Origin of the sequence: Nocardia sp. CA-151230 (assembly GCF_050942175.1) — a bacterium.
In the GTDB taxonomy this organism is placed as follows: Bacteria; Actinomycetota; Actinomycetes; order Mycobacteriales; family Mycobacteriaceae; genus Nocardia.
In genome coordinates, this window is record NZ_CP192061.1 from 3,300,044 (window position 1) to 3,356,769 (window position 56,726).

General features: G+C 67.9%; 53 protein-coding genes and 2 pseudogenes (1 of these 55 cut by a window edge). 34 read left to right on the forward strand and 21 right to left on the reverse strand.

The features are described from left to right. Positions 1 to 27 precede the first annotated feature (27 nt). On the reverse strand, positions 28 to 777 hold the full coding sequence (locus ACQP1O_RS15180) for a hypothetical protein (RefSeq protein ID WP_433566425.1): 750 nt from the start codon (positions 775 to 777) through the stop codon (positions 28 to 30). 584 nt (positions 778 to 1,361) lie between these two features. Here ACQP1O_RS15180 and ACQP1O_RS15185 point away from each other — a divergent pair. Further along, a pseudogene (locus tag ACQP1O_RS15185) lies at positions 1,362 to 1,571 on the forward strand (transposase); the annotation flags it as partial. Here ACQP1O_RS15185 and ACQP1O_RS15190 read toward each other — a convergent pair. After that, complete coding sequence (locus ACQP1O_RS15190) at positions 1,514 to 1,720, reverse strand: hypothetical protein (protein WP_433568029.1); 207 nt, start codon at positions 1,718 to 1,720, stop codon at positions 1,514 to 1,516. The pseudogene ACQP1O_RS15185 and the gene ACQP1O_RS15190 sit on opposite strands and share 58 nt — an antisense overlap. 30 nt (positions 1,721 to 1,750) lie before the next feature. After that, positions 1,751 to 2,098: a YbaB/EbfC family nucleoid-associated protein gene (locus tag ACQP1O_RS15195; RefSeq protein WP_433566426.1), complete on the reverse strand. Its 348-nt coding sequence runs from the start codon at positions 2,096 to 2,098 to the stop codon at positions 1,751 to 1,753. A 178-nt stretch (positions 2,099 to 2,276) separates the two neighbouring features. Here ACQP1O_RS15195 and ACQP1O_RS15200 point away from each other — a divergent pair, with 178 nt between their 5' ends. From ACQP1O_RS15200 to ACQP1O_RS15210, 3 genes are read left to right on the forward strand one after another with little or no spacing between them, the layout of a single operon-like run. Then, positions 2,277 to 2,570, forward strand: coding sequence for a hypothetical protein (locus tag ACQP1O_RS15200; RefSeq protein WP_433566427.1), 294 nt, complete (start codon positions 2,277 to 2,279; stop codon positions 2,568 to 2,570). Next, positions 2,567 to 3,799, forward strand: a complete 1,233-nt coding sequence (locus tag ACQP1O_RS15205) for a DUF6973 domain-containing protein (protein WP_433566428.1) — start codon at positions 2,567 to 2,569, stop codon at positions 3,797 to 3,799. Before ACQP1O_RS15200 ends, ACQP1O_RS15205 begins: the two co-directional genes overlap by 4 nt. A gap of 11 nt (positions 3,800 to 3,810) precedes the next feature. Continuing rightward, positions 3,811 to 4,317 (forward strand): hypothetical protein, encoded by a 507-nt coding sequence (locus ACQP1O_RS15210; protein WP_433566429.1) that lies wholly within the window; start codon positions 3,811 to 3,813, stop codon positions 4,315 to 4,317. A 333-nt stretch (positions 4,318 to 4,650) separates the two neighbouring features. On the opposite strand, the gene ACQP1O_RS15215 is transcribed toward ACQP1O_RS15210, so the two are convergent. The 7 genes from ACQP1O_RS15215 to ACQP1O_RS15245 form a co-directional block, all read right to left on the reverse strand. After that, the gene (locus ACQP1O_RS15215) at positions 4,651 to 5,043 is read right to left on the reverse strand and encodes a hypothetical protein (protein WP_433566430.1); all 393 of its coding nucleotides are present in this window, start codon (positions 5,041 to 5,043) and stop codon (positions 4,651 to 4,653) included. A 385-nt stretch (positions 5,044 to 5,428) separates the two neighbouring features. After that, complete coding sequence (locus tag ACQP1O_RS15220) at positions 5,429 to 6,616, reverse strand: DUF4041 domain-containing protein (protein WP_433566431.1); 1,188 nt, start codon at positions 6,614 to 6,616, stop codon at positions 5,429 to 5,431. Then, positions 6,613 to 7,908 (reverse strand): hypothetical protein, encoded by a 1,296-nt coding sequence (locus ACQP1O_RS15225; RefSeq protein WP_433566432.1) that lies wholly within the window; start codon positions 7,906 to 7,908, stop codon positions 6,613 to 6,615. Before ACQP1O_RS15225 ends, ACQP1O_RS15220 begins: the two co-directional genes overlap by 4 nt. Positions 7,909 to 8,825: 917 nt before the next feature. Beyond that, on the reverse strand, positions 8,826 to 9,167 hold the full coding sequence (locus ACQP1O_RS15230) for a hypothetical protein (RefSeq protein WP_433566433.1): 342 nt from the start codon (positions 9,165 to 9,167) through the stop codon (positions 8,826 to 8,828). Positions 9,168 to 10,534: 1,367 nt separating this feature from the next. Next, positions 10,535 to 12,622 (reverse strand): NAD(+) synthase, encoded by a 2,088-nt coding sequence (locus tag ACQP1O_RS15235; RefSeq protein ID WP_433566434.1) that lies wholly within the window; start codon positions 12,620 to 12,622, stop codon positions 10,535 to 10,537. A gap of 57 nt (positions 12,623 to 12,679) precedes the next feature. Next, on the reverse strand, positions 12,680 to 13,573 hold the full coding sequence (locus ACQP1O_RS15240) for an RNA polymerase sigma factor SigF (RefSeq protein WP_433566435.1): 894 nt from the start codon (positions 13,571 to 13,573) through the stop codon (positions 12,680 to 12,682). Further along, positions 13,570 to 13,995: an anti-sigma factor gene (locus ACQP1O_RS15245; protein ID WP_433566436.1), complete on the reverse strand. Its 426-nt coding sequence runs from the start codon at positions 13,993 to 13,995 to the stop codon at positions 13,570 to 13,572. Before ACQP1O_RS15245 ends, ACQP1O_RS15240 begins: the two co-directional genes overlap by 4 nt. 127 nt (positions 13,996 to 14,122) lie before the next feature. Between ACQP1O_RS15245 and rpe the strand changes: the two genes are divergently transcribed. Beyond that, positions 14,123 to 14,788 (forward strand): ribulose-phosphate 3-epimerase, encoded by a 666-nt coding sequence (gene rpe / locus ACQP1O_RS15250; protein ID WP_433567693.1) that lies wholly within the window; start codon positions 14,123 to 14,125, stop codon positions 14,786 to 14,788. 7 nt (positions 14,789 to 14,795) lie between these two features. On the opposite strand, the gene ACQP1O_RS15255 is transcribed toward rpe, so the two are convergent. Next, the gene (locus ACQP1O_RS15255) at positions 14,796 to 15,140 is read right to left on the reverse strand and encodes a hypothetical protein (protein WP_433566437.1); all 345 of its coding nucleotides are present in this window, start codon (positions 15,138 to 15,140) and stop codon (positions 14,796 to 14,798) included. A 627-nt stretch (positions 15,141 to 15,767) separates the two neighbouring features. Between ACQP1O_RS15255 and ACQP1O_RS15260 the strand changes: the two genes are divergently transcribed. From ACQP1O_RS15260 to ACQP1O_RS15275, 4 genes are all read left to right on the forward strand, one after another. Beyond that, on the forward strand, positions 15,768 to 16,394 hold the full coding sequence (locus ACQP1O_RS15260) for a riboflavin synthase (RefSeq protein WP_433566438.1): 627 nt from the start codon (positions 15,768 to 15,770) through the stop codon (positions 16,392 to 16,394). A gap of 202 nt (positions 16,395 to 16,596) precedes the next feature. Then, the gene (locus ACQP1O_RS15265; RefSeq protein ID WP_433566439.1) at positions 16,597 to 17,841 is read left to right on the forward strand and encodes a bifunctional 3,4-dihydroxy-2-butanone-4-phosphate synthase/GTP cyclohydrolase II; all 1,245 of its coding nucleotides are present in this window, start codon (positions 16,597 to 16,599) and stop codon (positions 17,839 to 17,841) included. Between the two features lie 36 nt (positions 17,842 to 17,877). Beyond that, positions 17,878 to 18,357, forward strand: a complete 480-nt coding sequence (gene ribH, locus ACQP1O_RS15270; protein WP_433566440.1) for a 6,7-dimethyl-8-ribityllumazine synthase — start codon at positions 17,878 to 17,880, stop codon at positions 18,355 to 18,357. Positions 18,358 to 18,359: 2 nt separating this feature from the next. Beyond that, positions 18,360 to 18,995, forward strand: a complete 636-nt coding sequence (locus ACQP1O_RS15275) for a PH domain-containing protein (protein WP_433566441.1) — start codon at positions 18,360 to 18,362, stop codon at positions 18,993 to 18,995. On the opposite strand, the gene ACQP1O_RS15280 is transcribed toward ACQP1O_RS15275, so the two are convergent. Beyond that, entirely contained in the window at positions 18,992 to 20,947 is a 1,956-nt protein-coding gene (locus tag ACQP1O_RS15280) for a gamma-glutamyltransferase family protein (protein WP_433566442.1), read from the reverse strand. The genes ACQP1O_RS15275 and ACQP1O_RS15280 overlap by 4 nt on opposite strands. A 262-nt stretch (positions 20,948 to 21,209) precedes the next feature. Between ACQP1O_RS15280 and ACQP1O_RS15285 the strand changes: the two genes are divergently transcribed. Together ACQP1O_RS15285 and ACQP1O_RS15290 are read left to right on the forward strand one after the other, a co-directional pair. Beyond that, positions 21,210 to 22,679 (forward strand): amino acid permease, encoded by a 1,470-nt coding sequence (locus tag ACQP1O_RS15285; RefSeq protein ID WP_433566443.1) that lies wholly within the window; start codon positions 21,210 to 21,212, stop codon positions 22,677 to 22,679. Between the two features lie 241 nt (positions 22,680 to 22,920). Continuing rightward, positions 22,921 to 23,415, forward strand: a complete 495-nt coding sequence (locus ACQP1O_RS15290; RefSeq protein WP_433566444.1) for a hypothetical protein — start codon at positions 22,921 to 22,923, stop codon at positions 23,413 to 23,415. A 64-nt stretch (positions 23,416 to 23,479) separates the two neighbouring features. On the opposite strand, the gene ACQP1O_RS15295 is transcribed toward ACQP1O_RS15290, so the two are convergent. Next, positions 23,480 to 25,141, reverse strand: a complete 1,662-nt coding sequence (locus ACQP1O_RS15295) for an FAD-binding dehydrogenase (RefSeq protein WP_433566445.1) — start codon at positions 25,139 to 25,141, stop codon at positions 23,480 to 23,482. A gap of 125 nt (positions 25,142 to 25,266) precedes the next feature. Between ACQP1O_RS15295 and ACQP1O_RS15300 the strand changes: the two genes are divergently transcribed. Then, positions 25,267 to 26,502 carry a winged helix-turn-helix domain-containing protein gene (locus tag ACQP1O_RS15300; protein ID WP_433566446.1) on the forward strand — a complete coding sequence of 412 codons (1,236 nt, stop codon included), beginning with the start codon at positions 25,267 to 25,269 and terminating at the stop codon, positions 26,500 to 26,502. A 37-nt stretch (positions 26,503 to 26,539) separates the two neighbouring features. Here the strand turns inward: ACQP1O_RS15300 and ACQP1O_RS15305 are convergent, their stop codons facing one another. Together ACQP1O_RS15305 and ACQP1O_RS15310 are read right to left on the reverse strand one after the other, a co-directional pair. Further along, positions 26,540 to 26,887 carry a hypothetical protein gene (locus tag ACQP1O_RS15305; RefSeq protein WP_433566447.1) on the reverse strand — a complete coding sequence of 116 codons (348 nt, stop codon included), beginning with the start codon at positions 26,885 to 26,887 and terminating at the stop codon, positions 26,540 to 26,542. 3 nt (positions 26,888 to 26,890) lie between these two features. Next, positions 26,891 to 27,247, reverse strand: coding sequence for a hypothetical protein (locus ACQP1O_RS15310; RefSeq protein WP_433566448.1), 357 nt, complete (start codon positions 27,245 to 27,247; stop codon positions 26,891 to 26,893). Positions 27,248 to 27,380: 133 nt separating this feature from the next. Between ACQP1O_RS15310 and uvrC the strand changes: the two genes are divergently transcribed. From uvrC to kstD, 10 genes are all read left to right on the forward strand, one after another. Further along, positions 27,381 to 29,453 carry an excinuclease ABC subunit UvrC gene (uvrC, locus tag ACQP1O_RS15315; protein ID WP_433566449.1) on the forward strand — a complete coding sequence of 691 codons (2,073 nt, stop codon included), beginning with the start codon at positions 27,381 to 27,383 and terminating at the stop codon, positions 29,451 to 29,453. Between the two features lie 216 nt (positions 29,454 to 29,669). Next, on the forward strand, positions 29,670 to 30,671 hold the full coding sequence (gene rapZ / locus ACQP1O_RS15320; protein ID WP_433566450.1) for an RNase adapter RapZ: 1,002 nt from the start codon (positions 29,670 to 29,672) through the stop codon (positions 30,669 to 30,671). Then, positions 30,668 to 31,726: a gluconeogenesis factor YvcK family protein gene (locus ACQP1O_RS15325; protein ID WP_433566451.1), complete on the forward strand. Its 1,059-nt coding sequence runs from the start codon at positions 30,668 to 30,670 to the stop codon at positions 31,724 to 31,726. Before rapZ ends, ACQP1O_RS15325 begins: the two co-directional genes overlap by 4 nt. After that, the gene (whiA, locus tag ACQP1O_RS15330) at positions 31,717 to 32,700 is read left to right on the forward strand and encodes a DNA-binding protein WhiA (protein WP_040858457.1); all 984 of its coding nucleotides are present in this window, start codon (positions 31,717 to 31,719) and stop codon (positions 32,698 to 32,700) included. Before ACQP1O_RS15325 ends, whiA begins: the two co-directional genes overlap by 10 nt. A 212-nt stretch (positions 32,701 to 32,912) precedes the next feature. Next, positions 32,913 to 33,932, forward strand: a complete 1,020-nt coding sequence (gene gap / locus ACQP1O_RS15335; RefSeq protein ID WP_354837476.1) for a type I glyceraldehyde-3-phosphate dehydrogenase — start codon at positions 32,913 to 32,915, stop codon at positions 33,930 to 33,932. Between the two features lie 6 nt (positions 33,933 to 33,938). Continuing rightward, positions 33,939 to 35,150 (forward strand): phosphoglycerate kinase, encoded by a 1,212-nt coding sequence (locus ACQP1O_RS15340; protein ID WP_433566452.1) that lies wholly within the window; start codon positions 33,939 to 33,941, stop codon positions 35,148 to 35,150. Between the two features lie 3 nt (positions 35,151 to 35,153). Further along, complete coding sequence (gene tpiA / locus ACQP1O_RS15345) at positions 35,154 to 35,939, forward strand: triose-phosphate isomerase (RefSeq protein WP_354837480.1); 786 nt, start codon at positions 35,154 to 35,156, stop codon at positions 35,937 to 35,939. 137 nt (positions 35,940 to 36,076) lie between these two features. Then, entirely contained in the window at positions 36,077 to 36,505 is a 429-nt protein-coding gene (locus tag ACQP1O_RS15350; RefSeq protein ID WP_433566453.1) for a nitroreductase/quinone reductase family protein, read from the forward strand. 431 nt (positions 36,506 to 36,936) lie between these two features. Beyond that, positions 36,937 to 37,530, forward strand: a complete 594-nt coding sequence (locus tag ACQP1O_RS15355; protein ID WP_433566454.1) for a TetR/AcrR family transcriptional regulator — start codon at positions 36,937 to 36,939, stop codon at positions 37,528 to 37,530. 54 nt (positions 37,531 to 37,584) lie between these two features. Beyond that, entirely contained in the window at positions 37,585 to 39,264 is a 1,680-nt protein-coding gene (kstD, locus tag ACQP1O_RS15360; protein ID WP_433566455.1) for a 3-oxosteroid 1-dehydrogenase, read from the forward strand. A 71-nt stretch (positions 39,265 to 39,335) separates the two neighbouring features. Here kstD and ACQP1O_RS15365 read toward each other — a convergent pair whose 3' ends face one another. After that, complete coding sequence (locus ACQP1O_RS15365) at positions 39,336 to 40,052, reverse strand: SDR family oxidoreductase (RefSeq protein WP_433566456.1); 717 nt, start codon at positions 40,050 to 40,052, stop codon at positions 39,336 to 39,338. A gap of 109 nt (positions 40,053 to 40,161) precedes the next feature. On the opposite strand from ACQP1O_RS15365, the gene ACQP1O_RS15370 reads away from it, so the two are divergent. Then, positions 40,162 to 41,016, forward strand: coding sequence for a LysR family transcriptional regulator (locus ACQP1O_RS15370; protein ID WP_433566457.1), 855 nt, complete (start codon positions 40,162 to 40,164; stop codon positions 41,014 to 41,016). 79 nt (positions 41,017 to 41,095) lie between these two features. Beyond that, complete coding sequence (locus ACQP1O_RS15375) at positions 41,096 to 42,217, forward strand: DUF5685 family protein (protein ID WP_433566458.1); 1,122 nt, start codon at positions 41,096 to 41,098, stop codon at positions 42,215 to 42,217. Between the two features lie 94 nt (positions 42,218 to 42,311). Here ACQP1O_RS15375 and ACQP1O_RS15380 read toward each other — a convergent pair whose 3' ends face one another. After that, positions 42,312 to 42,731, reverse strand: coding sequence for a hypothetical protein (locus ACQP1O_RS15380; protein WP_433566459.1), 420 nt, complete (start codon positions 42,729 to 42,731; stop codon positions 42,312 to 42,314). 380 nt (positions 42,732 to 43,111) lie between these two features. Here ACQP1O_RS15380 and ACQP1O_RS15385 point away from each other — a divergent pair, with 380 nt between their 5' ends. The 4 genes from ACQP1O_RS15385 (at position 43,112) to ACQP1O_RS15400 (ending at position 46,692) form a co-directional block, all read left to right on the forward strand. Then, entirely contained in the window at positions 43,112 to 44,305 is a 1,194-nt protein-coding gene (locus ACQP1O_RS15385; RefSeq protein ID WP_433566460.1) for an enoyl-CoA hydratase-related protein, read from the forward strand. Between the two features lie 148 nt (positions 44,306 to 44,453). Further along, positions 44,454 to 44,942, forward strand: a complete 489-nt coding sequence (locus ACQP1O_RS15390; RefSeq protein WP_433566461.1) for a hypothetical protein — start codon at positions 44,454 to 44,456, stop codon at positions 44,940 to 44,942. Positions 44,943 to 44,947: 5 nt separating this feature from the next. Next, entirely contained in the window at positions 44,948 to 46,069 is a 1,122-nt protein-coding gene (locus ACQP1O_RS15395; RefSeq protein ID WP_433566462.1) for a sensor histidine kinase, read from the forward strand. Then, positions 46,036 to 46,692, forward strand: a complete 657-nt coding sequence (locus ACQP1O_RS15400) for a response regulator (protein ID WP_433566463.1) — start codon at positions 46,036 to 46,038, stop codon at positions 46,690 to 46,692. Before ACQP1O_RS15395 ends, ACQP1O_RS15400 begins: the two co-directional genes overlap by 34 nt. A 171-nt stretch (positions 46,693 to 46,863) precedes the next feature. Here ACQP1O_RS15400 and ACQP1O_RS15405 read toward each other — a convergent pair whose 3' ends face one another. After that, complete coding sequence (locus ACQP1O_RS15405; RefSeq protein WP_433566464.1) at positions 46,864 to 47,688, reverse strand: TIGR02452 family protein; 825 nt, start codon at positions 47,686 to 47,688, stop codon at positions 46,864 to 46,866. Between the two features lie 119 nt (positions 47,689 to 47,807). Between ACQP1O_RS15405 and ACQP1O_RS15410 the strand changes: the two genes are divergently transcribed. The 5 genes and pseudogenes from ACQP1O_RS15410 to ACQP1O_RS15430 all read left to right on the forward strand — a co-directional run bounded on the left by ACQP1O_RS15410 (position 47,808) and on the right by ACQP1O_RS15430 (position 52,227). Beyond that, entirely contained in the window at positions 47,808 to 48,170 is a 363-nt protein-coding gene (locus ACQP1O_RS15410; RefSeq protein WP_354837508.1) for an ACT domain-containing protein, read from the forward strand. A 284-nt stretch (positions 48,171 to 48,454) separates the two neighbouring features. Then, positions 48,455 to 48,829, forward strand: a complete 375-nt coding sequence (locus ACQP1O_RS15415; protein WP_433566465.1) for a BlaI/MecI/CopY family transcriptional regulator — start codon at positions 48,455 to 48,457, stop codon at positions 48,827 to 48,829. Between the two features lie 294 nt (positions 48,830 to 49,123). After that, positions 49,124 to 49,513 carry a hypothetical protein gene (locus ACQP1O_RS15420; protein WP_433566466.1) on the forward strand — a complete coding sequence of 130 codons (390 nt, stop codon included), beginning with the start codon at positions 49,124 to 49,126 and terminating at the stop codon, positions 49,511 to 49,513. A 99-nt stretch (positions 49,514 to 49,612) separates the two neighbouring features. After that, positions 49,613 to 50,710, forward strand: a pseudogene (locus tag ACQP1O_RS15425) (PLP-dependent cysteine synthase family protein); the annotation flags it as partial. A gap of 245 nt (positions 50,711 to 50,955) precedes the next feature. Beyond that, a complete protein-coding gene (locus ACQP1O_RS15430) occupies positions 50,956 to 52,227 on the forward strand; it encodes an MFS transporter (protein ID WP_433567694.1) in 1,272 nt (423 codons plus the stop codon). 38 nt (positions 52,228 to 52,265) lie between these two features. On the opposite strand, the gene ACQP1O_RS15435 is transcribed toward ACQP1O_RS15430, so the two are convergent. Then, positions 52,266 to 53,207 carry a M56 family metallopeptidase gene (locus ACQP1O_RS15435; protein ID WP_433566467.1) on the reverse strand — a complete coding sequence of 314 codons (942 nt, stop codon included), beginning with the start codon at positions 53,205 to 53,207 and terminating at the stop codon, positions 52,266 to 52,268. 209 nt (positions 53,208 to 53,416) lie between these two features. Here ACQP1O_RS15435 and ACQP1O_RS15440 point away from each other — a divergent pair, with 209 nt between their 5' ends. Then, on the forward strand, positions 53,417 to 53,572 hold the full coding sequence (locus ACQP1O_RS15440) for a hypothetical protein (RefSeq protein WP_433566468.1): 156 nt from the start codon (positions 53,417 to 53,419) through the stop codon (positions 53,570 to 53,572). Between the two features lie 174 nt (positions 53,573 to 53,746). Here ACQP1O_RS15440 and ACQP1O_RS15445 read toward each other — a convergent pair whose 3' ends face one another. Next, positions 53,747 to 56,059, reverse strand: a complete 2,313-nt coding sequence (locus ACQP1O_RS15445) for a thiamine pyrophosphate-dependent enzyme (RefSeq protein ID WP_433566469.1) — start codon at positions 56,057 to 56,059, stop codon at positions 53,747 to 53,749. Positions 56,060 to 56,460: 401 nt separating this feature from the next. Beyond that, a protein-coding gene (locus ACQP1O_RS15450) for an Ig-like domain-containing protein (protein WP_433566470.1) crosses the window boundary here: on the reverse strand, positions 56,461 to 56,726 show its end. It continues 1,222 nt past the right edge of the window; the window shows 266 of its 1,488 coding nt (coding positions 1,223–1,488); its start codon lies beyond the right edge, outside the window; its stop codon occupies positions 56,461 to 56,463.

A 56,726-nucleotide genomic window follows, 5' to 3' on the forward strand; every position in this document is an offset into this window, starting at 1 on the left:
AACCGGCCAGCGCGGGCATCCGGAGGATCAATGCCCCGGTGCTGGCCTCGGGGCATCGGGGTGTCGAGTCCAACTCGCCACGAAATACCCCTCGTTCCGGGTCGTCGAATCCGTGTGTAGTCGACCTTGAAAGCTGTGTCCGATCGCTGCCCCTGCCAATACCTGCCAGGCTGCTCGCCCGGTAGCCGTCATCCGGAGCCGTCTCGGATCGAGACGAGCGAGTGCATCCGAATCGGCGTGCGCCAGCGCCCGTGTCACCTCGGCATCGCATCGTTGAGCGCGGTCGGCATGACGCGTTCGCTCCGTGACGGTCATGCACGTCGATCCTTCACCCATGACGAGCATTGCCACCCTGTCCGCCCGCCCGGCCAACTCCTGTCCGAGCAGGAAGCACTCTCGCGGCGACGCATTGAAGGCGATCGCTTCGAATGCGACGTTGGCGATGATCATTCCCTTGACCTTGCTGGTCAGCATCAACCAATAGCCGAGTGTTAGGGACAGCGGTAGCGGCTGCGGTTCGCCGGCACCCTCCCATCCGTACTCCCAGCAGATACCGTTGGCCAACAGGCTCCCGTACTCACCGGATGGCTCGAAACTTCGGGTCTCGCTGTCGCCGCCGACGATCACAACCAGGTCGGCCGCGCCCACAGCAGGCGTGGTTGACTTGTCGAAGATGTTGAACACAGGAATCCCGAGTTCCCGGATTGATTCCGTACATGCGGAACGTAACTCGGCCCACTCGCCAGAGGCTTCACCTGCCACGTCCGGAATCAACATCGTCGGATGTGGGCATATCGCGGCAGAGATCAGTGGCACAACTACTCCTAACGATCACAATCCCAACCACCTTCGCACGACCGGTGTGGATGCAGCGCGCCGAACAACAGCGAGCTGCACAGACCCATAGCGTCGATACCCGACAGCGACCGACACCCCTGGCAGAACGCGTCCGCTCTATGCCGCGACCCGCTCGTTCAGGTTGGCCACCCCGCGGTCGGTGTGCCCGCGGAAGCTCACGGGATGATCACCTGATGCAGTCCTACGAGTGCGCGTTCTGCGGCGGTACGGTCCACACCACGAGCGCTGAGTTTCGTGTTCTAACGGTGTCCGCTCGCGAGATACAAGGCTTTCAAGAGCTTTTCGCACACCGGCCCTGTATGGTCGCCGCGCGGCGTCCCTCATTCCCGCTCAGCCAAGTCCTCGAACCTACAGCGGTAGAACAGACATCCTGACATGCCGCATACCACGCTGACCGAACCGGCCACGCAGGGGCCGGGGCAGGGTGTTCGCGTACGTCAGATGATCGTTTTCCGAACACCGATGTAGCGGCGGACGCACAGGGGGTTCGTCGGCAGTGTCGGTTGTGGGAGCGCATCGAGCTCCTGCTGCCGGTGGTTCCCCGCAGAACGCACCATCCCGGCCGCAGGCGGCTCGACGACCGAAAGGTGTTGTGCGGCACACTGTTTGTGCTCTACACCGGCATTCCGTGGGAGTTCCTGCCCCAGGAGCGGGGTTACGGGTCGGGCATGACGTGTTGGCGACGGCTGCGGGACTGGCATGCCGCCGGCGTCTGACAGCGGGTGCACGAAACGCTGTTGGCCGAGAGGTCGCGGGTCGTGGTCGTCCAATCCTCCAGCAGCGTGGGTGCGTCGCCTCCGAGTTCGTCGAGGAGATCGCACCGTGCGGCACGCTCCTGAGCGTCGAACGGGATGCTCCGCATATCTTCATGATGGCATTCGGGTGCGGTTCACTACCGCGTGTTGGTCCAGAGCTTGAACGGCTGCACGTCATCCTGATCGGCCCACTCGGGTTGCGGTGTTGCCAGTGCGGCGTCCTTCTTCTCAGCCCGTACGAACTGTTCGTATACCTTGTGTGCCTGGGCTTCTGCGGCGGCTCGCGCCGCCTTGTAATGCTCGATGATGGCCCGCTCGAGCCGTTCGGTTCCCTCGGCAACGGCGTTCGGCGACAGCTTGATCTGGGTGATCTGCCCGTAGGCATCCACCTCGATCGCCATTGTGCGGTCCGTGGCGCGAGCCTGGGCTCGCACCTCCCCGACGACCTTGTCGATCTTTTCTGCCCGCGCGCGACGCTGGTCCACGTGCCTCGCTCCCCTTCATCCGGATCGTCCATGCCGGGACGCCTCCCCCGACTGCTCGAAACTGTACCGACAACGTGCGCCGGCTTGTTCGTCGTTCTGGACACCCGCTACTATTCAGCAGCGTTGTAGCTGCTGATGGGGGATTCATGAAGCGAAAGCTGTTGGTGGGACGGTAGATATGGTCGCCTTCGATCCCGAAAAGTTGCGCGCGCTCGCGACCGATACGCGCACCCATTCCGACGTGATCGGCAAACTGGCCCCGATCGGCCAGACCGACCGTAACGCCACTCCTGCCGCGATGCCGTTCTCGGCCTTCGCGACCAACATCAAGGGCGTCTTCGAGGCCATGGATCGGGTGGTGGCCCTTCATCAAGGCAGGCTCACCCAGTTCGCGGGCCTGACCGATAACGCGGCAGGCACCGTCGATGGGATGGAAGAGGCGAATGTGGCCGGATTCAAGGGGATCAAGTGAGTAGTGAGAAGATCACCATCTCCACGGTGCTCGGGTGGAAGCTCGATTCGGCGCGGTTCGCCGCCGCGGACGCGATGAACGCCGGAATTACCCTCGAGGCCGAATCCCTCAATGCCGACAAGGCGATTCAGGGATCCGAATCCTACTTCGGTGAGGCCGCCGGTAGTGCGGCCCGCACCATGTCGACCAAGTTGAAGAACGAGGCGGTGACGTCGGGTGACGTCCTCGATGCCATTCATAAGCAGATCGACACCACGACCGCTGAATTGTTCTCGGATCTCGTAAATTTGCAGTCGGTTGTCGACGAGGTCGAGGAATCGGAATGGAACCTCTTCTACGACGACGAGACCGGTGACGTGAAGTCATACGATTCGAATTGGGAGACAATCAAAAAGAACTGGGGCAATCCGGCGTCCGTCGCGTGGAAGACCGCTGACTGCCTCCGATTGGGTGCGAGTCTCAAGCAGGCATACTGGGATGTACAGGCCACCGACAAGATCGGCGCGCGTAATCTGGCCACGCAGCTCGAGCACGTATCCCAGGATGTCAAGCTGGCGCTGGCCGGTATACCGGATGACGCCGCGCTGCGGGATATTCTCCTGAACTACCAGGTAGATACGACGAAGTCCGAGATCGTCGTCTGGCCCGACTCGACCCTGCTGAACCTGATCAGGTTGCAAGATCTCGACATTCAGCCGGTGGAGATGACGGCCGAGGAAAAGGCCGCGATGGATGAACTCTGCAACCCGCTCCACGGTGGCAATCCGCTGAACTACAAGAAGTTCAACGACATCAAGGAGGAAGCGGTGTCGTTCGGGAAGGATAACAAGTACACCGCTGTTAATGAGAACTCGAAAGATGACGGTCATGCGGATGCGGCCCGACATGCCTACTGGAATGCGCGTATGACCCAGGAGTTCGGTGCCGACTGGGCTAAGCAGTACGCCAGCGCCCATGAAATGGTCGGCGGAAACGGTCCGCAACGAGAGGCGATGGACCTCAAGAACAATGATGTCGGCCGTCAGATCGGTCTGGCGAATATGAACGCATCAAAGGACGACCTGAAAACAGCGGTCATCGCCGCGGTCGACAAGGGCGACACCGTCGTCATCCACAGTCCCAACGGGGACAAAGCTCCCGCCCAGATCGCCTTCAGTAATACTGTTCCCTGGAAAGATACGACAAGTCCTCCGTCCGTGGATATCCCACTTCCGGGCAAGGGAAAGTGAGTGCGAGGCAAGTGAAATCAGCCACGATCGTCGTCGGCATCCTGATGGTTCCGCTGCTGGCCGGATGTGCTGCCAAACACCAAAAGCCAGCCGCGAAAGTGTGTCAATCCGAAATGCGCCTCGACAGCAAGCCGCAGCCGCTCGGCTCGAGTGAGGCGCTGTCGGCGGAGTTCAATACCGCTGGGAGCGGGCAGCAAGCCATCAGTCTTGGCGAGGTCACCCGCGCCGCCGGTTGGTCCGATGACTGGGACACGCTGATCGAGGCCTCCTCGGCAATGGACGACGACTGGCTGAACAAGATCGCGCAAACCCCGCCGGGCACCTGCTGGAAGGGCCTACCGCCCCGGATCGGTTCAGATCCGGCGTCTTTCGGGTACTACGTCTTCCTCAAAGACCGGCAGGTGGTGCAGTCCGTGATGTGGGATACCGGGTACAAGCCGCTGGGGTTCCACTCCGACGAGCGACTGACTCACGAAACCATGTTGAACCCCAAAGGCGGAGGACTCAGAACCTACTGAGGTAGTCCTCGACGGACCGTGGATGAAACACAGCATCTACAACACGCCCAATGTGCGGAGAACTACGGATTTCCGCCGATACAGGGGTAATTCGGGTGATCCATCGCCGAATGTCGCAGTGAGGCCCGACGAACGGATAGCCACCCCCAACTGGTTTGCCCTAAAGGTTGGTGCAGTGAAGTATCTGTCAGGGACGTCCCGATTTCTAGCCCGGCACTGTGTCATGTGCTCAGATCCTCTCTGCAGCACCCCTACCAGGGGTTTTGACACGCCCCCCACGCTCGCGGACTCCGGTTCTCGACGGACCGACGGCGTGCATCCAGCACGAGAAGGTCAGTCGATGATGCCCTGCATGGGGAGGTAGATCTCTGCGGCTTCGACAAAGCCGGTACCGGTCAGCTCAGCGAGCGCGAGTGCCTCGTCCATCTTGCGTAGCGCGGTGCGCACGTACGGGCGGTCGTTCCATCGGTCACCGACGGCGGTGAGCTGTTCGGCGTTTGTCGGACAACCAGTTCCGTAGTGCAGTGACCAGTACCGGCGGGGCGTAGCCACCGATGGAATCGTCCAGTCCGTTGCCCAGTGCAGCGACGGGAACTCGTCGGGGAGCGATCCGAGCAATGCGGTGTTGTGGGTCATGGGCACGAAACCGTCGACGGCGGCTTGCTCGGCAAGCTCGGTCGGCCACACGTTGCCGCGTTCGATCCATCCCGGCAGCAGCGCCGCCACGCGACTCCTGGCGGCCAATTCGATCCCGAGAGAGAAGGGTCCATGCGTTCGCGCATACGTGGAGGGCCGTTATGTTGAAAGTTGGTGCATCGCATTATCATTCGCGTGCCGATGATCTATCTTATGTCAGGTTGAGTTTCGGGTCCGGGGCGTGGGTCCCCCGTTTCGCCTCCGCGACATGGCGTATGTTGCGCCATCGTCCGCCGCCTATCAGCATCTGCAAGCGCGTGTCGTCGATCTCGTCGCGCGCAACGAGCAGCTACGTGGGGAAGGAGTGGGTACGGTCTCAGACCCTGGCCCGGACGGTGGTCAGCGTGCTCCTCCAACACGACAGGCGAAGCACACTTCGGGAGTTTGCCCAGCGCGTGGGCGTGTCGGTTAATCGCTATGCCCTAAAGTCGGGCCAGTAACCCTTCGATTGGAAGTACTGCGTGGCTTCGGGAGAGTCATTGTAATCGAGGAGGTTTCCCACCTTCTTCGTCAGCACTTGACGTACTTCTTCAGGTGTGGCGAAGAAGAATTCGCGCCGTTGGTTCGCGTGGTTGAGCAGTCGAGAGCTGAATTCTTTGTGCAGTTCGTTTTCGAGTGTGACCGCGTCATCGGAGAAGTAGACCGCGTGAACGTCGAACGGGAACGGGACGGATGCACCGCCGAGTTCGCGGACTCGGTCGAGGGGTTCGAGGCGGCGGGTCAGTCCGATCTTGACGACGCCGGCTCCGAAGGCTCCGATGTTGGAGATGACGTAGACGTAGCCTGCGCGGATATTCGCTGCGCGGTAGTCGTTTTGCGCGATCGCGTCGGCGATGCGAGCCAACTGGTCTTCGATGTCGCGGGTGTCTTGTCCGGTGTCTCTGAGTCGCTGGAGCACTGCGCGGTAGTGCGCTTGTTCTTTGTCGAGTCGTTCGCGCTCTGCGGCGAGTTCTTGCTCGACTTTGCGTTCCTCGCGCAGTCGCTCGCGTTCCTCGCGGGCGACCTCGCGTTCCTCTTGCACCTTCATCATGTAGTCGGCGGTGAGTTCGAGTTCCTTGATGCGAAGCTCGTGGTAGTCGGGTGACACGTATATCTGCATTGCCGCGCCCAGCTTTTCGATGTCGTTGGCGGCTTTATCGAGTCGTCGTTTCGCGGTGTCCAGGTTGCCGGCCCGTATGGTTCGGACGCAGTTCTCGGCTTCGGCGTTGTATGCCCGCAGCATGAGCTTGGACAGGTCCGAGGTCAACCGACGGCCTTCGGCGAGTGAGTTGTTGAAGCTGAACTTCTTGGCTATAACGATGGCCTCACTGCCCTTCACAGCATCGCGTACGTGCGTGCGGAGGTCTGCGAGAGCCTGCTTGTAACTGTCGGCGTTCTCCAGGGGGTGGTGGTACTCGTAGATCCCCACTTCCTGAAGCACCAGTACATCTTCGACGGTGATGAGCCGGGGGTCATTCAGAGCTGGCGGTTCGGCAGCAGGAACAGGGCGGGCTTGGAGTTGCGCGGTTAGTTCGTGGATGCGGTCCTGCAGGTCGGCGGCTTCGCGTTCCTTGACGATCAACATCTTTCGCAGTCCGACGATCGCGTCTTGTGGGTCGTTCATCCGCGTACTCCGTGGTTTGCCATGGGAACCAGCCCGTAGGGGTTCTTCGATACCGCTGCCGAGAGGTGGGCCAGCGTGGCAGCCGGTTCCACGCGAGAAAGTTCGATGGGAAGGAAATCTGGGCGATCGGTTGCCAGGCGGACGAGGTCGATCCGGGTGTCGTGGCCGGTTGCGCTGTCGACGGTGTCGACGGCGACGGTCAGCGCGATGCTGTCGATGATCCCTTCGCGATCGGCCTCGAACACTTCATGTGCTGTCCGCAGCGCCGTCTGTGCGATCGCCGACGCATAGCGGCGCTTCGTTTCCGCAGCCGACATTACGGTCGCGGTGATCTCGTCGTTGGTCATGTTGTAGCGGAAGGCTTTCGAGGTGGGGAACGTGTCGGGATGTGGAGCCAACACGGTGATGCGCAGTTCGTGGTCGTCCGCGCCGAAGCTGTGCTCGTACGACACCTCGAATGCCTCTGGGTAGATCGAGTTCGCCAGCACAATAGCCACATACTCGTCCATCGCGGCAGGCTGCCGTTCACTCAGGCGAGTGATCAGTCCGTCCAGGCGGGCGTTCGCCACTGCGGCTTGTTTGCGACGCTCGGTGTTGAGTTGCTCGAGCCTGCGTTGTGCATCGGCCAACGCTGAATAGCGGGACGCCTCCCGTTGGCGCCACTGATCGCGCAGCTCGGCGTTCCGCGCACAGGTCTGGGTGAGAGCAATCTCCCACTGCTGGACACGGCTCAGGTGCTCGCGTTGCGCCACCTCCACCTGCATTCCATGTCTGTGGTTACCTCCCAGAGCACCGCGGAGACCCGACGGCGGCGCAGGTGGCGTGAAGATCGGGCGAGCTGGCGTCGGCCGGTAACGGGGAGCCAGCGAGGGAACCAGCAATTCGGGACGATCGAACGGGAGATCCTCGACATGTTCACGGAGCGACTCCAGATTGACCCAGTTGTCGGTCTCCAGTGTGGCATTGAGGAGGTTGTCGATCTCGTCATAGGTGACAGCGAGCTGTGCGTTCTTCTCCGCGGCTTCTGCCTCGCGGGCTGCTGTGTGGGCCAGCTTGGCAGCGCGTTCCGCGGCAGCGCGTTCGGCGGCCGAAGCTCGCATAACGGCGGCAGCTGCGCGTTGCTGCTCGCGAGCAGAGCGTTGCGCCTCCCGTACAGCCTCGTTGTGCGCCCGTATGGCTTCCCGCTGCTGCCTCGCTTGCCGCTGCTGCGCCAGCCTTTGCTGGTGCTGCAGTTCAGCAAGGAACCCCCGCCGCCGCGCCACCCAAATCCCTTTCTTCGCAACGCTTTGCATCGACCGAGCCGTTGATCACAGTCTGCATTTCCTGTCGCGACCGGAGTCAATCCGTTACACGCGCTGCTCCGCCCCGGATGCGCCGACAATCAGCACGTAAGCATATCGAAACTGAGTTGCCCAAAATTCGCGGTGATGGAGTCGTGGTACCGAAGAGCCGTATGGTTTGCGTGGATGACATGCAGGCCCATCGGTCACCTGGTGGCGTCTCAACTTCCCGGCCTTCGCGTGTGGCTGGGTGGTGAAGCTGCCGCGGGTGTCCGCCATAGTGGCGTCGATGCGTGCGGCGACGGTGCCGACACTGGGGTCATAGATCTAGGCGAACGGCATCCCGCCGTTGGGTAGGACGGCGTCGGGCCCCAGCGGGATCGGTGCGATGCGATCACACAATCAGGTGAGAAGGTATTTGGAGACAGTGCCGGGGTAGAAAACCCAGTCACCGTTGTCGATCTCGGTGAATACCAGCGCCCCGCCGGCACTTCGTGCGCGGTTTCGCCGAATTCGTTGTCGGCAAGGGAAACTCGCGAGGCAAACGTGACCTGGGCCAGGCCGCGTCTACCGCCGGCCGCGGCGATCGCCGTCCTGTCGTCGCTGATTGCCGAACGTCCAACGCGCCGGCGCGAATTCGGTGCAACTGCCGTCGTGACGAGCCGGTTGCAGTGGGCCGATCGGCCATTTTGTCGATGCCGGGCGGGCGAGGCGTGGGGACGAAAACTCGCCCGTTGTCCAGCACGAGACGATGGCTGGTGACACCGGTACGGCGTGTGCCGATAGCACACAGCGCTCCACCGCGCGCTACCTCGAATTCTGGCAGCGATCGCGGCCTCGAGAGCATGGCAACCGCCGCGAGGGGCAACTCGCGTACGGTCAGCGGTCGAACCGCTGGTCTCGGCACTGCCACAGCCGAGACCAGCGTTCTACGCGGTGCGTTTGGGCAGAGGGTGCACGCTGGCCAAAGCGGTGAGGAACGCACGGTGGACGTCTTCACGGCTGATGGGGGTGCTGTCGCCACGGATGGAGCTGGCCATTGCGATAGCCAGCCAGTCACGCACCACGGCGGATTTGTCGACTCCGCGCGCTTCGGCCTCGTCGAGGATGGCCTGATGCATCTCGAAGGGAATCCGCACCGTCATCGAGACCGTCGCGGGTGTCCCGACAGGAGGCAGCACGCTGGGGTCGAGAACCTCGCCGAAGGTCAACGACTTGGCGAATTCTTCGGCGTCGGCGGCGCTGGTCGGGTAGTTGGGCTGGTCACTCATGGCCTTCCTCCCATTTCTCGAATTCGGCGAGAAGTTCACCGGTCACGGGCATGATTCCGACAATTTGGTGGTCGAACTTCCCGAGTGTTCGCACAAGCACCGCAAGCGGGGCCCTGGACGAGGTTCGCCCGATGATCATCAGCACTGTCAGACCGCCCGCGCCAAACCGCCTTGCGGGGCAGTTGCGGGCGAGGCCCGCTCAGTACCTGCATGATCTCGTACGGCTCGATGCCGTACCGGGCGGCCAACTCCATGATCCACTCTGGAATGTCGTACACCCATATTACGCCGTTGCTTACATTTGTAAGACGGCCCGCTCTATCTGGGTTCTCGATCGATCCGATCGCTGGCTCGCCTGTGCGGTGCGCGACATAGGCCCCGAACCCGATCGCAGCCGATAGGGACACGTCGGCCGCCGTTGCTTGGCGTCGGTGGTGTGCCCGGTGAGCGTGAAGGAGGGCGAGGTACATGAATACTGTTACAGCACTGGGTATCTGAGGTGCGGTGGCGATGGTGGCTGCGGCATCAGTCATGGTGGCCGCTTTCTCCGCTGATGCCGACCATAGGGTCGAGATCCTGGCGCTGGGCGTGGGTCAGATCGTGAGTTAGGACTGCTGCTAGTCGCCTCGGTGCTGGCCGCCGCGGCTCAAAACTGGTTGTGGTGGATCGGGATGGCCTGGCGCGACGAGCAACTGGTGACGGCTCAATGAGCATGCGTCACGAATTCTGCGCCCGCCACTGGCACCGCAGCCGCGCCGAATACCCAAACGACCCCTGGCCACGCGCCCACGCCTACCTGACCCGGTTTCCCAGACCCCCGTTCTCCGAAGTAACCATGTAGGCGCGCAAGGCCCTTCACCGAAATCTGCTGCGCGGGCAAGGGAGAACCGAGAGCGCTACGATCATCATGCCCCGTCCGTGAGCGATTCCCGGCGGGGCGCAGCCATTTCAGCCACTCGGCGCGGCCGAATGGTTCGAGGCCAGCCGAGCCCAGCTGCGAGGCGGCTGGGCCCGGCTGACACGCCTACGCGGCGGCGGGGCCTCTCAACGGCTACCGACGGGCAGCAGTCTGCATCGGCGTAGACCACGTGAGCACCCTTACACCGCTCACAGCCGCAGCCTCAGGCGCGATTGCCCGAGGCAACCAGGGTATGCACCGTAATCGACTCAGTGCCGCAGATCCGTCGGCGGTCGCGTGGGTTTGTGGCCCGTAGATGCGCACCGGCGGTCGTGTGGGTGCGTGGCGCGGACCTACCGGCGGTCGCGTAGTTCTGTGTGCCGCAGACTCACCGGTGGTTGCGCGAACGTCGACGTCGCCGCGATCGTGGTTCGGTGCGGGTTGGGTCGTAGCGGATCCGCGGCGGTTGTCAGCCGGGGACGTTGCGGTCGAGCTCGTCGAGCCAGGCGGCGGCCGAGGCATCACTCGGCGCGCGCCAATCACCGCGTGGGGACAGGGATCCGCCCGAGCCGACCTTGGGGGCATTCGGGAGGGTGGAGCGTTTGAACTGGCTGGTCTGGATGAAACGGCGCAGGAATTCGGCCAGCCAGTGTTTGACGGCGGGCAGGTCGTATTCGTGGCGCTGGTCGGCGGGGACGAGGTCGGGCCAGCCGCCGCGGGTGCGGTCGGACCAGACATGGTGGGCCAGGTAGGCGATGCGGCTCGGCAGGTCGCCGAAGCGGAGCAGGTGGTAGAGGTGGAAGTCCTGGAGTTCGTAGGGGCCGACGGTGGCCTCGGAGCTCTGCGGGGGAGCGTCGCCGTCGCTAGGAACGAGTTCGGGGGAGATCTCCGTGGCGAGAATGGAGGCCAGGACCGCACCCGCCTCGGGGCCCAGCTCGCCGGTGTCGATCGTCCAGGCCACCAGGTATTTGATCAATGTCTTGGGGACCGAGGCGTTCACGCTGTAGTGGGCCATGTGGTCGCCGACGCCGAAGGTGCACCAGCCCAGCGCGAGTTCGCTGAGGTCACCGGTACCGACGACCAGGGCATCGTGCAGATTGGCGAGCCGGAACAGGTGTGAGGTGCGCTCGCCCGCCTGCACGTTCTCATAGGTGACGTCGTACTGCGGAACCCCTTCGGCGGCAGGGTGCTTCAGGTCCCGCAACATCTGCGTGGCCGATGGCCGGATGTCGATCTCGTGTGCCGTCGCCCCGACCGCCCGCATGAGCCGCCGCGCGTCCTCGAGGGTTCGGGTGCTGGTGGCGAAGCCGGGCATGGTGTACGCCAGGACATTCGAGCGCGGCAGTCCCAGCCGGTCCATGGTCTTGGCGGCCACGATGAGCGCCACCGTGGAGTCCAGGCCGCCGGACACCCCGATCACCACCCGCTGTGATCCGGTGGCGGTCAGCCGTGTGCTCAGTCCCTCCACCTGGATGCGATGCACCTCGGCGCAGCGCTCGTTGCGGCGGGCCGGATCGGCGGGAACATAGGGGAAGCGCGGGATCTCGCGCCGCAGCGCGACGGACCCGGCGGGCACGGGCAGCTCGACGTCGATGCGCCGGAACCGTTCCAGCCGCTCCCGATGATCGTGCACGGTGTCGGCGAAGCTGGTCGTGCGCAGCCGGTCCGCGGCCAGCCGCCGCAGATCGATATCGGCGGTGACCACCTGTGGGTGTCCGGCGAACCGCTCGCCCTCCGCCAGCACATTGCCGTTCTCGCACACCAGTGCCTGTCCGTCCCAGGCCATGTCGGTGGTCGACTCGCCGTGCCCGGCAGCCGAATACAGGTACGCGGCGAGATACCGCGCCGAATGCGAGGCGCACAGCTCGCGCCGGTAGTCGGCCTTCCCGATGACGATATTGCTGGCCGACAGATTCACCAGCACACTGGCTCCGGCCAGCGCTGCGAAACCGCTGGGCGGCAACGGTACCCAGCCGTCCTCGCAGATCTCGAGATGGAACACGAAATCCGGCAGATTGCTCGCGGCGAACAGCAGATCGGCCCCGAACGGCACCCGCTGCCCGGCGATCACCACGTGATCGTCGAGTGCCTCCCGCGCGGCCGCGAACTGACGCTTCTCGTAGAACTCCCGATAGTTGGGCAGGTAGCTCTTGGGCGCGGCCCCCAACACCCGGCCCCGGTGAATCACGATGCCGCAGTTGAACAGCCGGCCCTGCGCCCGCACCGGCGCACCCACCACCAGCACCGTCTCGATGGCGGTGCTCTCCTCGACCACGTGCTCGAGCGCCAGGCCGACCGCGGCGTCCAGCGCGTCCTGATGGAACAGGTCGTCGGCGGTGTAGCTGGACAGCCCGAGCTCGGGAAAGATCGTCAGCGCCGCGTGCTCGGCCGCGGCGTGCCGGGCCAGCAGCAGGGTCTGTTCGGCGTTGAAGCCCGGATCGGCGACCCGCACCGGTGGCACGGCCACCGCGACCCGCGCGAACCCGTGCCGATACAGCGAATCGAACGGCAGCTGCTGTGACACACCGACCCCTTTGCGTCCGGCCGAGGCGATCATGACCCGACCGCAATCTACCCATGCCGGGCACGCGCCGGGGCCCCGGCCACGCCGGAATCACTCGCGGGCGGATTGCTCCCGCAGGCGGGCAAGGGTTTTCGAGAGGATCCGCGAGACGTGCATCTGCGAGATGCCCATCTGCTGGGCGATCTGGGTCTGGGTCATCGATTCGAAGAAACGCATGGTGAGGATGCGGCGTTCGCGTTCGGGGAGCCCGGCCAGCAGGGGGCGGATGGCCACGTATTCCTCGACGCGATCGAACTGGGATTCTTCCTCGCCGAGGGTGTCGAGGAGCGAGGCCTCGGTGTCGCGGCCGACGGAGACGGCGTCGATGCTGCTGGGCTGGTAGGCGTTTCCGGCGATGACCGCCTGGGTCACCTCGTCGGCGTCGATCTCGAGGGCGGCCGCGATCTCCTTGGCGGTGGGGGAGCGGCCCAGTTGCTGGGAGAGGGCGTCGATGGCGGAGCCGATGCGCAGGTGGGTTTCCTTGACGCGGCGCGGCACCCGCATGGCCCAGGTGTTGTCGCGGAAGTAGCGGCGGACCTCGCCCATGATGGTGGGCACCGCGAAGGACAGGAAGTTGGAGCCGCGGGAGATGTCGAAGCGGTCCACCGCATGCACCAGCCCCACCCGCGCGACCTGGGTGAGGTCGTCGAAAGGCTCACCGCGGCCGCTGAATTTGCGGGCAATGTGGTCGGCGAGCGGAATGCAGCGGTTGATCAGTTCGGCGCGTAGCGCGGCGCGCCGGGCGGATTCCGGTGCGGCGGCGGCCAGTTCCTCGAACAGTGTGGTGACGTCGTCGTAGCCGGAGACGCTACGCGCGACCTCCTCGGCCTCGTCGGCGTCGACCGTCTCCTCGGTCTCGGTCTCGTCCGGTTCCCGGTCGTCGCGCGGTTCCTCGGGTCCCGGCGCGTCGGTGGATGCTGCGAACACGTTGTCTCCGTCGGTCACTCCGCCTTCCCCCGGACCCGCCGGAACTCCACCGCCGTCGGGTACCCGGAGATCGCCGGATCGAAGGGTTCCTGGGTGGCGGTGACCTCGTCGGAGAGCGTCCGCAGCACGTGCCAGCCGAAGCTGCGCTGGTCCGGTAGCCCCTCGGCCCCGGCGATGCCGCTGACCCGCACGATCAGATCGGAGTCGCCGACGGTGAACAGGCACTGCAGCGTGGTGCCCGGTGCGGCGACGGCGATCAGCGTGGAGGCGGCCTCGTCGACGGCGAGCCGGATATCGGCCACCTCGTCCAGGGTGAAATCGCTGAGCAGCACCAGTGTTTCGGCGAGTCCGCGCACGATGGGCAACTGGGAGACGGACGCGGCGACACCGATCTCGACCGGTGTACCGCGCAACCCTTGTTCCGCCGAAATGTTGATCACTCTGTAGAGGCTACCCATTCCGGTGCGCGGCAATCAGCCATTCCCGTTGACGTGGGGACCATAGGGGGCTGCCGATAGACTGCGGCCCGTGTGCACCTCTTCCTCCCCCTTCCAGCGGCCCGCTCCGATGATCGCCCCCTCCATCCTGTCCGCCGACTTCGCGAATCTCGCGGCCGAACTGCAAGCGATCGAGGGCGCCGACTGGGTGCACGTCGATGTGATGGACAACCACTTCGTCCCCAATCTGACGCTGGGTCTGCCGGTGGTGCAAAGCCTGCTCAGGGCGACCGATATTCCGATGGACTGCCACCTCATGATCGAGAACCCGGAGCGCTGGGCCCCGGGCTACGCCGAGGCCGGCGCCTACAACGTCACCTTTCACGCCGAGGCCACCGACAACCCCATCGCGGTGGCGCGTGACATCCGCGCCGCGGGCGCCAAGGCCGGGCTCTCGGTCAAGCCGAACACCCCGATCGAGCCCTACCTCGAGATCCTGCGCGAGTTCGACACCCTGCTGGTGATGAGCGTCGAACCCGGTTTCGGTGGCCAGTCTTTCATCGCGCACGTGCTCGACAAGGCCCGGCAGGTGCGCCGCCTGGTCGACGCCGGTGAGCTGCGCCTGGTCGTGGAGATCGACGGCGGCATCAATATGGACACCATCGAGCAGGCCGCCGAGGCCGGCATCGACTGCTTCGTGGCGGGCTCCGCGGTGTACGGCACCCCGGACCCGGCAGCGACCGTGGAAACCTTGCGGCAGAAGGTGATCGCGGTCGAGGCGGCGTCCGCGCAGTAGCGCGGGCTCAGTGCTGTAGCAGCGCTTCGATCACCGATTCCAGCGGCGGTATCGTGTCGCTGGAATCGGGGGAGTGCACCCAGGTGCGGTATCCCGTCCGCTCGTCGTCGGCGGACGGGAGCACGACCTGCGCGCCCGGGCACGCGACGGTGGCGTAGAGCCGGAACAGGGCGGCGGCCACCGATTTGGTGAGGGACTCCGGCCGGGCGGGGCCGGTGATGAAGGTCCAGCGCCGTGCCCGGGGATGGTGCACGACCGGGCCGGCACGATCGGCCTGCGCCAGCTGTTGCTGGACGCGTTCGCCGAGGTCGGCGGGCATGGTGATGGCCCCGTACCGGGTGCCTATCTCCAACAGGATGTGCCGTGACGTCGGGTCGATCGATGCCGGCAGGTGAAATTCGCGTCGGTACTGTACGCAGCGAACTTCGAGTGTCGAATCGAGAAGCATGGTCACGCCGCACCCCCAACTGTGCCGATTGTGTTGTCTGCCACCTGAATCCGACCCGCGCGGGGTCCAACCTTCCTTCGGTTCTGCTTGCGATGATCGTCACGGCCCGGATCGGCCGTGGACGCGGTGACCGTTCTGCACTGAACTGCTCGCGGAGAAGTTGAACTGTGGGAATCAGCTGCATAACAATCTTGCGACCGTTTTCGCTGCCGCGCAAGATTCTGGATTGAGCGAGTCGTGAATTGGGTACCACTCCGCGTTGGGCCAGGTCAGGCCATTCAAAGTACCGGTAAATCCTGGCGTTTCAATTGGCGATCGCGACCAATGAACACAATTATCCGATCGCACATTGGCTTACGCCCGATTTCGTCCATCCACCGGTATCCAACGCTCCAGTGAACGAGGCCGCATGTCGCCTACGACCCCGCGTCGTTAGGCTGAACGCGACGGCCGTCCATGCGGGGAATACCACGTACCGCACCGGCTGTTGGCTCGAACGGAGCACGCAGACGCGATCAGGGAGAGGTACGCATGTTCACAGGCATCGTCGAGGAGCTGGGCGAGATCCTCGCCACCGAGCAGCTGGACGATTCGGCGCGGCTGACCATTCGCGGCCCCCTGGTGACCTCCGATGCGGGACACGGTGATTCGATCGCCGTCAACGGCGTCTGCCTCACGGTGGTCGACCGGAAGGTCGAGGGCGACACCTTCACCGTCGACGTCATGGCCGAGACCCTGGACCGCTCCAGCATCGGCGGCCTCACCGTCGGCTCCCGCGTCAACCTCGAGCGCGCGGCGGCCGTGAACAGCCGCCTGGGCGGGCACATCGTGCAGGGCCACGTCGACGGCACCGGCACCATCGTGTCCCGCACCCCGCACGAGAACTGGGAGGTCGTGCGAATCTCCCTGCCCGACAGCATCGCTCGCTACGTGGTGGAGAAGGGCTCGATCACCGTGGACGGCATCTCGCTGACCGTCTCGGGCATCGGCGTGGCCGGGGACGCCTTCGCCGACGGCGCCAAGGACTGGTTCGAGGTGTCGCTCATCCCCACCACCCGCGAGCTCACCACCCTCGGCACGGCTCCGGTCGGCACCACGGTGAATCTCGAGGTCGACATCATCGCGAAGTATGTGGAGCGCCTCGTTCAACGCGGCTGACCAGTACCCAAAGGTTCGCGGCGCAAGCGCGGGGAGGCGGAGTGCTCGTTCTGGAGCGGAGGAACGAAGAACGAGACCTTCAGCGCCGCGAACCTGCCCCGGAGCGAAGCGGAGGGGCAATTGGGCGCAGGGCGGCGCAAATCGGGCGCTGCGGCTGGCCTACTGTAATGAGGCACCTAATTCGAGATGGAGCACAACAGACGTGACCAGGTTCGACACCATCGAGCGCGCAGTCGCCGACATCGCCGCCGGTAAGGCGGTCGTCGTCGTCGACGACGAGGGCCGGGAGAACGAGGGCGACCTCATCTTCGCGGCGGAGAAGGCGACACCCGAGCTGGTGGCCTTCATGATCCGCTACACCTCCGGTTACATCTGTGTGCCGCTCACCGGGAACGACTGCGATCGCCTGGGCCTGCCGCCGATGTACGCGGTCAACCAGGACAAGCACGGCACTGCCTACACCGTCTCCGTCGACGCCCGCGAGGGCATCAGCACCGGCATCTCGGCCGCCGACCGCGCCACCACCATGCGCGTGCTGGCCGACCGCGGCGCCAAGTCCGACGATCTGACCCGCCCGGGCCACGTGGTTCCGTTGCGCGCCAAGGACGGTGGCGTCCTGCGCCGGCCCGGCCACACCGAGGCCGCCGTGGATCTGGCCCGGATGGCCGGGCTCAGCCCCGCCGGCGTCATCTGCGAGATCGTCAGCCAGAAGAACGAGGGCGATATGGCGCGCACCGAGGAGCTGCGCATCTTCGCCGACGAGCACGATCTGGCGCTCATCTCCATCGCCGACATGATCGCCTGGCGCCGCCGCAACGAGAAGCACGTCAAGCAGGTGGCCGAGGCCAAGCTGCCCACCGAGTTCGGCGACTTCCTGGCCATCGGCTACGAGAGCGAATACGACGACGCCGAGCACGTTGCCCTGGTCATGGGCGATATCGGCGACGGCGCGGACGTGCTGGTGCGTGTGCACTCCGAATGCCTCACCGGCGACGCCTTCGGCTCCCTGCGCTGCGACTGCGGCCCCCAGCTGGACGCCGCCATGGAGATGATCGCCCAGCAGGGCCGCGGCGTGCTGCTCTACATGCGCGGCCACGAGGGCCGCGGCATCGGGCTGCTGCACAAGCTGCAGGCCTACCAGCTGCAGGACGGCGGCGCCGACACCGTGGACGCCAACCTGGACCTGGGCCTGCCCGCCGACGCGCGTGACTACGGCATCGGCGCCCAGATCCTCGTCGACCTGGGCATCACCTCGATGCGGCTGCTCACCAACAATCCCGACAAGCGTGCCGGGATCGAGGGTTACGGCCTGAGCATCAGCGAGCGGGTGGCGATGCCCGTCCGTGCCAACAAGCACAATCTGCGGTATCTGCGCACCAAGCGGGATCGGATGGGCCACGACCTGGTCGGCCTGGAAGACCTGGACCTGGGCGAAACCGCGAACTGACGCGCCGGAACCGACTATCGAGAGGGTGGAACAGGAATGAGCGGTACGGGCGTACCGACCTTCGAGCTGGCCGATGCCAAGGACCTGAAGCTGGGGATCGTGGCGTCGCGCTGGCACACCACCATCTGCGACGCGCTGGTCGCGAACGCGGAGCAGACCGCCCGGGCCGCGGGCGTCGCCGACATCACCGTGGTCCGGGTCGCCGGCGCGATGGAGCTGCCGGTGGTGGCACAGGCGCTGGCCCGCAGCCATGACGCGGTGGTCGCGCTGGGTGTCGTGATCCGCGGTGAGACACCGCATTTCGAGTACGTGTGCGATTCGGTGACCGCCGGTCTGACCCGGGTGTCCCTCGATGAGAGCACCCCGGTCACCAATGGCGTGCTCACCGTGAACACCGAGCAGCAGGCCCTGGATCGCGCGGGCCTGCCCGGCTCGCACGAGAACAAGGGTGAGCAAGCCGCGGCCGCCGCCCTCGACGCCGCGCTGACCCTGCGCGAACTGACCCAGACCGTCTAGCCATGCCGGTCGTGCGGATCTGGAAGCGGGACGGCGGCTCCGAGGAGCCGCCCCGCAAGCCTGCCGCCACGCCGGAAACGCCTGCGGCGCACTCCGATCCGCGGGCCGAGCAGAAAGCGGAGTCCGAGGACGCCATGGCCGAGCCGACCGAAACCGAAACGCCGGTGCAGCCCGGCGCCGCCGCGGGTGACTGGGATCTCGAGGTGCGCCCGCACCACGCCATCGTCACCGTGCGGATCGTGGCGGCGGTGCTGGCGGCCGTCTTCATCTTCGGCGGCATCGTGCTGCGGCACGGATCCACCGGCGTGAACTTCCGGGTCTCCGACCAGATCGGCCTGATGGTGTTCGGCCTGCTGCTGGCCGGCGGCGTGCTGACGCTCACCCGGCCCCGGGTGCGGGTCGGCCGGCGCGGGGTGACGGTGCGCAATATCGTGGGCGACAGCGAGTTCCAGTGGAAGGACATCCGTGGGATCTCCTTCCCGGACAAGAAGTCCTGGGCCCGGCTGGAATTGGCGCACGACGAGTACGTGCCCATGATGGCCATCCGCTCCAACGACAAGATGCGCGCTGCCGAGGCCATGGACCGATTCCGGGAACTCGGCGCCAAGTACAGCGCCGAGAACCAGGACCGGGGCTAGCGCGGGCCGCCGAGCACCGCGCCCTCGCGGCGGGGGTCCGCCCCGCCGATCCAGCCATCGCCGTCACGCACCAGGGCCGACAGGCCGCTGGACTGCGGGGCGACCGAGACCTGGTCGCCGTACTGGCGCAGTTTCTGCACCAGCGGATCGTGGTCGCCGTTGTCGGTGGCGTCGACGGCCGGATGTTCACCACCCACGTAGGTGGTGGGGGAGTTGGCCGCGCCGAAGTCGATCATCGACACCGCCTGCTGCGGGTTCATGCCCCAATCCAGCATGCCCACCAGGGTTTTCACCACGAACTGGATGATCACCGCCCCGCCGGGCGAACCGGTGACGTAGCTGAGCGCGCCGCGCGAGCCGTCGGGATCGCGGTCGAAGACCAGGGTCGGGGCCATGGAGCTGCGCGGCCGCTTGCCCGGGTCGAGACGGTTGGCGATCGGGGTGCCGGCTTTGTCGACCGGTTCGGCCGAGAAGTCGGTGAGCTGGTTGTTGAGGATGAACCCGTCCACGAAATGGAACGACCCGAACGCGGACTCGACCGTGGTGGTCATGGAGGCCGCGTTGCCGTACTTGTCGACGACGGAGATGTGGCTGGTGCCGTGCTCGGGCTGCTGCGGGCCGTTGCCGACCGGCACCGGGCCGAAGTCACCCGGCGTGGCGGTGCCCAGGCTCTTGGCCGGGTCGATGAGTGCCGCGCGCTGCTTCAGATAGCCGGGATCCAGCAGTGTCTGCGGCGAATTGCCCGGCAACGGAACGAAATCCGAGTCGGCGATGTACTTGTCGCGGTCGGCGTAGGCGAGGCGTTCGGCCTCCGCGATCAGGTGCACGGCCTCCGGGGTGGGCTTGCCGCCGTTGCGGGCGGTAGTGCTGTCGCCGCCGAGGTCCGTCGGTTTCATCGACGCCAGATCGAAGTTGGAGAGAATGCCCAGGGCTGCTGCCACCGCGATGCCGCCCGAGGACGGGTTGGGCATGCCGCACACCTCGTGGGTGCGGTAGGGCGAGCACACCGCGGTGCGCTTCTTCGGTTGGTAGGACTGCAGATCCGCCAGGGACAGCAGACCCGGGGTGCGTCCGCCGGCGGTGGTGGCGGTGGTGTCCACGATGTCCGCGGCGATCGCGCCGGTGTAGAAGGCGTTCGCCCCGTCGGTCGCGATGGCCGAGAGGGTCTTGACGAAGCCCGGATTGGTGAGCGTGGTGCCGGACGGCTTCGGACTGCCGTCGGGCTGCAGGAAATACGCCTTGGCGTTGTCGTCGCGCGCGAGGTCGGCCTTGGAGTCGGAGATCTGGCTCGCCATCCGCGGTGAGATCTTGAAGCCCTGATCGGCCAGGTTGATCGCCGGGGCGAACAGGTCCTTCCACGGCTGCTTGCCGTGCTCGTCGTGGGCCAGCTCCAGCATCCGCAGCACTCCCGGCGTGCCGATGGAGCGCCCGCTGGCCCGCGCATTCGGTTGCGGCACAGTGTGATCGGCGGCGCTGATATAGCGCAGGTAGTCCTCGGTGGCGGCCGCGGGGGCGGTCTCACGGCCGTCGTAGGCGTCGACGGTCCTGGCATTGGCGTCGTAGTACATCAGGAACGCGCCGCCGCCGATGCCGGTGGCCTGGGGCTCCACCAGATTCAGCACGGTCTGTGCCACGATGAGCGCGTCCGCGGCGGTGCCGCCGTCCCGCAGTACCCGGCACGCCGCCTCGGTGGCAACGGGATTGGCGGTGGAGACCGCGAAATCGCCGGTCCGCACGGGTGTCATGCCGGTGCGGTAACCGGTGGCGACCTCGGGGTGCAGGGCCAGATTCGTGCTGCTGGGCCCGGCGGGCATCCCGGAGGTGACCGGAGTTCCGTTGGGGGACACCGTGCACGACGCACTCTGGTTCGTCGAGGACGAACAGGCGGTGACCAATCCGACCAGCAGCAGCAGAGCGGCAGCGCCGCTCCCGATTCGTCGCGAGCGCCTCATGATCGGACTCTAGCGCCGTGGGCCCGCGCGGGCAGGGCTTTGACGGGCCGGATCGGTGGGCTACCGGGGGAACTCCGGGCCGCTGGTCGCCCAGGAATTTCAGCGCTTTCACGGCAATCTCCGAAAAGCACATCAATTGGTCGCTCGACCAGCCTTTATTTTTCGCTGTCTCCCCTGCTCGGAACGCCAATGTGTAACTCAGCAAACGGCAAGGTACCCTCAGGCTGCCTCACTTCACGATTGCGGAGGGTTAACCCGGCGAATGACCGAGATCCGGACTACTGCCACCAGCCTCGATGCCGAGGACAGCGGCTATCACAAAGCCCTGAAACCCCGGCAATTGCAGATGATCGCCATCGGCGGTGCCATCGGTACCGGCCTGTTCCTGGGCGCGGGTGGCCGGCTGCACAATGCCGGCCCGTCGCTGTTCCTGGTGTACCTGATCTGCGGCATCTTCGTCTTCTTCATCCTGCGCGCGCTCGGCGAACTGGTACTGCACCGCCCGTCCTCGGGCTCGTTCGTCTCCTATGCGCGCGAATTCTTCGGTGAGAAGGCCGCATTCGTGGCCGGCTGGATGTACTTCCTGAACTGGTCCATGACCGGCATCGTCGACACCACCGCGATCGCCACCTATCTGCACTACTGGGGACCCTTCCAGCCGATCGCGCAATGGCTGCTGGCGCTGGGCGCGCTGATCATCGTGCTCGGCATCAACCTGGTCTCGGTCAAATGGTTCGGCGAGATGGAATTCTGGGCCGCCATGATCAAGGTGGTGGCCCTGGTGACCTTCCTGGTCGTCGGCACCATCTTCCTGGCCGGGCGCTTCGAGGTCGAGGGTCAGAGCACCGGTCTGCGCATGGTCTCCGACGCCGGCGGCTGGTTCCCGACCGGCGTGCTGCCGCTGGTCACCGTCACCTCCGGTGTCGTGTTCGCCTACGCCGCCGTGGAAATGGTCGGCATCGCGGCCGGTGAGACCGAGAATCCGGCCAAGATCATGCCGCGCGCCATCAATTCGGTGATCATGCGTATCGCCGTGTTCTATTGCGGCTCGGTGATTCTGCTGGCGCTGCTGCTGCCCTACGTCGAGTACAAGGGCGGCGAGAGCCCGTTCGTCACCTTCTTCGGCAAACTCGGTGTCGCGCACATGGGTTCGATCATGAATTTCGTGGTGCTCACCGCGGCGCTGTCGAGTTTGAATGCCGGACTGTATTCGACCGGCCGCATCCTCCGCTCGATGGCGATGAACGGCAGCGCGCCGAAATTCACCTCGCGGATGTCGAGTGCCGGTGTGCCCTACGGCGGCATTCTGCTCACCGCCACCATCGCGCTGTTCGGTATCTGGCTGAATTACATTGTGCCGTCGCAGGCTTTCGAAATCGTGCTGAACGTCGCGTCGCTCGGCATTCTGGCGTCCTGGGCCACCATTGTGCTGTGCCAGCTGAAGCTGTTCTATCTGTGGAAGCGGGGGCAGGCGGAGCGTCCGGCGTTCCGGATGTTCGGTGCGCCCTACACCGGCATCGCGACGCTGGTGTTCCTCTTCGCCGTCCTGGTGCTGATGGCTTTCGACCATCCGGTCGGTACGTGGACGGTGGGCAGTCTGGTGATCATCGTGCCCGCGCTGGCCATCGGGTGGAAGGTCGCCAGCCCGCGGGTGCTGGCCATCGCCAGGCTGCGCGAGGGCTACACCGGCGAGTTCCCGGTGATTCCGCCGATCCCGATGGACGACAAGTAGTTTTCCGTTTCCGGGGTACACTGGGAAAACTCTGTCCGGACCTGCGCTTTTCAACGGCCGCACGCGAAATCGCGTGCGGCCGTTATGTGTTCGAGATCACTGTTTCGATTGCTAGCTATCGGCTGTGGCCATGGTCATAACTTGGTCGACCAGATTGTCCGGAATCCGAACATTTGGTTAGCGTCAGGTTCAGCGCGTTCGCAGGGGGCGCGCGACCAGGGGTTACTCGATGAGGAGTGCTGTGAGTTCGCAAATGGCCGTTGCCGACGAGGTGGATCTGACACCCGTCGCCACGGGAAACGGCATTCCAGCCACATTTTTCGAGCGGGTGCTCGACGGGGTGCGGGGGTTGCGCCGTGATGGTTCCGAGATCGACATGCCCGCCAAGGTCCGGGAAACGCAGTATGCGGCGCTCGGCGCGATGGGACTGGCGGTGCTGCACAGCCTGCTGTCCATCACCGGCGGCGTCTCGTGCGTGGTCGGCAGTATCGGCCACTTCTTCGCCGCCTGGGTGACCGGCGGTGTCGCACTGCTGTTCGGGCTGCGCTCGCGCTGGATCTGGGTGACCGCGCTCGGATTGGCCAGCCTGCAGTCGTTTCTGGGCATCTTCACGCTGGTGTCGGCCGAAATGCCTACGGGCGTGGGACCGTTCACCGTGCTCTTCGGCGTGATGGTCTCCGGCGTGGTGCTGGCGCTGCTGCTGCGCCGCGACCTCTACCGCTGGTTCGGCGCCTGAGGTCCGGCGCGGTACGCCGCCCACCGGGAGCTGGTGGGCGGCACCCGCTTTCGTCGTCGAGCCGCTAGGTCAGGCTGCGGCCCAGCGCGCGGCCGGCGGCGCGACCGGAGAAGATGCAGCCGCCGAGGAAGGTGCCCTCCAGCGCGTTGTAGCCGTGCACACCGCCACCGCCGAACCCGGCGACCTCACCCGCGGCGTACAGGCCCGGGAACGCGGTGCCGTCGGCGCGGATGACCTGCGAGTCCAGATTGGTCTGCAGACCACCCAGCGTCTTGCGGGTCAGGATGTTCAGGCGCACGCCGATCAGCGGGCCGTGTGCGGGATCGAGGATCTTGTGCGGGCTCGCCACCCGGACCTTGTCGCCCAGGAAGCGGCGCGCGTTGTTGACGGCCATGAGCTGGGCGTCCTTGCTGTACTTGTTCTCGACATCCCGGTCGCGGGCCACGATCTGGCGCTCGATATCGGCGAGGTCGAGGTGCGGGCCGCGCGAGATCTTGTTCATGCCCGCGATCAGCTCGGCCAGGGTGTCGGCGACCACGAAGTCCACGCCGTGCTGCTTGAACGCCTCCACCGGGCCCGGCGCGCCCTTCGCCACCCGGCTCTTGAGGGCCAGCTTCAGATCCTTGCCGGTGATGTCGGGATTCTGCTCCGAGCCCGAGAGCGCGAACTCCTTCTCGATGATCGACTGGTCGAGGATGAACCACGAGTAGTCGTAGCCGGTCGCCAGGATCTGCTTCATGGTGGCATTGGTGTCGAAACCCGGGAAAGCCGGTGCGGTCATGCGCTTTCCATTGGCGTCGAACCACAGCGAGGACGGGCCGGGAATGATGCGGATGGCGTGATCGGGCCAGATCGGATCCCAGTTGTGGATGCCCTCGGTGTAGTGCCACATGCGATCCCGGTTCACGATGCGCCCGCCCGCGGCCTCGGTGATGCCCAGCATGCGGCCGTCCACGTGCGCGGGCACGCCGGAGATCAGGTGCTCCGGGCAGGGACCGAGCCGGTCGGTCGGCCAGTTGCGGCGGATCAGTTCGTGATTGTGGCCGATGCCGCCGGAGGACACGATGACCGCCCGTGCGCGGAACTCGAACTCGCTCACGATATTCCGTGAGGAAGCGACCCCGCGGGCCTCGGTGGCGGGCTCGAGCACGCTGCCGCGCGCGCCGGTCACCGCATCGTCCTCCACGATCAGGTCGTCGACCCGGTGCCGGAAGGCGAAGCCGACCTGTCCCCGCTTCTCGGCCTCGAGCACCGGTTCGAGGAACACCCGCACCACCTCGGGGCCGGTGCCCCAGGTGAGGTGGAAGCGCGGCACCGAGTTGCCGTGTCCGTCGGCGGTCACGCCGCCGCGCTCGGCCCAGCCGACCACGGGGGTCACCCGCAGCCCGAGGTCGTAGAGATACTGCCGCTTCTCGGTGGCCGCGAACTCCACGTACGCGCGCGCCCACTGCCGCGCCCAGTGGTCCTCGTCCTCACGGTCGAAGCCGGCCGAGCCGAACCAGTCCTGCATGGCGAGCGCGAGGCTGTCCTTGACGCCGAGCCGCCGCTGTTCGGGACTGTCCACGAAGAACAGCCCGCCCAGCGACCAGAACGCCTGGCCGCCCAGGTTGGCGCGGTTCTCCTGATCCAGCACGAGTACGCGGCGTCCCGCCTTGACCAGCTCGTGCGTGGCGACGAGACCGGCCAGCCCGGCCCCGACCACGATGACATCCGGATTCTCGATCATGCCCATGATTCCCTTGGTGTCGAAGTTCGATACACGAATGTATCGAACGAGGTCGCTGCTGTACAGGCATTCGATACAGCGCTGTATCGAACGAGGTTGTCGGTCGGACATGGCATGGTTCGAGTGTGCCGACTTCTTCGTCCGGATCCCTGTCACTCCCAGCGGCGCGCCGCACCGCACTCGCGGCACAGGGCTTCGCCTCGCCGCCGCCGAGCGGAACGCCCACCCGGCGCACGGTCCTGAAGGTGCTCGACAGCACCCGGCTGCTGCAGCTGGACTCGGTGTCGGCGGTGGTGCGAGCGCACTACGCCCCGGTGTTCAGCCGGATCGGGGCCTACGACCGGGCGCTGCTGGACGAGGCCGCGTGGGGGCACACCGCCCGGCGGCCCCGGCAGCTCATCGAGTACTGGGCGCACGAGGCGGCGCTGATTCCCGTCGAGGACTGGTCGCTCCTGCGCTGGCGCATGGTGCAGTACCGGCACGGACGCTGGAACGGGATGCGGCAGGTGCTCGAACGCAATCCGGCCCTGGCCGACGATGTGCTCGGCGTGGTCAAGGAGTTCGGGTCCAGCACGGCGGGGGAGATCGAGCGGCATCTGGAACTGGATCGGCCACGGGCCAAGGACAATTGGGGCTGGAACTACAGCGACACCAAGGTGGTCTGCGAGGCGCTGTTCGCGGCGGGGGAGCTGACGGTGCCGAAACGGGTTGGCTTCCAGCGGCATTACGATCTGGCCGCGAATGTCCTTCCGCCCGAGGTCCTCTCGCGCGAACCGGACGAAGCGGACGCGGTGCGGGAACTGGTGCGGCGCGCGGCGCGGGCGCACGGCATCGGCACCGAAACCGATCTGCGGGACTACTACCGGCTCAATCGCCGCCAGACCGAGCCCGCCATCGCCGACCTCCTCGACGCCGGAGAGCTGGAGCAGGTCACCGTGGCGGGCTGGGACAAGCCCGCCTACCTGCATGCCGAGGCTCGCACTCCGCGCCGGGTGACGGGCGCGGCCCTGCTCTGCCCCTTCGATCCGCTCATCTTCTTCCGCGACCGCACCGAGCGGCTCTTCGACTTCCACTACCGCATCGAGATCTACACGCCGGAACACAAACGCGTGCACGGGTATTACGTCTTCCCGTTCCTGCTGGACGGCGAACTGGTGGCGCGGGTGGACCTGCGCGCCGAGCGCGGGACCGGGCGGCTACTGGTGCCGGGCGCGTTCGCGGAGCCGGGCCGGGACCACTCGCGGGTGGCGGCCGCACTGGCCGCGGCGCTGCGGGACATGGCCGGCTGGCTCGAACTCGACACCGTCGAGGTGGGCGAAAAGGGCGATCTCGCACCGGCTTTGCGGCACGAGATCCTCTAGCTGCGCCCAACGGCGGATCGGGACGGTGCAGGTCGGGTCAGAACGGCCCGTCGGTCCAGGCATTCAGCACGATGCCGTTCTTGCCCTCACCGTTGCACTCGATCGTCATGGGGATGAGCGGCCGCGGCGAATCGCCCACGATGTAGGTGGGGGCCTGGTGCCCGCTGCCCACCTGCCGGGCGCCCAGGCACTGCACCACCGCGGCGTACCAGGTGTCCGCGGGGCAGGTGAAGGTGGCGGTGTCGAGCGTCCGGTCGATGCGGCAGACCGAGTCGGCGCCGGCGGTGGGCGCCGACACCGCGATCAGGCCCGCCACGCCGATGCCGAGTGCGGAACCGATCGCGAGCGACCGGCGGCGCGGGTGGAGACGGTGATGGTTCGTCATCGATCAAGCTCCCTCGTATACGGACAGGCCGAGCGAAACAGTTCGTCCCATACTGACCGCGAGATCCCGCTGGACGGCCGAACCTCGCGGAGTCGGGTGTTCAGGCGTGGCGCGTCGCCCGGGACGCGCGGGCGCTGTCGGGTTGCGCCCGTGCTGGGCGACCAGCGGCTCCGGCGCCGAATTCGCCACGGCCCCAGCGCGGATCGGCAGCGGCGTCGCGTGCTCGCGGTGATCGCGGTGGACGGGGATCGGCCCGCCGGCGGTCTCGACCGGCACCGAGACCGCCACCGGTGCGGCGGCGGCCAGGCAGACCGCCCCCGCGATGGCGGGCGAGCGGCGGCGCACGCGCAGTCGGATCACGGCGTCCCCTCGAGGTGAATGATCTTGCCGATACTTCGTCACCGTGACCGCCGTGGATGGTCGCCCGGAAGCCCGGCGGGTGTGGTGTCGGAGGCCTTGGCCGCCTGTCGGGGGCACTGACTAACCTGGAGCCGTGGCAGATCCCGCGACCTACCGGCCCGCACCGGGCACCATTCCCGTCGAACCGGGCGTCTACAAGTTCCGGGACAAGTTCGGGCAGGTCATCTATGTCGGCAAGGCGAAAAGCCTGCGCCAGCGCCTGAACTCGTACTTCTCCGACGTGGCCGGGCTGCACCCGCGCACCCGGCAGATGGTGACCACGGCGGCCGGGGTCGAGTGGACCGTGGTGTCCACCGAGGTGGAAGCGCTGCAACTGGAATACAACTGGATCAAGGAATTCGATCCGCGCTTCAATGTCCGCTATCGCGACGACAAGTCGTATCCGGTGCTGGCGGTCAGCCTCGACGAGGAGTATCCGCGGGTGTTCGTCTACCGCGGCGCGCGCAAGAAGGGCGTGCGCTACTTCGGCCCGTACGCCCACGCCTGGGCCATTCGCGAGACCCTGGATCTGCTGCTGCGGGTGTTCCCGGTGCGCACCTGCTCGGCGGGAGTCTTCAAGCGGCACAGTCAGATCGGGCGGCCGTGCCTGCTCGGCTATATCGACAAGTGCTCCGCGCCGTGTATCGACCGGGTGAGCGCGGCCGAGCACCGGCAGATCGTGGACGACTTCTGCGACTTCCTCTCCGGCAAGACCGACCGCCTGGTCAAGCAGCTCGAGCGCCGCATGCACGAGGCCGCCGACGAACTCGACTTCGAACTGGCCGCCCGCCTGCGCGACGACGTGCAGGCGCTCAAGCGGGCCCTGGAGAAGCAGGCCGTGGTGCTGGGCACCGGCACCGACGCCGATGTCATCGACTTCGCGGTGGACGAGCTCGAGGTCGCGGTCCAGATCTTCCATGTGCGCGACGGCCGGGTGCGCGGTCAGCGCGGCTGGGTGGTCGACAAGTCCGGCGACGCCCTGGACCAGGCGCGGTCGGGCCCGGAGGCGGAAGCCGGCGCAACCGCGGAGGGCCCCGGCCCGGGTCCGATCGACCCTGCCGTGGCGGAATCCGGTGGCGAGCTGGCGGCTCTGGTCGAGCAGTTCCTCACCCAGTTCTACGGCGAGCAGACCGCGGTCGCCGCGCAGAGCGGGGACGGGCAGCCCGGGGCCGTGGTCCCGCGCGAGGTGCTGGTCCCGGCCCTGCCCGATGATCATGAGCAGGTTCAGCAGTGGCTCTCGGACCTGCGCGGATCGGCCGTGCAGCTGCGGGTGCCGCAGCGCGGCGACAAGAAGGCGCTGGCCGAGACCGTACAGCGCAATGCCCAGGAGGCTCTGGCCCAGCACAAGCTCAAGCGCGCCGGCGACCTGACCGCGCGCTCGGCGGCGTTGCAGGAGCTACAGGACGCCCTGGATCTGGACAGCGCGCCGCTGCGCATCGAATGCGTGGACATCTCGCATGTGCAGGGCACCGATGTGGTGGCCTCGCTGGTCGTGTTCGAGGACGGCCTGGCCCGCAAGTCCGAGTACCGGCACTACGCCATCAAGGAGGCCGCGGGCGGCGGCCGCTCCGACGACGTCGGCAGCATCGCCGAAGTGACCCGCCGCCGCTTCGGCAAGCTCCGCCGCGACCTGGACGCCGCCGAGGCCGCCGAGCTCGAATCCGGTTCGGACAAGGTCGAATCCAGCCTGCCCGGCATCGATCCGAAGACCGGTAAGCCGCGCCGCTTCGCCTACCCGCCCAACCTGTACGTGGTGGACGGCGGTGCGCCGCAGGTGAATGCCGCCGCCGAGGTGCTCGACGAACTCGGCATCACCGATGTCGCGGTCATCGGGCTGGCCAAGCGACTGGAGGAGGTGTGGGTGCCGAACGAGGCGGACCCGGTGATCATGCCGCGCACCAGCGAGGCGCTGTATCTGCTGCAGCGGGTCCGCGACGAGGCGCACCGCTTCGCCATCACCTTCCACCGCTCCAAACGCTCGCGGCGGATGACCGAATCGGTGCTGGACTCGGTGCCCGGGCTGGGCTCGGCGCGCAAGACCGCACTGGTCACGCACTTCGGATCGGTCGCCAAGCTCAAGCAGGCTACGGTGGAGCAGATCACCGAGGTCCCGGGCATCGGCGTGGCGACGGCCAAGGCGGTCCTGGCCGCCCTGCAGCAGCCGTAGCAATTGTGCACGGACCCATCGGTTTGCCGCGATGGCGAGTCGAAACGGGGAGCACCGGGTAGAGTGCGACACGCCGAATAGCAAAACTGCGACACGCCGTGTGTGCAGGTCGGGAGCAGAAATCACAGCTGTGTCTCGCTCCCGTCGTGTGCCTGCCGCGTTTCCGGGCGTCGGTGCAGGATGATCGAGGGAACTCCAGACACGAACCGGTAGGACATGACGCGCGTCGAAGCCAGTACTGATACGGCCGAAAACAGCAAGGCAACCGATACAGGTGAGTCCCAGCCGACCGCTCGCCGCGGGCGGTCGGCACCCGAATCCGCACCGGTCGAGGTCGTCATCGTGACGGGCCTGTCCGGCGCCGGGCGCGGCACCGCCGCCAAGGTGCTCGAGGATCTCGGCTACTACGTGGCCGACAACCTCCCACCCGAATTGATCGGCCGCATGGTCGATCTCGGCCGCGGCGCCGAACCGCCCATCCGCAAACTGGCGCTCGTCATGGACGTGCGCAACCGCTTCTTCACCGGGAACCTCGCCGCGGTCGGCGAGCAGCTGCGGGCCGCGGGTGTGCGCACCCGCATCCTGTTCCTGGAGGCCTCCGACGACGTGCTGATCCGCCGCTTCGGGTTCGCGCGCCGTCGCCATCCGCTGCAGAGCGAGAGCGCCGACGGCACGCTGACCGCCGGCATCGCCGCCGAGCGGCAGCGCCTGGACCCGGTGAAAACGGCCGCCGACGTGGTCATCGACACCACCGCGCTGTCCATCCACCAGCTACACCGCAAACTCGAGGAGGTCTACGGCGGCGACGCCGCCACCGTGCTGCAGCTGACCGTTCAATCGTTCGGTTTCAAATACGGAGTCCCGCTCGACGCCGACATGGTGTTCGATTTGCGGTTTCTGCCGAATCCGCACTGGATTCCCGAACTCCGCGAAAAGACCGGACAGGACGCCCCGGTCAGCGAGTATGTGTTGTCGCAGCCGGGCGCACAGGACTACCTGGGCACCGCGCGGCATCTCGTCGACCTGACGACCGAGGGCTACCGCCAAGAGGGGAAGCGATACATGACCGTGGCAGTGGGTTGCACCGGAGGCAAACACCGCAGTGTGGCGATAGCGGAGGCGCTGGGCGAGGCGCTGGCGGGCAACGAATCGGCCCCGGCCGGCGACGACTCGGGTGACGTGGTGCGCGTGGTTCATCGGGATCTGGGGCGGGAATGAGTGAGAACGACTCCGTCCGCACCACCAATCCGGCCATCGTGGCCCTCGGCGGTGGGCACGGCCTGTATTCGACGCTGACCGCCATCCGGCGGCTCACCCGCAAGATCACCGCGGTGGTCACGGTCGCCGACGACGGCGGCTCCTCGGGACGGTTGCGGTCCGAGCTGGGCATGCTGCCCCCGGGCGATCTGCGAATGGCCTTGGCGGCCTTGGCCGAAGAGGCCGACGGCATCTGGGCGCGAACGTTGCAACACCGCTTCGGCGGGACCGGCGCGCTGGCCGGGCATTCGGTGGGCAATCTGATTCTGGCGGGTCTCACCGAGGAGCTGGGCGATCCGGTCGCGGCCCTGGACGAGGCCGGGAGGATCCTCCGCGTCACCGGCCGCGTGCTACCCATGTCGCCCATCGCGCTGACCATCGAGGCGGATGTGTCTGGGCTGGAAGGCGATCCGCGCGTGAGCCGCTGTATCCGGGGTCAGGTGGCCGTGGCGACCACGCCGGGCAAGGTGCGCCGGGTGCGGCTGATCCCCTCGGATCCGCCCGCCTGCCCCGAGGTGACCTCGGCCATCGAGCACGCCGACGTGGTGGTGCTGGGCCCGGGCAGCTGGTTCACGAGCGTCATCCCGCATGTGCTGGTGCCCGAATTGCACGAAGCGCTGCTGCATACGCGGGCACGGAAAGTGCTGGTGCTCAACCTCGCTGCCGAACCGGGCGAAACGGCCGGATTCAGCGCCGAGCGGCACCTGCATGTATTGTCCCAGCACGCACCGGATTTCACAGTCGACCATGTTCTGGTGGACTCCGGTTCCGTACCCGAGGGTAGGGAACGCGAACATCTGGCAAGAGCTGCCGAACAGCTGCGTGCGCGAGTAACCTTCGCTGATGTCGCCGAGGCGGGGACGGACCGGCACCACCCCGGAAAGCTTGCCGCCGCACTGGATCAGGTGATCTTGCAACCTCGGCCGGAATTGGCAGGGCTTCGAGTCGAAGGACGGCATATGGGCCAACGTGTGCGGTCCGGGTTGGGTGGAAAGGAGCGCGTCTCGTGGCGATGACAGCGGAAGTGAAGGACGAGCTGAGCCGGCTCTCTGTATCACAGGTGAGCTCGCGCAAAGCGGAATTGTCCGCGCTACTGCGGTTCGCCGGTGGATTGCACATCGTCGGCGGTCGAGTGATCGTCGAAGCCGAGGTGGACATGGGTTCCATTGCACGTCGGCTGCGCCGAGAGATCTTCGAGCTGTACGGATACGGCTCGGATGTGCATGTCCTCGGCGCCGGCGGGCTCCGGAAAACCTCCCGGTACGTGGTTCGGGTTTCCAAGGAGGGCGAGGCGCTGGCGCGCCAGACCGGATTACTCGATGTGCGCGGCCGCCCGGTGCGTGGGCTGCCCGCCCAGGTGGTGGGCGGCAGCATCGGCGATGCCGAAGCCGCTTGGCGTGGAGCGTTTCTCGCGCACGGCTCGCTCACCGAGCCGGGCCGCTCCTCGGCGCTGGAGGTGAGCTGCCCCGGGCCGGAGGCGGCGCTCGCCCTGGTCGGCGCCGCGCGGCGGATGGGCATCTCGGCCAAGGCGCGCGAGGTGCGCGGCACCGATCGCGTCGTGGTGCGCGACGGTGAGGCCATCGGCGCCCTGCTCACCCGCATGGGTGCGCAGGACACCCGGCTCACCTGGGAAGAGCGGCGTATGCGCCGCGAGGTCCGGGCGACCGCCAACCGGCTGGCCAATTTCGACGACGCCAACCTGCGTCGTTCGGCCCGCGCGGCCGTGGCCGCCGCGGCCCGCGTCGAGCGCGCGCTCGAAATACTGAGCGAGGATGTGCCGGACCATCTGGCCGCCGCGGGCAAGCTGCGCGTGCTGCACCGGCAGGCGTCGCTGGAGGAGCTGGGCCAGCTGGCCGATCCGCCCATGACGAAAGATGCTGTGGCGGGCCGGATCCGGCGGCTGCTGTCGATGGCGGACCGGCGCGCCAAGGAACTCGGCGTGCCCGACACCGAAAGCGCTGTCACCGCAGAGCTGCTCGAAGAGGCGTGAAACACCCACGCCGCCGCCTAAACTGATGGATACCGCACGGTGATTCCGTCCGGAAGCGTCGCAACCTCAAGGGTCGCGGCGCTTCCGGTCGTCTGTGACGAAAGTGAACGTTTCGTAGTTCACCGTGGCGGGGGTGTGTCCGTGATGTTTCTGTTACAGGTCTAGGGTTAGCACCGCAACGGAAACGATCCGCAAAGCTGAGGAGCGAAAACGTGACTGTCCGGGTAGGGATCAACGGCTTCGGCCGCATCGGGCGAAACTTCTTCCGAGCCGTCGAGGCGCAGAAGGCCCTCGGCACCACCGACATCGAGATCGTGGCGGTCAACGATCTGACCGACAACAAGTCGCTGGCGACCCTGCTGAAGTACGACTCCATCCTCGGCCGCCTGCCGCAGGACGTTTCCCTGGACGGCGACGAGACCATCGTCGTCGGCGACCAGCGCATCACCGCGCTGGCCATCAAGGAGGGCCCGGCCGCGCTGCCGTGGGGTGACCTGGGTGTCGACGTGGTCGTCGAGTCCACCGGTATCTTCACCGACGCCACCAAGGCGAAGGGCCACCTGGCCGCCGGCGCCAAGAAGGTCATCATCTCCGCGCCCGCCAAGGGCGAGGACATCACCATCGTGATGGGCGTCAACGACGACAAGTACGACGGTTCGCAGAACATCATCTCGAACGCGTCCTGCACCACCAACTGCCTGGGCCCGATTGCCAAGGTGCTCAACGACTCCTTCGGCATCGAGCGTGGTCTGATGACCACCGTGCACGCCTACACCCAGGACCAGAACCTGCAGGACGGCCCGCACTCGGATCTGCGTCGCGCCCGCGCCGCCGCGCTGAACATCGTGCCCACCGGCACCGGCGCCGCCAAGGCCATCGGCCTGGTGCTGCCCGAGCTGCTCGGCAAGCTGAACGGCTACGCGCTGCGCGTGCCGGTCCCGACCGGTTCGCTCACCGACCTGACCGTGGACCTGGCCAAGACCGCCTCGATCGACGAGATCAACGCCGCCATGAAGGCCGCCGCGGACGGCCCGATGAAGGGCATCCTGAAGTACAACGTCGACCCGATCGTCTCCTCCGACATCGTGACCGACCCGCACTCCTCCATCTACGACGCGCCGCTGACCCAGGTCATCGACAACCAGGTCAAGGTCGCCTCGTGGTACGACAACGAGTGGGGCTACTCCAACCGTCTCGCCGACCTGGTCGGCCTCGTCGGCAAGTCCCTGTAAGCGCCGATGACGATCAAGACTCTGCAGGATCTGCTGACCGAGGGTGTCGAGGGCCGGGGCGTGCTGGTGCGCTCCGACCTGAATGTTCCCCTCGACAACGGCGTCATCACCGACCCGGGCCGCATCATCGCGTCCGCGCCGACCATCAAGGCGCTGGCCGAGGCCGGCGCCAAGGTCGTGGTGACCGCGCACCTGGGCCGCCCCAAGGGCGAGCCGGATCCGAAGTTCTCCCTCGCGCCGGTCGCGGCGCGGCTGTCGGAGGAGCTGGGCCGCAATGTCCAGCTCGCCGGCGACGTGGTGGGCCAGGACGCGCTCGCCCGCTCGGAGGGCCTCACCGACGGTGATGTGCTGCTGCTGGAGAACATTCGCTTCGACGCGCGCGAGACCAGCAAGGACGACGCCGAGCGCACCAAGCTCGCTCGTGCCCTGGTCGAGCTGGTCGGCGACGACGGCGCGTTCGTGTCCGACGGTTTCGGTGTGGTGCACCGCAAGCAGGCGTCGGTCTACGACGTGGCCAAGCTGCTCCCGCACTACGCGGGCACGCTGGTCGCGGCCGAGACCGAGGTGCTGAAGAAGCTCACCGAGAGCCCGGAGCGTCCGTACGCGGTCGTGCTCGGCGGTTCCAAGGTCTCCGACAAGCTGGCGGTCATCGAGGCGCTGGCGCCCAAGGTCGACACGCTGGTCATCGGCGGCGGCATGTGCTTCACCTTCCTTGCGGCACAGGGCCTTTCGGTGGGCACCTCGCTGCTGCAGCAGGAGATGATCGAGACCTGCAAGGGGCTGCTGGACAAGTACGGCGACGTCATCCACCTGCCGGTGGACATCGTGGTGGCCGACAAGTTCGCCGCCGACGCGGAGTCGAAGACCGTGCCCGCCAACGAGATTCCCGACGGTTGGATGGGTCTGGACATCGGTCCCGACTCGGCCGCCCGGTTCGGCGCGCTGCTGACCGAGGCCAAGACCGTGTTCTGGAACGGCCCCATGGGTGTGTTCGAGTTCGAGAAGTTCTCGGCCGGTACCCGCGGTGTCGCCGAGGCGATCGCCACGGCGACCTCGAAGGGCGCGTTCACGGTCGTCGGCGGCGGCGACTCGGCCGCGGCCGTGCGCACCCTGGGCCTGCCCGATGACGGTTTCTCGCACATCTCCACCGGTGGCGGCGCGTCGCTGGAATACCTGGAGGGCAAGGAACTTCCCGGCCTCGCGGTGTTGGAGGACTGAACCATGGCACGTAAGCCTTTGATCGCCGGCAACTGGAAGATGAACCTCAACCACCTCGAGGCCATCGCTCTGGTGCAGAAGATCGCATTCGCGTTGCCGGAGAAGTACTTCGACAAGGTCGACGTGACGGTGATCCCGCCGTTCGTGGACCTGCGCAGCGTGCAGACGCTGGTCGAGGGTGACCGTCTCCTGATCACCTACGGTGCCCAGGACGTGTCCACCCACGACGAGGGCGCCTACACCGGCGAGATCAGCGGCTCCATGCTGGCCAAGCTGGGCTGCAGTTTTGTCGTGGTGGGTCACTCGGAGCGGCGTCAGTACCACAACGAGGACGACGCCACCGTGCTGGCCAAGGCCAAGCAGGCGCTCAAGTACGGCATCACCCCGATCGTCTGCATCGGTGAGGGCCTGGGCGTCCGCGAGACCAAGACCCACGTCGAGTACAACCTCGAGCAGCTCCGCGGCTCCCTCAAGGGCCTGACGCCCGAGGAGATCTCGAAGATCGTCATCGCCTACGAGCCGGTCTGGGCCATCGGCACCGGCAAGGTCGCCACCCCGGCCGACGCGCAGGAAGTCTGCGGCGCCATCCGCAAGGAACTCGCCGAACTGGCCAATCCCGAAGTGGCGGCCGGTGTCAGGGTGCTCTACGGCGGCTCGGTCAACGCCAAGAACGTCGGCGAACTGGTCGGCCAGACCGACATCGACGGCGCTCTCGTGGGCGGCGCGTCCCTGAAGGGCGACGAGTTCGCCACCCTCTCCGCGATCGCCGCCGGCGGCCCCCTGCCGTAACGGGTTTCCGCTGCACAGGGCCGGGCATCCACTGGATGCCCGGCCCTTCGCCGTCTCCGGGCGAGAGCGTGTGGTCGCGATCGGATGACGCCGCCGCGCCGGGGTGCTCCCGTCGGGGGCAGTGCTCATACAGAAGAATGATCGGTATGAGCGACTGGAATACGAATATCATCAACGAGTTCCGGGCCAATGACGGACGGGTCGGCGGGCCGTTCGAGGGTGCGCCGATGATTCTGGTGCACCATCGGGGCCGCAGGACCGGGCGGGAGCTGGTGACGCCCATGATGTACCTGGCCGATGAGCAGGATCCGGCGACCGTGTACGTTTTCGCGTCCAAGGCGGGCGCGCCCACCAACCCGGACTGGTACTACAACCTGACCCAGGCGGGGAAGGCCGAGGTCGAGGTCGGGACCGAGACCTTCCAGGTCGAGGTCACCGAGATGACCGGCGCGGACCGCGACCGGATCTTCGACGAACAGGCCCGGCGATACCCGGGTTTCGGCGAGTACGCCGTGAAGGCCGCCGGTATCCGCACCATCCCGGTGCTGGCGCTGCGCCGGGCCTAGGCTCGCAGCCGCAGGGCGCGGGTGCTCGGCCCGCGCCCTGGCAGGCGTCGACGCGGGGGTGCGTTCGACGTCGTGGGTCGTCGGGGGGCGTTCGCGGGGGATTGTGGGCGTGAAGATCAATCCCTGGTAGGCGGATGGCCGGGGTTCGTGGCGGGGCCGAGGGTAGTGGCCGCCTCGTTCGTCGGCAGGGAGGCCGGGAGCGGGATGCAGGCCCACCTCGTCGATGAATTCATTTGGGGCGGTAGGGGAGTCGGTGGGGGAGGAGCGTCGGCCGCCCGGCCGCAGGGGGCGGGGGTTTCGAAGGCGAGTGGATCGCCGACTCTTGCTGGTCAGGACCTTGCCGAAGGCCGCCCGCTTTGGTGACAGTGAATCCCTTCTTGACAGTAACTCTCATATCGGCAGATACTCGCTCTAACGAAGGAGGGCGACGGATGTCATTGCGGGAGCGGCAGCGCCGGCAGGTGCGCGGCGAGATTCAGCGGGCGGCCTACGAGTTGTTCGCGGAGAAGGGCTTCGGGGAGGTGACGACCGAGCAGATCGCCGCCGCGGCGTGTGTGTCGGCCAGTACCTACTTCCGCCACGTGCGGAGCAAGGAGGATCTGCTGCTGGATCCCGTCCGCGAGGGCGGGTCGGGGATCGTCGCGCTGCTCGAGGAGCGCGACGGCGACGAGCCCGCGGATGTGGCGCTGGCGCAGTCGATTCTGGCACGGTCCACCGCGCTGGCCCCGGCGGAGCTGGAGCAGTGGCGGGCCGCGTTCCGCACCGCTCCGCATCTCCTGGAGCGGGTGGCTCTGATCACCCCGGAGCATCGGACGCGCCTGGTCGAGCTGGTCGGGCAGCGGATGGGCCGGGATCCGCTGCGGGACAGCACTGCGGGTTTGCTGGTGCATCTCATGCTGGCGGCGGCGGAGTTCGGTTACCTGCAGTGGCTGCGTAATTCCGCGCAGCCCGAGATGTCGCTGGCGGTGTGCGTCGAGGGCGCACTCGACGCGGTGGCCGGGGCGCGCTGGCGGCATCACGGCTGAAAGCCGTTGGCGCGCGGGCAGATGGCCATAACAGAACACGGAGATAGAGGAAACATGCAGCACGACAGGGCAACTGACGAGACATTCGATCTGGTCGTGGTGGGGTCGGGGGCGGCGGGCATGGCCGCGGCGCTGACGGCCGCCCACCACGGTCTGTCCACGGTGATCGTCGAGAAGGCGCGGGCATGGGGCGGATCCACCGCGAGATCCGGTGGCGGCGTGTGGATTCCGGGCAACGCGGTGCTGCGCCGTGACGCCCCCGCCGATGACCTCGAGGCCGCCCGGGCCTATCTGAAACACATCGTCGGCCCCGGGGTGCCGCCCGAGCGGATCGACACCTTCCTCGACCGCGGGCCCGAGGCCTTCGATTTTCTGGCCGCGCACGCGCCGCTGCGCATGCGGTGGGTGCCGGGCTATTCCGACTACTACCCGGAGGCGCCCGGCGGCCGCGGCCACGGCCGTTCCATCGAGCCCGTACCCTACAACGCCACCGGCCTCGGCGCCGAATTGGACACGCTGGAGCCCGATTACGTGAAGGCTCCGAAGAACGTCGTGATCACCCAGGCCGAGTTCCGGCAGCTGCATCTGGGCCTGCGCAATCCGCGCAGTCCGCTGGCGGCCGTGCGCGTCGCCGGGCGGTGGCTGGCAGCGGCAGTGCTGCGCCGGCGCGTCCTGGCCCGCGGCCAGGCGCTGAGTGCCATGCTGCGCGCCGGTCTGGTGGAGGCGAATGTGCCGCTGTGGCTGGACACTCTGCTGGTGGACCTGCGTACCGAGAACGGGCGGGTCACGGGCGCGGTGGTGCTGCGGGACGGGCGCGAGCAGGTGCTCACCGCCCGACGGGGCGTGGTCATCGCGGCCGGCGGCTTCGAGCACAACGAGGCGATGCGCAAGCAGTACCAGCGCGAGCCGATCGGCACCGACTGGACCGTCGGCGCGCAGGCCAATACCGGTGACGGCATCCGCGCGGGCGAGAATGCCGGTGGCGCGGTGGAATTCATGGCCGACGCCTGGTGGGGCCCGTCCATTCCGCTGCCCCGGCTGGCCTGGTTCTGCCTGGCCGAGCGCAATCTGCCCGGCAGTATCGTCGTCAACGACCGCGGCCAGCGGTTCATGAACGAATGCCTGCCCTATGTCGAGGCCACCCACCGCATGTACGGCGGCGAGCACGGGCAGGGTGCGGGCCCGGGCGAAAACCTGCCCGCCTGGCTGATTTTCGACCAGCGCTACCGCAACCGCTACCAGTTCGCGGGTGTCCCGCCCCGTCAGCCCCTGCCCGGCCGCTGGCTCGAGTCGGGCGCGCTCACCCGCGCCGACTCGCTTCCCGAACTCGCCGAGAAGATCGGTGTCCCGGTCGAGAAACTCCGGGACACCGTGACCCGTTTCAACGAATTCGCCGCCGCCGGTACCGATCCCGACTTCGGCCGCGGTGCCAGCGCCTACGACAACTACTACGGCGACCCGCGCAATCGCCCCAACCCGAATCTCGGTGCGCTGGAGACGGGTCCGTTCTACGCGGCGAAACTGGTGCCGGGCGACCTGGGCACCAAGGGCGGCCTGAGCGCCGATGTCGACGGTCGGGTGCTGCGGGCGGATGGCTCGGTGATCGAGGGCCTGTACGCGGCCGGCAATGCGAGCGCTCCGGTCATGGGCCACACCTACGCCGGTCCGGGCGCGACCATCGGCCCCGCCGTCGTCTTCGGCTACCTGGCGGCCCGCCACGCGGCCGGCCGGTAGTCCCGGCGCCGACCGGCGCACCGCCGGGGGCCGTCCGTGGTCCCGCGGCGGTGCGCCACCCGACGTCCGGGTCAGGCCAGGACCGCGCCGCCGTCGAGGGGCAGCACGGTGCCGGTGGCGTGGGGTTGGGTGAGGAAGAAGACGAAGGCCTGCGCGATATCGTCCACTTCGGCGATGCGGCGCAACGGCGTCGCGGCCGCGGTGTCGGCGTAGAACTGCTCGCGCAAGTCCTCGGGAAAGTTCCACAGCGGCGACCGGACCACACCCGGCATGACCGCGTTCACCCGGATCGGCGCCAGTTCCACCGCCAGCGCCCGGGTCAGGGTCTCGATCGCGCCGCAGACGCTGGACGTGACCGTCGAACCCGGGACGGGGCGCGGCCCGGCGGTACCGCTGGTCAGGGTGATCGACCCGTCGGCCCGCAGCCGCGGCGTGGCCGCCTGTACCGCGGCCAGCACGCTGAAGTATCGCAGCTCGAAGAACTTCCGCGCGGCGTCGAGATCCAGTTCGGCCAGCGGGGACAGCAGCAGCGGCTCGCCGGCGGTGTAGACGAGGTGGTCGAGCGCGCCGAGGTCGTCGAACATCGCTCGAATCCGGTTGGTGTCGTTGAGGTTCGCGACCACGCCGGTGACGCCGGCCGGGAGTTCGGCCACCGCGCGGTCCACGTTCTCCTGGCGGCTGGAGACGACGGTGACCTTCGCGCCCTGAGCGGCGGTCGCGGCGGCCACGGCGTAGCCGATTCCGGAGGTGCCGCCCAGGATGACGACGTGCTGTCCGTCGAGTGACATCGGGTTTCCTTTCGGGGAAATACTGTGCGTGTGTGCCTGTCCACCTTGGGTTTCGCGACCCTCGCCCGTCCAAGACCTATACCGCCGCCTGTAATACCCTGAAGGCATCATGAGTGACGTCGATCTGCGCAAGCTGCGCTACTTCGTGGCGGTGGCCGAACACCTGCATTTCGGCCGCGCCGCGGAGCAGCTGTTCATCGCGCAACCGGTCCTGTCACGTCAGATTCGCGCGCTCGAGGAGGAACTGGGCGCGCAGCTGTTCGCCCGCGATCGCCGCGGGACCGCACTGACGGCGGCGGGGGAGCAGCTGCTGGCCGACGCCAGGCCGCTGCTCGCCGCCGCGGAAGCCCTGCAGCGCAGGGTGATTCGGGCCGTCGAGGGGACGCAGCGCTTCACCGTCGGCTTCATGCCCGGCCTCATCGTGACCGCCGCGGTGCGGATGCTCACCGAGCGTCACCCCGGCCTCACCGTCGATCTGGTGCGCACCGACTGGTTCGACCAGGTCGAGGTGGTCCACGACGGCCGCGTCGACGTCAGTGTGGTGCGGCTGCCGGTGGACCCGCACGGTCTGGTCGTGCGCCCGCTCTATACCGAGCCCCGGGTCGTGGTGCTGCCCGCCGACCACCGCCTCGCGGGCAAGGACGCGGTCGCCGTCGGCGATCTCGCCGACGAGCACCTGCTCCAGGACCCGGACACGGTCCCCGAATGGAGTGCGGTGGCAACCGAATTGCGTACCGACCGCCCCGCCGTCCCGGTCTTCCACAGTGTGGAGGAGAAGCTCGAGCACGTCGCCGCGGGCCGGGGCATCATGTTCCTGCCGCTGTCGGTGATGACCTTCTACACTCGCCCGGACATCGCCTACGTCCCGGTTCCCGACCTCGCGCCGCTGCAGGTGAGCCTGGCGTGGTCGTCGGCGCGCCCGGTTCCGCTGGCCGAGGAGTTCGCCGCCCTTGCCGCCCAGTGAGATTCGATCTACGCCGTCCACTCGGGAGTGATCCCGATTCCGGGCGACGAATACCGCGCGAGGGGTTACCGTCGATGGTGTGTTCGGCATCATCCGGCCCTGCCGTCACCGGCTGGGCGAGGAACTCGGGCGGGCCTGGCTGGCGCAACTGTGCGGACTCTGTCTGGCGCTGCGTGACGACCACGGTCAGAGCGCCCGTATGGCAACCAATTACGACGGGCTGATCGTCTCGGCCCTGGTGGAGGCGCAGTCCACGGCGCCGCCCACCCGCCGCGCGGCCGGGCCCTGCCCACTGCGCGGCATGAAACGCGCCGACGTCGCCACCGGCGATTGCGTCCGGCTGGCCGCCACGGTCTCGCTGGTGCTGGCCGCCGCCAAGGTGCGCGATCACGTGGCCGATCACGACGGCGTGGCGGGCGCGGCCGGATTCCGGCCCGCCGCCCGGCGCCTCGCCGAGCGCTGGGCCCGGCAGGGTGAATCCACCGGCGCCGGACTGGGTTTCGACACCGGCGTGCTGGTGACCGCGGTGGATCGGCAGGGTGAGGTGGAGGCCGCGGCCGCGGTGGGCACCCCGCTGCTCGAGGTCACCGAACCCACCGAGACCGCGACCGCCGCGGCCTTCGGCCACACCGCCGTTCTGGCAGGACGCCCGGGAAACCGGGCAGCGCTGTCGGAGGTCGGCCGATTGTTCGGCCGCATAGCGCATCTCGTGGATGCCGTCGAGGACCTGGATGAGGATCTCGCACACGGGAAGTGGAATCCCCTGGCCGCCACCGGAACCGAGGTGGCCGAGGCGCACCGCTTGTGCACCGACGCCCTACTGGGTATCGAATTGGCCTTGGCCGATGTGGAATTCACCGACGGACGGCTGATTCACAAACTGCTGAAGCACGAGCTGAACCGGTCGGTGACAAGGACCTTCGGCGGTCCCGCGCACACCTGCGCGAATCACGGGGTGGTCACCGCGCCGCTGAGCCGCTGGCGTCGCCGTGGTCCGGCGCCGGGCCCGTGGGGTCCGCCGCCGCCGGGTTACGGTCCGCCTCCGGGCTACGGCCCGGGTCCCGGCTACTACGGTCCCGCCCCGCGGCGCCGCGGCGGCTTCTGCCTGCCGTGCTGTGAGGGCTGCGTCTGCTGCGGCGAGGGATGCTGCTGTTGTGAGGAATCCTGTTGCTGCTGTGAGGAAACCTGCTGCGACTGCTGAGTCACCGGGAGGGGCGGGCACTGCGGATTGCCCGGCCCTTCCGGCCCGATGAACCCGCCACCTCCGGGTAGACGGCTCACCGATGCCGGATCGGCTAGCTGGAGGCGGAGGCGGAGCCGGTCGAGAGCAGGCTGCTGCCGCTCGCGCTGCCGCTGATCAGATTCGACAGGCCCGACGAGCCGGTGTTCGTGGTGGTGGTCTGCAGGGTCCAGGTGCCGCAGCCACTGGTGAAGAAGGCGACGTCGGTGGGCTTGATCTCGACGGTGACGGTGCCGTTGACCGCGCCGCCGGCCTGGATGGTGGCGCTGGCGTCGGGGGTGATGGCCGACAGCCGCGCCCAGGCGCACACCGTGGCGGCCGTCGTGGTCTTATAGACACCGGGCTGGATGTCGACGCCGACCTTGAAGGTGGCATCGGTGCTCATGCTGTTGCCGGCAGCATTGGCGGTGCCGGTGGAGGCCAGGATGGTGGCCGCGGTGAGTGCGAGGCCGTTGGCCCAGACTGTCTTTCTCATGATGTGTCCTCAAGGGTGTGAAATGAGAGCGTTTCGGAGGGTAATGGCTGCCCGGGTCGCCGGGGTACGTTTTCCGTAACCTGGCGTAAATGAGCATCCGGACTATCCGGACACCGGACATCGGATCCCGGGATTGCCGCAGGCCGCCTTGATTGGTTGTGTGGCAGGGCAATTCGTTCCGATCCCGGATTGGTTCTCACCGGACAGCCAAGATTGCGGTCTCGCCGTCACCGATCCGAGCGGCGACGGCAGGCTGCGTGACGCGTTGCTGTTCGACTCGCGATCGCTGACCTGGAGCCGGCAGCCCGATGTGGTCTCCGGGCGTTGGTGTCCGACCCTGACGACGCTGAAAAGCGCTGCGGTGGTAAATATTTCGGTACTTGGGGGGCGGCTTCCTGTCGGAGACGCTCGAGTTGTCGGACCCCGCCACCTGCGCCTGGAACGAATTCCAGATGTCCAGCGGCACAGCGGAATACGATGCGACCCTGACGATCACCACCACGGCCGCCGTGCGCGCGGCCGGCCTGCTGCACCCCACCTCGTGCACCCACTCCTGCGACAACAACCGGCGGCTGATCGACCTGCCGATCACCCCGGCCGCGTCCGGCCGCCCTCACCGTCACGCTGTCCTCGAACCCGGCGCCGGCCCCGCCCGGCTGGTACCTCGTGGTCGTGGTGGACAGCGACCGGATTCCCTCGACCGGGCAGTGGCCGCGCCTGAATCCGGACGCGCCCGCACCCGTGTGACCCCAGAAATGCGACATCCCGGGCCGCTACTCCGCACTACCGTGGAAGGTATGACCGCGGAGTACCGGCACCTGCTCGTGAAGCGCGACGGCGACACCATCACCGTCACCATGAACCGTCCCGACCGCCGCAACGCGCTGTCCGCCGACCACCTGGCCGAACTGCTGTCCGCGTTCCGCGCCGCGGGCGACACCGACGCCACCGGCATCGTGCTCGCCGCCGCCGGGCCGGTGTTCAGCGCGGGCCACGATTTCGCCGATGTGGCCGCCCGCGACCTGCTCGGTGTGCGCGACCTGCTCACCCTCTGCCAGCAGGTCATGACCACCCTGGAGACGGTGCCGCAGGTGGTGATCGCTCGCGTGCACGGGCTGGCCACCGCGGCCGGCTGCCAGCTCGTCGCCTCCTGCGACCTGGCCGTCGCCGCCGATTCCGCGGGCTTCGCCCTCCCGGGCGGCAAGGGCGGCTGGTTCTGCCACACCCCGGCCGTCCCGGTCGCCCGATCCATCGGCCGCAAACGCCTCATGGAGCTGGCCCTGACCGGCGACGTCATCGACGCCCGTACCGCCGTCGACTGGGGTCTGATCAACTACGCCGTCCCCGACGCCGACCTCGACGACGCCGTCGCCGACCTCCTCGCCCGCGCCACCCGCGGCAGCCGCGCGAGCAAGGCGCTCGGCAAACGCACCCTGTACGCCCAGCTCGACCGCCCCGAGGCCGACGCCTACACCCTCGCCCGCGAGGTCATGGCCGCCGCCTCCCAATTGCCCGGCGCCCGTGAGGGAATGGCCGCCTTCCTGGAGAAACGCCACCCCGTCTGGCCCGACTGACCGGCGCCGCCCGCCCGCCCACGCCTCCCCCGCGGTGCATCACCGGAGTGGCCGCCGGGTCCTCGCGGTGGTGGAAGGACCGGGAATCCCACCCGGTCTCCACCCTGGGGTGGTGGGTGGAGGCGGTTCTCGGGGCGACCGTAGAGCCATGAACTTGCAGAATGCGGTGATCGACGGCGCGGTGGCGGTGCTGGTGATCGGGTGGATCATGTACCGGCAGACCCAGTGGCAGGTCCTCGACGCCAATCGGCTGTGGCGGGGACCGATCATTCTCGGACTGGTGGGATTTCTGCAGATGAAATCCGTGGTCACCGGTGGCCGCCTCGGGGTGATGTCGGTGGCCCTGCTGGCCTTGTCGGCGGTGCTCGGTGTCGGGATCGGCGTGCTGATGGGCGTGCTGTCCCAGGTGCGCCGCACCGCCGCGGGATTGGAGGCGCGGACCGGGTGGGCCGGATCGCTGCTGTGGCTGGTGCTGCTGGCGGCGCGCATCGGGGTGGATGTGGTCGCGCACCTGGCCGGCGCGGTGGCCGTCACCTCGGTCGGGGCGATCCTGCTGGTGGTGGCGCTCAATCGGGCGGGCCGGGCGCTGGTGCTGGCCCGGCGTGCCGAGCAGGCGCACCCGGTTGCGGCACACTGAGACCGATGTCCATCATCGACCCACCCTCGAGCCTGTCCAGGTTGCTGCGTCTGGTCGGGCTCGTCGCCGTGGTCTCCTCCTCGGCGAGTGCGGCCCTGTTCCACCGGCCGTGGGTGGCGGCGCTGGTGGTGCTGTCCTGGCTGGGCTGGGCGGCGTGGGTGCTGATGCCCGCGCGGAAGTGGCGGTGGGAACGAATCTGCCTGTGCGCCATGGCCATCGGTGGGGGATCGACCGTCGCCCAGTCGGTCGGTTCCGGAATCACCGCCCTGGCCACGGTATTCATCGCCCTCGGCCTGCTGAGCGCGCCGCTGTGGTTCGGCCTGGCGATCGCGGTGTCCACCTCGGCGCTGATGTGCGTCTCCATACTGGTGGACGGGGCGCGTCCAGGGGCGCTGGTGGGATTGCTGGTCGGTGTGGTCGTGGTCGGCTTGGCGGGCTGGAGCCGCCGCCAGGCGCGGGTCGGCGCGGAGCGCAATCGGATGCTGGTGGAACAGAATCGGATCATCCGCGAGGAACGGGACCGGGCGGCCGCCCTGGCCGAGCGCGGGCGCATCGCCCGCGACATCCACGATATGCTCGCCCACACCCTGGGCGGCCTGGTGCTCCAGCTCGACGCCGCGGACGCGCTGCTGGAGGCGGGGGAGACGGACCGGGCGGCGGAGCGGGTCAAGGCCTCCCATCGGCTGGCGGTGTCCGGGCTGGCCGATGCCCGCCGGGTGGTGGGCACGCTGCGGTCGGGCGGCTTCGACGCGGCAGTCGAACTGCGCCGGGTGGTGGAGGAGCACCGCGCCGCCGGCGGTCAGCTGGCCGAACGATTCGATGTCGCGGTGGATCCGGCGAACGAGCAGGCGGCGGTGGCGCTGACCCGCGCGGTGCAGGAGGCGCTCACCAATGCGCGCAAACACGCACCCGGGCAACCGGTTACGCTCACGCTGCGCGGCAGCGGCGTGTCGCTGGAGGCGGTGGTGTCGAATCCGATTGCCGCGCCACGGATGCCGCTCGGCAGCACCGGGTCGGGGGCGGGACTGCTGGGTATGCGGGAACGGATCGAGGCCGCGGGCGGACTGCTGTCCGCCGGGAAGGAGGAGGGTCGGTGGACGGTACGAATCCTGCTGCCGCGGAAGTGATCACGGTGGTGGTGGCCGACGACCAGACCACGGTGCGCGACGGGCTCACCACGGTGCTGTCGCTGCTGCCGGATATGCGGGTGGTGGGGGAGGCCCGCGACGGCGCAGAAGCGGTCGAGCTGGTCCGGCAGGTGAAACCCCGTGTGGTGCTGATGGATCTGCGCATGCCCGGCATCGACGGCGTGGCCGCGACCGCTGCTGTCACCGCCCGATATCCCGAGACCGCGGTCCTGGTGCTCACCACCTACGCCGACGACGCTTCCATCGCGGGCGCGCTGCGGGCGGGCGCACGCGGATATCTCACGAAGGACGCCGGTCGCGCCGAGATCGCCGCGGCCATCCGATCTGTGGCGAGCGGTCACACCACCCTGGCCGCCGACGTGGGCCGCCGCCTGCTCTCCGCCCTCGACGCGCCGCCCGAACCGCCCGCCGACCTCACCGACCGCGAGCGGGACGTGCTGCGGCTGATGGCGCAGGGGCGCAACAACTCCGAGATCGCCGAGGACCTGTTCATCGGCGTCAGTACCGTGAAGACCCACATCAATTCACTGTTCGCCAAGCTCGGGGTCCGCGATCGAGGTCAGGCCATCGCCTACGCCCATCGCACGGGTCTGGCCCGCTGAGCGAGGGGTCGGTGCGGGGCCTCCCGGCCCCTGATCAACTATCTGAGTCTGTGATATTGCAATCTGAACATGAATTGCCGGTTCAGCATCGCTGCCGCGACATCCGGACCATGAACCTGTTCGGAACACGCAGCCGCGAAGAGTGGTGCCCGCCATCGGACTTCGTCGCGCCTAGGGGGTAACCGCTTTCCCGAAGCGGGCTTCGAATGCCGCGCGGTTGGCCGACACGGGGGAGCGGTCCCAGATGGCGAACACGACGCGATCGAAGGCGGCGCCGTGGATCTGGAGCGCCCGGTCGAAGGCCTCGGCGACCTCGTTCGGGTCATTGCGGAACACGCCGCATCCCCACGCGCCGAGGACCAATTCGCGGACGCGCTCGTGGGCGGCGACGGCGAGCACCCGCACGGCGCGGGCGATCAGGATCTCGCGAACATCGACCCGCTCGCCCGAACGGTCCGCCAGTGCACCGGCATTCGGAGCGGGCGAGGTCAGGAACGAGGTGGTGAAGGTGTGCGCGGTGAGCGCGCCGAGGTCGTCGCGGATGACCGGGACCTCGCGGGAGAAGATGACGCGATGGCTGTAGCGCAGGTCGTCGGATGCGCGGTGGGCCTCGTAGTAGCCGGGCGTCTCGAGCAGGCAGCGGTACAGCAGGGCGCTGCGGCACAGGTCTTCCTCCTGGGCGCGTGCACCGCGGAGGTAACCGCCGCCGGGGTTGCGGGCGGAGGCGAAATTGAGGACGGCGAGGGCCTTTCCGCCCTCCTCGTGTAGCCGGCGCGCGGCTTGCACGCTGCCTTCGGCCGTGACCTCGGGGCGGCCGGTGAACGGTCCGAGGTCTCGGTTGTCGAGCTCCTCGTCGGGTTCGAAGCAGTGGGTCCAGGCGCGCGCCTCGGACAGGGCGTCGGCGATGTCGACGAGGGTTCCGTCGGCCGCGTGATAGGTGCCGAGAGCGGCGATCCGCTCGTTCTCGTCGGCGATTTGCTTTGGGTTGGTACTCATTTCAGCGACCCTACGGGCCGGGCCCGAGGACGGCATCCGGATTTTAGTCGCAGGCACCAATACTGGGCTGTCGCGGTCCGCGCACCGGGTTTGTCCGACCTTCCGCCTACGATGTCGCCATGACCGGCTCCCAGCGTTTGCGGATCGTCCCGTCGCAGTTCGCGGTGGATCATCTGCCGAATTCCACCTTCCCGGAGGATGACGAGTGGATCGCCCTGGTGCGGGCGCCGGAGGGGCTCACCGTGATTCGCGAGGCGCCCGCGTGGGCCGAGGGCGAGACCTGGAAGGGTTTCTACGGTGTCGACGCGGGCAGCCTGAACGCGCCCGGCACGCTGGCCGCGTTGATCGGGCCGCTGGCGGAGTCGTCGATCCCGGTGTTCGTCGCCTCCACCTTCCATGCGGATCTGGTGCTGGTTCCCGCGCATCGGCTGGAGGAGGCGTCGGCGGCGCTACGCGATGCGGGGCATCGCATCGCCGACTGATGGCATCGCATCGCCGACCGATACCGTGCCGCGGTCGGTGAGCAGGGCTGCCGGGTGTGAGAAATGCCGGTCCGGCGTCGTCCCACCGTCCGGTTGCGTGCGACGGCCCACGGGTGCACCATATTACTGTCTACGTACGTAGAACGTATGAGCGGGCGCGCCCCCGGCGCCCGGGGCGGCTCGAGTCCATGCCGGCGATCACCCTACGATCGGGTGCGCACCAGGACAGTGGGCCGACACGCGATGCGGAATCGGCTGAGCCGTGAGGTGAGGAGACGTCAGACGTGAGTGCGCGAGGCTTCGGAGACCTGGAAGCGGTCGTCATCGAACGCATCTGGGACCGCTCCGGCAAGACGACGGTCCGGGAATTGTTCGACGAGCTGGCCGGCGAGCGCGACATCGCGTACACCACCGTCATGTCCACCATGGACAATCTGCATCGCAAGGGCTGGCTGGAACGCGAACGCGTGGGCAAGGCCTACCGATACTGGGCCACGCTGAGCCGCGAGGAGTACAGCGCCCGTCTCATGCGTGAGGCGCTGGGCAGCGGCGGGCGTTCGGATCTGGTGCTCGCGCATTTCGTGGAGCAGATGAGCGCCGAGGAGTCCGAGGGCCTGCGGGCGGCCCTGCGTAAACTCGCGCGCTCCAAACTGCGCTGACCGGAGGGTTTGCGCGCCACCTCGATTCCCGCCGCTGCCACCGGTAGTGGGTGGCTGCCGTCTGTCGGCCGCGGGTTCGGCGTGTCGGGTGGCCGATTGCGCAAACCTCATGCGTGTCCTGTCGTTTTGCTCCGGATTCGCCTCGGCCGGGCGTGAGCCCGATCACCGGCTCCCAACTAGCTACGTACGTAGATAGTAGATTGTTTCGAGGGCGTGTCAATGACATGCCGGCAAGAAAACCGGTCGGTCAAAACATCGGCCGGGCAGTCGGATTCGAGGCGGGAGGTGGCGGCGGTGGCTCGTGTCGGTGGGTTCGGCCGGACGCTGTGGGTGCTGCTCGGCTCGGGGCTGATGCTGCTCGCCGCGATTGCCGGTTGCGCGCTCGGCGATGGGTCCGACCATGCGCGTCCGCTGGAAGCGGTGTCGATCGCCCCGGGCGAACCGGGGGATCCGGGACCGCACGGCGGTGAATCCGAGCACTGTGACCCGCATGTCGGGGATGCGATCCGGACGGCCTCGCCCGGCGCGGAACACGCGCCGGAGGCGGCAGCCGATCCCGTCGTCCTGGCAGCCGGACCTGCGGATACCGGAATCGCCGCCGTGTCCCACAGCGTCCGGGGACCACCCGATTACGCGGTCGGTGGCCGAATGCTGCTGACCCGCCTGTGTATCGACCGACGCTGATCGGCCGGCGACAGGCCCGGTGCGTCCTGCCCGGGCCGGAGTCCGTTGCCGTGCACGTCATGCCGCCGCCGCGGCGGTCCGATACCGAAAGCGACAGTCATGGACAAAGGTCTGCTCGACGACTTCGACACGATCACCGGCCGTTCCGGGTTGCCCGGCCTGGCCCGGGAACCCCGCGCCCTGGTGGGCAATACGCCGGTGCTGTGGGTGGGGGAGCCCTTCGCGCCCCCGGGGCTCGGCTTCTGGGCCAAGCTCGAGGGGCGCAATCCGGGCGGGATGAAGGACCGGCCCGCGCTGCACATGGTGCGGTGCGCCCGGGAACGGGGAGTGCTGGCGCCCGGCGGCCGGATCATCGAATCCTCCAGCGGCACACTGGGGTTGGGTCTGGCCCTGGCGGGGCTGGTGTACCGGCATCCGGTGACGGTGGTGACCGATCCGGGGCTCGAACCCATGGTCGCGCAGCTGCTCGCGGCCTACGGCGCCCACGTGGAGCTGGTGTCCGAGCCGCATCCGGTCGGCGGCTGGCAGCAGGCGCGCCGCGACCGGGTCGCCGAACTGCTGGCGGCCGAGCCCGGCGCGTGGTGCCCGGACCAGTACGGCAATCCCGACAATGTCGACGGCTACGAGTCCCTGGCCCGGGAGCTGATCGAACAGCTCGGCGGCGTCGACGTCCTGGTCTGCGCCGTCGGGACCGGCGGCCATTCCGCGGGCGTCGCCCGTGCCCTGCGCCGCACCAACCCGGACCTGTCGCTGATCGGTGTGGACACTGTGGCCTCCACCATCTTCGGTCAGCAGGCAGGCCCGCGCCTCATGCGCGGCCTCGGCTCCAGCATCCACCCGCGCAATGTCGACTACGCCGCCTTCACCGAGATCCACTGGGTCGCACCGGCCGAAGCCGTCTGGGCCTGCCGCACCCTGGCCGCCGCCTACCTGGCCAGCGGTGGCTGGAGCGTCGGCGCGGTCGCGTTGGTGGCCGGGTGGGCGGCCCGCACCCACGCGCCGGGTACTCGTATCGCCGCCGTCTTCCCCGACGGTCCTCATCGCTACTTCGACACCATCTACAACGATTCCTATTGCGCCGCACACGGACTGCTCGGTGCTCCACAGCCCACCGCGCCGGACACGATCGCGCATCCCCGCGACCGGCAGGTGGAGAAGTGGACACGCTGCTCAACGGTTATCGACCCCCGGGCGTCGGAGCCCGCGTCGGAGACCGCAGCCGGTGACCGCGCTCCGGCGCTGACCGCGAGCACGGTCGGCCCTGTTCCCGGCCGTGGGCCGGGCGGCGGTGCCGCCGACCGTTCGATGGCGGTGGAGCCCGGAGATGGTGAGCCGGTCCGGAATCCGGTACGCGGTTCGGCGAGCGCACACGACGTCGCGGAGCCGCTGTCGTGAATATCGTGGCGAAGTTTCGCGGGTTCGATCGGGCCGCGCAGTTGCTGATGGTCAATCAGTTCGGCATCAACCTCGGGTTCTACATGCTCATGCCGTATCTGGCCGGGTACCTGTCCGGGCCGCTGGGTTTGGCGGCGTGGGCGGTGGGGCTGGTGCTGGGTGTGCGGAACTTCTCGCAGCAGGGGATGTTCCTGGTGGGCGGCACGCTGGCGGATCGGCTGGGGTACAAGCCGCTGATCGTGGCCGGATGTCTGCTGCGGACAGCCGGTTTCGCGCTCCTGGTGTTCGCATCGGATCTGCCGGGCCTGCTCATCGCCTCGGCGGCAACGGGATTCGCGGGGGCACTGTTCAATCCGGCGGTGCGGGCCTATCTGGCCGCGGAGGCGGGGGAGCGGCGGGTGGAGGCGTTCGCGGTGTTCAACGTCTTCTACCAGGCCGGGATGCTGGCGGGCCCGCTGGTCGGATTGGCGCTGCTGGCCTTGGATTTCCGGGTCACGGCGGCCGCGGCGGCGGTGGTGTTCGCGCTGCTCACCATCGCACAGCTGTTCGCCCTGCCCGCGCGCCGCAGTGCCGAACCGGCCGTGCGGACCTCGGTGCTCGAGGATTGGCGCACCGTCGTCGCCAATCGCCGTTTCGTCGCGTTCGCGCTGGCCATGATCGGCTCGTATGTGCTGTCGTTCCAGGTGTATCTGGCGCTGCCGCTGCAGGCCGAGTACCTGGCCGGTGAGCGGGCGCAGACGGTCACCTCGGCACTGTTCGTGATCTCCGGCCTGGTCGCGGTCGCGGGGCAGCTGCGCATTACCGCCCGGTTCCGGAAACGCTGGGGGACCGGGCGGGGCCTGGTGGTCGGTGTGGCCCTGCTGGCGGTGGCGTTCGTGCCGCTGGCGATCCTGCCCGCACCGCGGCCCTTCGGTGCGCCGGTGGCGATCGGCGCACTGCTGCTGGCGGCGGCGGTGCTGGCGGTCGGCACGGCGGCGGTGTTCCCGTTCGAGATGGACACCGTGGTCTCCCTGTCGGGGAATCGGCTGGTAGCCACGCATTACGGCTTCTACAACACGGTGGTGGGGATCGGCATCCTGGCCGGCAACCTCGCGACGGGGGCGCTCCTGGGGGCGGCGCATGCCGCCGGCGCGGACTGGGCGGTGTGGCTCGGTCTGGCGGTCATCGGCGCGCTGGCGGCCTTGGCCTTGCACGCCCTGAATCGATCCGATCGGGATCCGGCCCCCACCGGCAGGCATCGCAAGCCGATCGAGGATCCGTCATCGCCCGCGGGTCGGCGGATCGACTATCCGACCCGGCCGCTGCCGGTGCGGCGCTGAGACCGGGACCCGGCGCGGCGGTCCGCGCCGGGTCGCGGCTAGACCGCACAGACCTGGATGCCGATGCCTGCGGTGACAATGGCCGCCACCGGGATGAACACGGCGGTGAGCGTGATCGCGGTGACCGCGATGCGCGTGTGCAGGCGGGGCGGGTTCTCCGGCGCGGAGAGGCGGCGGACGCGGGGCAGCAGTGCGGCCTCGGCGGTCGCGGGCGGGGTGGGGAGAGTGGAGAGGGTCAGCAGGGCCTGTAAGACGGTGGCGCGCCCGTGGATTCGGGCGGCGGCATCATCGGCGAGCATCTCCAGCAGGCGCGCCACCTCGGAGGCGCCCAGGGTGAACAGCTCGACCCGCGGCAGCACGGTGGCCAGGCCGCGGGTGAGGGTGAGCAGCAGGTGGTGGCGGCCGTCCAGGTGGGCGCGCTCGTGGGAGAGCACCGCATCGAGGTGATGGTGCTCGAGCGCGGCCAGCACGCCGCGGCTGACCACGATCGTATGGGGTTTGCCCGCAACGCAATACGCGGCCGGATGATCGACCTCGAGTACGACCGCGTCCAGGCCGGGGTGGTGGCGTCCGGCGAGCCGGGCCATGCGGGCGTGCTCGAGGGTGGTGCGGCGCGAGCGCAACAGGGTGCTGCCGAGCCGCACCGCCAGCACCAGCAGGGCGAGCGTGGCGAATCCCGACAGCGCGAACAGTCCGGTCTGCATGTGCCCGCCGTAGTCGCCGACCGCCGCGTCGTGCAGGTGCAGCAGGCAGCTGTCCATGAATCGGACGGGGAACAGCGAAATCTGGTGCGTGACAAGGTCGATGATGATGATCGCCAGCGTCACCGTCCAGGCCAGCACGGTCGAGGCCATGGCCGCCAGCCACGCCGTCACCGCGATCCGCGGCGCGACCCCCTCGGTGCTGAGCCGGCGCAACAGCCGGGGCGCGAGCACGACCACGGCGAATCCGTACAGCAGCAGACAGACGGCGACGCTCATGCCGGCACCCGCGATCGCGCTGCTCGCATCCGATCTCCTCCCGTGGAATGGGCACGAGTGTAGAGGGCAAAACTGAGGGCAGGCTTACTCTCACGCCGTGGCGGCGGCCGCAGGCGCCCGGCGGGAGTGCGATGCCCAATACCCCTGCGGGGTACAGTATCCACATACCCGCTGGGGGTATAACCCCGTAACCGGCGACAGGAGAACCGATGTCGACCCGTACCGAAGCGGCATGGCGCATGGCGCGACATCCCGCCACTGTGACCCTCGCCCGCTGCGTCGCGCTGTGTGTGATGGCCGGCGTGCAGGCCGGCCTGCGCGGACGCGTCGCCGACTCGCCGTGCCGGGGTGGGAAAACCGCATGAATCGACCGGGCGTGCTTGCGCGCGGCGGCGATTCTCCGGTATTACGTATCTACGTAGTTGATACGTAGATGGACCGGGTGTCGTTCCCTCGACGACACCGGGACGCCGACCGGACCGGCGTCGACCACGGGTGGGGCCGGGTGTTTCCGCGAGCAACCCCGGCCCCACCCGTTGTCACCGCGCGGCGGTCAGCAGCGCGTGGGCGGCGCCCTCGATCGCCGCCTCGTCCAGCAGCACCGCCGCGGCGGCCGGACCCAGCGGCACGAAACTGTCGGCGCTGGTGGCACGGGCCACGCGGCCCTCGAAACCGGCGTCCAGCAATGCCGCGCACACCGCCTCGGAAACGCCTCCGCTGCGACGGGTCTCATCGGCGACGAGCACCCGGCCCGTGGCGCGCGCATGCTCGAGCAGATCCGCCACCGGCAGCGGCGCCAGCCAGCGCAGATCCAGTACCCGTGCGTGAATCCCCCGCGCGGCCAGCCGTGCGGCCACCCGCAGGCTCATCGGCACACCATTGCCGAAGCTCACGATGGTGAGATCCGGGCCGGTGCCGTACACGCGGGCGTGCCCGATCTCGGCATGGCGTACACCGGAAATCGGCGCCAGCCAGCCGCCGTCCCCGGCGCGATACAGGTCCCGGGTGTGATAGAGCGCGATCGGCTCGAGAAACACGCACACCCGCCCGTCCACCCGCGCCGCCGACACGCATGTGCGCAGCATCGCCGCCGCATCATCGGCCCGGGCCGGCGCGGCGATCACCAGCCCGGGGATATCCCGCAGCGCCGCAAGGGAATTGTCATTGTGGAAATGCCCGCCGAACCCCTTCTGATAGGCCAGCCCCGCGATCCGCACCACCACCGGATTCCGGTACCGCCCACCCGAGAAGAACGACAGCGTCGCCGCCTCCCCCCGCAGCTGATCCTCGGCATTGTGCACATACGCCAGGTACTGAATCTCCGGAATCGGCACGAACCCCGCCAACCCCGCCCCCAGCGCGGTCCCCAGCACGCTCTGCTCATCGAGCAGCGTGTCGAAAACCCTTCGCACCCCGAACTTCTGCTGCAACCCCTTCGTCACCCCGTACACCCCACCCTTGCGCCCCACATCCTCCCCGAACACCAGCACGTCCGGATCGCGGGTTAGCAACTCCGCCAGCGTGTGATTCACCGCCTGCGCCAGGGTGAGCGGCTCGCCGGAAACCGGTGGAGGAGGCGCCGCGGACGAGTTTCCCTGTACCGCAGGCATCTTCGCGGATGCGGCGGCGGAGGCTCGCGTAGCGGGGGCCAGGTCCGATATCGCAGCTGCCGCGTCCTCGATGGCGGGAGCCGGACCGGCGGTCGCGCCGGCCGAGTCCACGGCAGCCGCGGTCGGGGGTGTGACATCGGCGGTGCGCAGGGCATCGGCGCGGACCAGCGCCGGGTGGGCAGGGGCGAGCGGGGCGGTGATCTCGGCGGCCGAGTGCAGTTTCGGTTCGTGCCAGGCGGCTTCGGCGGCCTTGGCGACCTGGTCGCCGATCTCGTCGTAGCGTCTGATGATCGTGGCGGGGGTGGTGACGCCGGTGGTGATGAGCAGGCGGGCGGTGGCGGTCACCGGGTCACGGCGCAGGTCGGCGGCGATGTCGGCGGGGCGGCGGTAGGCCGATTCCACATCGGAGCCCGCGTGGCCCAGCAGCCGCACGGTGCGCAGGCGCAGGAAGGCCGGTTTCCGGTGTGCGCGTACGTGATCCGCGGCAGCGGTCGCCGCCGCCAGCGCGGCGGGCAGGTCCGTGCCGTCGGCGTCGAAATACGCCAGTCCCGGCCGGGATCCGTAGGCCTGCTCGATCCAGGTGCGCGGGGTGGGCACGCTGATGCCCAGGCCGTTGTCCTCGCACACGAACAGGATCGGCATCGGCACGCCCTGGTGGGCGGTGTGGATCGCGGCATTGATGGCCCCGGCCGCGGTCGAATGGTTGGCCGAGGCGTCGCCGAAGCTGCACACCACCACCGCATCCTCGGGCCACTGGGTGTGCAGGCGCAGCTGCGCGGCCCGGTCGAGGGCGAACGCCAGCCCGACCGCGCGCGGCAGGTGCGAGGCGATGGTGGAGGTCTGCGGAATGATGTGGGCGGGCTTGCTGCCGAAAACCTTGTGCCGCCCACCGGAAATCGGGTCCGCGGCCGCCGCCGCGACACCCAACATCACATCGCGGAGCGGATCGGGGCCGGGCACCTGCCGGACGCGGTGTACGAAGAACGCGCCGGACCGATAGTGCAGCAGCGCCGGATCGGTGACCCGCAGCGCCGCCGCCACCGCGACATTGCCCTCGTGTCCCGACGAACCGATGCTGTAGTACCCGTGCCCCTCCCGGGTGAGCCGCCGCGCGGCCAGATCCAGCTGCCGGGACGCGGCCTGGGCGTCGAAGAGCTCCAGGCACCGCGCCCCGGTCAATCCGCCGGCGGAGTCGATCGGTTCCCGGTGCGCGCGAGCCGCTCCCGGCGTCGTCGCCGCCACCTCCGCGCGAAACCACTGATCCAGCTCAGCTTCCCGATCGTTGATGACGCCCTCCCATCGTTCGAGTTCGCCGGGACCTCAGCGTAGGTGCGAAACGCCGGTGGCAGCGGCAACATCCGATCCATCGGCCAGTCCGTCCAGACTGCCTCGCCGCTCCGCGGTCGCGCAGCATTTTCCGGGATGTCGGCCAGTGGCTCGGAAATGTGCCGAGTGACTCGGCTGTGGGGTGTGAATGTTCTCGGATTTCGCGGATACCCTCGACCATTCCGAGACGCGGGCGCGGGCGACCGCGAATCTGGACGGCCGCGGCGATGACACGCATCGCCGCGGCCGTGAACCCGCGCCGGTTTCCATGGGAGTGGGGAAATGGGAGTGGGGAAACGGAACCAGCCCAGGCGGTCCTACTTGCTCGAGCCGGTGCTGCCGAGCAGGGATCCGAGGCTGCCGGTTCCGCTGCCGGTGTCGACGCCACCGTCCGCGCCGGGCGCGACGATGGTGGAGGCTCGGTCGGAGGAAGCGTTCACGCTGCCCGCGCCCGAGTACTCGGCGGTCAGGGTGCGCTGGCCCGCGGTGGCCGGGGTCCATGGAATGGTGGCCTTACCGTCACCGCCGACCTGCGCGGTGCCGACCACGGTGTTGCCGTCCTTGAAAGTGACGGTGCCACCGG

Bases quoted from the DNA above. Each gene is read 5' to 3' on its own strand.
- ACQP1O_RS15395 (WP_433566462.1), top strand. From the start codon at position 44,948: ATGTCCATCATCGACCCACCCTCGAGCCTGTCCAGGTTGCTGCGTCTG.
- ACQP1O_RS15260 (WP_433566438.1), top strand. From the start codon at position 15,768: ATGTTCACAGGCATCGTCGAGGAGCTGGGCGAGATCCTCGCCACCGAG.
- ACQP1O_RS15350 (WP_433566453.1), top strand. From the start codon at position 36,077: ATGATCGGTATGAGCGACTGGAATACGAATATCATCAACGAGTTCCGG.
- ACQP1O_RS15180 (WP_433566425.1), bottom strand. From the start codon at position 777: ATGTTGATTCCGGACGTGGCAGGTGAAGCCTCTGGCGAGTGGGCCGAG.
- ACQP1O_RS15285 (WP_433566443.1), top strand. From the start codon at position 21,210: ATGACCGAGATCCGGACTACTGCCACCAGCCTCGATGCCGAGGACAGC.
- ACQP1O_RS15380 (WP_433566459.1), bottom strand. From the start codon at position 42,731: ATGAGAAAGACAGTCTGGGCCAACGGCCTCGCACTCACCGCGGCCACC.
- kstD (WP_433566455.1), top strand. From the start codon at position 37,585: ATGCAGCACGACAGGGCAACTGACGAGACATTCGATCTGGTCGTGGTG.
- rpe (WP_433567693.1), top strand. From the start codon at position 14,123: ATGATCGCCCCCTCCATCCTGTCCGCCGACTTCGCGAATCTCGCGGCC.
- ACQP1O_RS15365 (WP_433566456.1), bottom strand. From the start codon at position 40,052: ATGTCACTCGACGGACAGCACGTCGTCATCCTGGGCGGCACCTCCGGA.
- ACQP1O_RS15440 (WP_433566468.1), top strand. From the start codon at position 53,417: ATGTCGACCCGTACCGAAGCGGCATGGCGCATGGCGCGACATCCCGCC.
- ACQP1O_RS15280 (WP_433566442.1), bottom strand. From the start codon at position 20,947: ATGAGGCGCTCGCGACGAATCGGGAGCGGCGCTGCCGCTCTGCTGCTG.
- tpiA (WP_354837480.1), top strand. From the start codon at position 35,154: ATGGCACGTAAGCCTTTGATCGCCGGCAACTGGAAGATGAACCTCAAC.
- ACQP1O_RS15390 (WP_433566461.1), top strand. From the start codon at position 44,454: ATGAACTTGCAGAATGCGGTGATCGACGGCGCGGTGGCGGTGCTGGTG.
- ribH (WP_433566440.1), top strand. From the start codon at position 17,878: ATGAGCGGTACGGGCGTACCGACCTTCGAGCTGGCCGATGCCAAGGAC.
- ACQP1O_RS15370 (WP_433566457.1), top strand. From the start codon at position 40,162: ATGAGTGACGTCGATCTGCGCAAGCTGCGCTACTTCGTGGCGGTGGCC.
- ACQP1O_RS15435 (WP_433566467.1), bottom strand. From the start codon at position 53,207: ATGAGCGTCGCCGTCTGTCTGCTGCTGTACGGATTCGCCGTGGTCGTG.
- ACQP1O_RS15230 (WP_433566433.1), bottom strand. From the start codon at position 9,167: ATGAGTGACCAGCCCAACTACCCGACCAGCGCCGCCGACGCCGAAGAA.
- ACQP1O_RS15220 (WP_433566431.1), bottom strand. From the start codon at position 6,616: ATGAACGACCCACAAGACGCGATCGTCGGACTGCGAAAGATGTTGATC.
- ACQP1O_RS15405 (WP_433566464.1), bottom strand. From the start codon at position 47,688: ATGAGTACCAACCCAAAGCAAATCGCCGACGAGAACGAGCGGATCGCC.
- ACQP1O_RS15305 (WP_433566447.1), bottom strand. From the start codon at position 26,887: ATGACGAACCATCACCGTCTCCACCCGCGCCGCCGGTCGCTCGCGATC.
- ACQP1O_RS15325 (WP_433566451.1), top strand. From the start codon at position 30,668: ATGAGTGAGAACGACTCCGTCCGCACCACCAATCCGGCCATCGTGGCC.
- ACQP1O_RS15340 (WP_433566452.1), top strand. From the start codon at position 33,939: ATGACGATCAAGACTCTGCAGGATCTGCTGACCGAGGGTGTCGAGGGC.
- ACQP1O_RS15200 (WP_433566427.1), top strand. From the start codon at position 2,277: ATGGTCGCCTTCGATCCCGAAAAGTTGCGCGCGCTCGCGACCGATACG.
- ACQP1O_RS15355 (WP_433566454.1), top strand. From the start codon at position 36,937: ATGTCATTGCGGGAGCGGCAGCGCCGGCAGGTGCGCGGCGAGATTCAG.
- ACQP1O_RS15190 (WP_433568029.1), bottom strand. From the start codon at position 1,720: ATGCGGAGCATCCCGTTCGACGCTCAGGAGCGTGCCGCACGGTGCGAT.
- rapZ (WP_433566450.1), top strand. From the start codon at position 29,670: ATGACGCGCGTCGAAGCCAGTACTGATACGGCCGAAAACAGCAAGGCA.
- ACQP1O_RS15295 (WP_433566445.1), bottom strand. From the start codon at position 25,141: ATGATCGAGAATCCGGATGTCATCGTGGTCGGGGCCGGGCTGGCCGGT.
- ACQP1O_RS15430 (WP_433567694.1), top strand. From the start codon at position 50,956: ATGGTCAATCAGTTCGGCATCAACCTCGGGTTCTACATGCTCATGCCG.
- ACQP1O_RS15410 (WP_354837508.1), top strand. From the start codon at position 47,808: ATGACCGGCTCCCAGCGTTTGCGGATCGTCCCGTCGCAGTTCGCGGTG.
- ACQP1O_RS15235 (WP_433566434.1), bottom strand. From the start codon at position 12,622: ATGATCGCCTCGGCCGGACGCAAAGGGGTCGGTGTGTCACAGCAGCTG.
- ACQP1O_RS15275 (WP_433566441.1), top strand. From the start codon at position 18,360: ATGCCGGTCGTGCGGATCTGGAAGCGGGACGGCGGCTCCGAGGAGCCG.
- ACQP1O_RS15225 (WP_433566432.1), bottom strand. From the start codon at position 7,908: ATGCAAAGCGTTGCGAAGAAAGGGATTTGGGTGGCGCGGCGGCGGGGG.